This is a genomic window from Sulfurovum sp. (genome assembly GCA_026990595.1).
Classification (GTDB): Bacteria; Campylobacterota; Campylobacteria; order Campylobacterales; family Sulfurovaceae; genus Sulfurovum.
This window is the reverse complement of sequence record JALXCZ010000044.1, coordinates 1-41245: the sequence shown is the minus strand read 5'-3', so window position 1 is coordinate 41245 and position 41245 is coordinate 1. Positions and strand designations below refer to the sequence as shown.

General features: G+C 38.9%; 40 protein-coding genes and 2 rRNA genes. 31 read left to right on the top strand and 11 right to left on the bottom strand.

What is annotated here, in order from left to right; genetic code table 11:
- The 4 genes from MVE01_RS08415 to MVE01_RS08400 form a co-directional block, all read left to right on the top strand.
- Positions 1 to 94: ribosomal RNA gene (locus MVE01_RS08415) — 23S ribosomal RNA — on the top strand; the annotation flags it as partial.
- A 267-nt stretch (positions 95 to 361) separates the two neighbouring features.
- Positions 362 to 477: ribosomal RNA gene (gene rrf / locus MVE01_RS08410) — 5S ribosomal RNA — on the top strand.
- 320 nt (positions 478 to 797) lie between these two features.
- Positions 798 to 2375: a DUF3373 family protein gene (locus tag MVE01_RS08405; protein ID WP_472561737.1), complete on the top strand. Its 1578-nt coding sequence runs from the start codon at positions 798 to 800 to the stop codon at positions 2373 to 2375.
- Positions 2376 to 2614: 239 nt separating this feature from the next.
- Positions 2615 to 3592 (top strand): DUF302 domain-containing protein, encoded by a 978-nt coding sequence (locus tag MVE01_RS08400; protein ID WP_472561736.1) that lies wholly within the window; start codon positions 2615 to 2617, stop codon positions 3590 to 3592.
- 50 nt (positions 3593 to 3642) lie between these two features.
- On the opposite strand, the gene MVE01_RS08395 is transcribed toward MVE01_RS08400, so the two are convergent.
- Entirely contained in the window at positions 3643 to 4080 is a 438-nt protein-coding gene (locus MVE01_RS08395; protein ID WP_472561735.1) for an MOSC domain-containing protein, read from the bottom strand.
- A 347-nt stretch (positions 4081 to 4427) separates the two neighbouring features.
- On the opposite strand from MVE01_RS08395, the gene soxC reads away from it, so the two are divergent.
- From soxC to soxZ, 4 genes are all read left to right on the top strand, one after another.
- Positions 4428 to 5741: a sulfite dehydrogenase gene (soxC, locus tag MVE01_RS08390; RefSeq protein ID WP_472561734.1), complete on the top strand. Its 1314-nt coding sequence runs from the start codon at positions 4428 to 4430 to the stop codon at positions 5739 to 5741.
- Positions 5722 to 6861, top strand: coding sequence for a c-type cytochrome (locus MVE01_RS08385; protein WP_472561733.1), 1140 nt, complete (start codon positions 5722 to 5724; stop codon positions 6859 to 6861). The genes soxC and MVE01_RS08385 overlap by 20 nt, the downstream gene beginning before the upstream one ends.
- A 97-nt stretch (positions 6862 to 6958) precedes the next feature.
- Positions 6959 to 7432 carry a thiosulfate oxidation carrier protein SoxY gene (locus MVE01_RS08380; protein ID WP_472561732.1) on the top strand — a complete coding sequence of 158 codons (474 nt, stop codon included), beginning with the start codon at positions 6959 to 6961 and terminating at the stop codon, positions 7430 to 7432.
- A 45-nt stretch (positions 7433 to 7477) separates the two neighbouring features.
- Positions 7478 to 7792 (top strand): thiosulfate oxidation carrier complex protein SoxZ, encoded by a 315-nt coding sequence (soxZ, locus tag MVE01_RS08375; protein ID WP_472561731.1) that lies wholly within the window; start codon positions 7478 to 7480, stop codon positions 7790 to 7792.
- A gap of 54 nt (positions 7793 to 7846) precedes the next feature.
- On the opposite strand, the gene MVE01_RS08370 is transcribed toward soxZ, so the two are convergent.
- The 3 genes from MVE01_RS08370 to rpsT form a co-directional block, all read right to left on the bottom strand.
- Positions 7847 to 8314: a hypothetical protein gene (locus MVE01_RS08370; protein ID WP_472561730.1), complete on the bottom strand. Its 468-nt coding sequence runs from the start codon at positions 8312 to 8314 to the stop codon at positions 7847 to 7849.
- 93 nt (positions 8315 to 8407) lie between these two features.
- Positions 8408 to 9475: a peptide chain release factor 1 gene (gene prfA, locus MVE01_RS08365; RefSeq protein WP_472561729.1), complete on the bottom strand. Its 1068-nt coding sequence runs from the start codon at positions 9473 to 9475 to the stop codon at positions 8408 to 8410.
- A gap of 81 nt (positions 9476 to 9556) precedes the next feature.
- Positions 9557 to 9823, bottom strand: a complete 267-nt coding sequence (gene rpsT, locus MVE01_RS08360; protein WP_472561728.1) for a 30S ribosomal protein S20 — start codon at positions 9821 to 9823, stop codon at positions 9557 to 9559.
- Positions 9824 to 10017: 194 nt separating this feature from the next.
- Here rpsT and glmM point away from each other — a divergent pair, with 194 nt between their 5' ends.
- Genes glmM through MVE01_RS08340 form a run of 4 tightly spaced genes read left to right on the top strand, consistent with a single transcriptional unit; the run spans position 10018 to position 13566 of the window.
- Positions 10018 to 11355: a phosphoglucosamine mutase gene (gene glmM / locus MVE01_RS08355; protein WP_472561727.1), complete on the top strand. Its 1338-nt coding sequence runs from the start codon at positions 10018 to 10020 to the stop codon at positions 11353 to 11355.
- On the top strand, positions 11355 to 11804 hold the full coding sequence (gene lspA, locus MVE01_RS08350; RefSeq protein WP_472561726.1) for a signal peptidase II: 450 nt from the start codon (positions 11355 to 11357) through the stop codon (positions 11802 to 11804). Before glmM ends, lspA begins: the two co-directional genes overlap by 1 nt.
- Positions 11801 to 12751 (top strand): esterase-like activity of phytase family protein, encoded by a 951-nt coding sequence (locus MVE01_RS08345; RefSeq protein ID WP_472561725.1) that lies wholly within the window; start codon positions 11801 to 11803, stop codon positions 12749 to 12751. The genes lspA and MVE01_RS08345 overlap by 4 nt, the downstream gene beginning before the upstream one ends.
- Complete coding sequence (locus tag MVE01_RS08340; RefSeq protein WP_472561724.1) at positions 12751 to 13566, top strand: paraquat-inducible protein A; 816 nt, start codon at positions 12751 to 12753, stop codon at positions 13564 to 13566. The genes MVE01_RS08345 and MVE01_RS08340 overlap by 1 nt, the downstream gene beginning before the upstream one ends.
- A 6-nt stretch (positions 13567 to 13572) precedes the next feature.
- Here the strand turns inward: MVE01_RS08340 and MVE01_RS08335 are convergent, their stop codons facing one another.
- Complete coding sequence (locus tag MVE01_RS08335) at positions 13573 to 13842, bottom strand: HP0495 family protein (protein WP_472561723.1); 270 nt, start codon at positions 13840 to 13842, stop codon at positions 13573 to 13575.
- A complete protein-coding gene (gene moaC, locus MVE01_RS08330; RefSeq protein ID WP_472561722.1) occupies positions 13826 to 14296 on the bottom strand; it encodes a cyclic pyranopterin monophosphate synthase MoaC in 471 nt (156 codons plus the stop codon). Before moaC ends, MVE01_RS08335 begins: the two co-directional genes overlap by 17 nt.
- Before the next feature lie 158 nt (positions 14297 to 14454).
- Between moaC and MVE01_RS08325 the strand changes: the two genes are divergently transcribed.
- The 9 genes from MVE01_RS08325 to MVE01_RS08285 all read left to right on the top strand — a co-directional run bounded on the left by MVE01_RS08325 (position 14455) and on the right by MVE01_RS08285 (position 21480).
- Positions 14455 to 15126 carry a recombinase family protein gene (locus MVE01_RS08325; protein WP_472561721.1) on the top strand — a complete coding sequence of 224 codons (672 nt, stop codon included), beginning with the start codon at positions 14455 to 14457 and terminating at the stop codon, positions 15124 to 15126.
- A 1-nt stretch (position 15127) separates the two neighbouring features.
- Entirely contained in the window at positions 15128 to 16582 is a 1455-nt protein-coding gene (gene ccoG / locus MVE01_RS08320; protein WP_472561720.1) for a cytochrome c oxidase accessory protein CcoG, read from the top strand.
- Positions 16583 to 16591: 9 nt separating this feature from the next.
- Positions 16592 to 17761, top strand: coding sequence for an NAD(P)/FAD-dependent oxidoreductase (locus tag MVE01_RS08315; protein WP_472561719.1), 1170 nt, complete (start codon positions 16592 to 16594; stop codon positions 17759 to 17761).
- 229 nt (positions 17762 to 17990) lie between these two features.
- Positions 17991 to 18383: a DUF6858 family protein gene (locus tag MVE01_RS08310; RefSeq protein WP_472561718.1), complete on the top strand. Its 393-nt coding sequence runs from the start codon at positions 17991 to 17993 to the stop codon at positions 18381 to 18383.
- Between the two features lie 263 nt (positions 18384 to 18646).
- The gene (tpx, locus tag MVE01_RS08305; protein WP_472561717.1) at positions 18647 to 19162 is read left to right on the top strand and encodes a thiol peroxidase; all 516 of its coding nucleotides are present in this window, start codon (positions 18647 to 18649) and stop codon (positions 19160 to 19162) included.
- Positions 19163 to 19252: 90 nt separating this feature from the next.
- The gene (locus MVE01_RS08300) at positions 19253 to 19834 is read left to right on the top strand and encodes a L,D-transpeptidase family protein (RefSeq protein WP_472561716.1); all 582 of its coding nucleotides are present in this window, start codon (positions 19253 to 19255) and stop codon (positions 19832 to 19834) included.
- Positions 19835 to 19930: 96 nt separating this feature from the next.
- Positions 19931 to 20230 (top strand): hypothetical protein, encoded by a 300-nt coding sequence (locus tag MVE01_RS08295; protein ID WP_472561715.1) that lies wholly within the window; start codon positions 19931 to 19933, stop codon positions 20228 to 20230.
- A 21-nt stretch (positions 20231 to 20251) separates the two neighbouring features.
- Positions 20252 to 20839 (top strand): L,D-transpeptidase family protein, encoded by a 588-nt coding sequence (locus MVE01_RS08290; RefSeq protein WP_472561714.1) that lies wholly within the window; start codon positions 20252 to 20254, stop codon positions 20837 to 20839.
- Between the two features lie 77 nt (positions 20840 to 20916).
- Entirely contained in the window at positions 20917 to 21480 is a 564-nt protein-coding gene (locus MVE01_RS08285; RefSeq protein WP_472561713.1) for an Lcl C-terminal domain-containing protein, read from the top strand.
- A gap of 8 nt (positions 21481 to 21488) precedes the next feature.
- Here the strand turns inward: MVE01_RS08285 and MVE01_RS08280 are convergent, their stop codons facing one another.
- Both MVE01_RS08280 and MVE01_RS08275 read right to left on the bottom strand, forming a co-directional pair.
- A complete protein-coding gene (locus MVE01_RS08280; RefSeq protein WP_472561712.1) occupies positions 21489 to 22265 on the bottom strand; it encodes a UDP-N-acetylmuramate dehydrogenase in 777 nt (258 codons plus the stop codon).
- Positions 22266 to 23132, bottom strand: coding sequence for a menaquinone biosynthesis family protein (locus MVE01_RS08275; protein WP_472561711.1), 867 nt, complete (start codon positions 23130 to 23132; stop codon positions 22266 to 22268).
- A 187-nt stretch (positions 23133 to 23319) separates the two neighbouring features.
- Here MVE01_RS08275 and recA point away from each other — a divergent pair, with 187 nt between their 5' ends.
- The 8 genes from recA to MVE01_RS08235 all read left to right on the top strand — a co-directional run bounded on the left by recA (position 23320) and on the right by MVE01_RS08235 (position 33692).
- Positions 23320 to 24354 (top strand): recombinase RecA, encoded by a 1035-nt coding sequence (recA, locus tag MVE01_RS08270; protein ID WP_472561710.1) that lies wholly within the window; start codon positions 23320 to 23322, stop codon positions 24352 to 24354.
- A 79-nt stretch (positions 24355 to 24433) separates the two neighbouring features.
- Positions 24434 to 25096 (top strand): MerR family transcriptional regulator, encoded by a 663-nt coding sequence (locus MVE01_RS08265; RefSeq protein ID WP_472561709.1) that lies wholly within the window; start codon positions 24434 to 24436, stop codon positions 25094 to 25096.
- On the top strand, positions 25096 to 28551 hold the full coding sequence (locus tag MVE01_RS08260; RefSeq protein WP_472561708.1) for an acyl-[ACP]--phospholipid O-acyltransferase: 3456 nt from the start codon (positions 25096 to 25098) through the stop codon (positions 28549 to 28551). Before MVE01_RS08265 ends, MVE01_RS08260 begins: the two co-directional genes overlap by 1 nt.
- Positions 28552 to 28565: 14 nt before the next feature.
- Positions 28566 to 31136: a DUF2339 domain-containing protein gene (locus tag MVE01_RS08255; RefSeq protein WP_472561707.1), complete on the top strand. Its 2571-nt coding sequence runs from the start codon at positions 28566 to 28568 to the stop codon at positions 31134 to 31136.
- A gap of 17 nt (positions 31137 to 31153) precedes the next feature.
- Positions 31154 to 31357: a hypothetical protein gene (locus MVE01_RS08250; protein WP_472561706.1), complete on the top strand. Its 204-nt coding sequence runs from the start codon at positions 31154 to 31156 to the stop codon at positions 31355 to 31357.
- A gap of 27 nt (positions 31358 to 31384) precedes the next feature.
- The gene (gene eno / locus MVE01_RS08245) at positions 31385 to 32659 is read left to right on the top strand and encodes a phosphopyruvate hydratase (protein ID WP_472561705.1); all 1275 of its coding nucleotides are present in this window, start codon (positions 31385 to 31387) and stop codon (positions 32657 to 32659) included.
- Positions 32660 to 32668: 9 nt separating this feature from the next.
- Positions 32669 to 32920, top strand: a complete 252-nt coding sequence (locus MVE01_RS08240; protein ID WP_472561704.1) for a hypothetical protein — start codon at positions 32669 to 32671, stop codon at positions 32918 to 32920.
- Between the two features lie 4 nt (positions 32921 to 32924).
- On the top strand, positions 32925 to 33692 hold the full coding sequence (locus tag MVE01_RS08235; protein ID WP_472561703.1) for a hypothetical protein: 768 nt from the start codon (positions 32925 to 32927) through the stop codon (positions 33690 to 33692).
- Here MVE01_RS08235 and MVE01_RS08230 read toward each other — a convergent pair.
- Together MVE01_RS08230 and MVE01_RS08225 are read right to left on the bottom strand one after the other, a co-directional pair.
- On the bottom strand, positions 33689 to 34843 hold the full coding sequence (locus MVE01_RS08230; protein WP_472561702.1) for a cation:proton antiporter: 1155 nt from the start codon (positions 34841 to 34843) through the stop codon (positions 33689 to 33691). The two genes, MVE01_RS08235 and MVE01_RS08230, sit on opposite strands and share 4 nt — an antisense overlap.
- A complete protein-coding gene (locus MVE01_RS08225) occupies positions 34830 to 35687 on the bottom strand; it encodes a biotin synthase (RefSeq protein WP_472561701.1) in 858 nt (285 codons plus the stop codon). The genes MVE01_RS08230 and MVE01_RS08225 overlap by 14 nt, the downstream gene beginning before the upstream one ends.
- A 245-nt stretch (positions 35688 to 35932) precedes the next feature.
- On the opposite strand from MVE01_RS08225, the gene MVE01_RS08220 reads away from it, so the two are divergent.
- Both MVE01_RS08220 and MVE01_RS08215 read left to right on the top strand, forming a co-directional pair.
- On the top strand, positions 35933 to 36532 hold the full coding sequence (locus MVE01_RS08220) for a hypothetical protein (protein ID WP_472561700.1): 600 nt from the start codon (positions 35933 to 35935) through the stop codon (positions 36530 to 36532).
- Entirely contained in the window at positions 36525 to 39011 is a 2487-nt protein-coding gene (locus MVE01_RS08215; protein ID WP_472561699.1) for a response regulator, read from the top strand. Before MVE01_RS08220 ends, MVE01_RS08215 begins: the two co-directional genes overlap by 8 nt.
- Here the strand turns inward: MVE01_RS08215 and topA are convergent.
- Positions 39001 to 41202 (bottom strand): type I DNA topoisomerase, encoded by a 2202-nt coding sequence (gene topA / locus MVE01_RS08210; RefSeq protein WP_472561738.1) that lies wholly within the window; start codon positions 41200 to 41202, stop codon positions 39001 to 39003. The two genes, MVE01_RS08215 and topA, sit on opposite strands and share 11 nt — an antisense overlap.
- Positions 41203 to 41245 lie beyond the last annotated feature (43 nt).

The window sequence follows — 41245 nt, the reverse complement described above, 5'->3', positions numbered from 1 at the left end:
GATCCGCAGAAGACTACTGCGTTGATAGGCTGGGTGTGTAAGTGATGAAAGTCATTTAGCTGACCAGTACTAATAGATCGTTTGTATTTACTTTATTCTTCAATAGGTACTACCTTATTAAGTGCAAGCACTTAATGAATTAGAAGTGAGAAATTAGGAATGAGAAATTGTTCCTGACAAACACTTCAGTGAGTATCAAAATTGTAATTGAGCAACAGTATTAGACAATACGAAAATCGTAATTAATTTCTAATTACTAACTTCTAATTTCTAATTTATATTAGGCTCTTAACAATACTAAGTTTCTCAAGCTTTCCAAAGCAAAGAGAATTAAACGCATCACGGTGCTTTTACTTCTCTTAGTGGTGGGGCTAGAGGGAGGGTCATACCCAGCTCCATTCCGAACCTGGAAGTCAAGCCTCCCATCGCCGATAATACTGCAGGCTACGTCTGTGGGAATGTAGGTCGCTGCCACTTTGAGTTTATAACTTCTTCTATATCTTCAATCAATCTACTTTTATTAGAACTTTTATTCTTTATCTTTAAGCCTATTTGTTTTTTAACACTTTTTATAAAATCTCAGTATCTGTGATAGACACATTCTGATTGTCTCACCATATTAACATTTAGGTAATGAAAACTTTATAAACTCTCTATGCATATCTTATAAAAGTAACATATTTATTAAAATAACTTTTTATTATCTATTTTAATCTTTACTTTAAGTAAAAACTTAGGGATTATGCCTTAGACTATATGCACATGTTTTTGGACAAACATAATTTAAAGGAGTAAACATGAAAAAAATTGTAACTTTGTCACTTGTGGCAGCGATGAGTACAACGATGGCGTTTGGATCTACAGCTAGTGATCTTAGAGCGATGAAAGTAGAAATTGCTAAACTTAAAGCAGAAGTATCTTCACTTAAAAAGAGTGGAAGTCCGGCAAAAATCAAGAAATTAACTAAAAAGATAAATACAGTTAAAGCACATGATGCTAATGATAATATAAAATGGAGTGCTGATCTAAGAACGTCTATCGATAGTATTAACTATGATATGGCAGATGGAAGCGACAGAAGTAAAAATGACCTTATGTCAACAAGACTTTGGTTAAATATGGCATATGCTCCAGATAAACATAATATTTTTATGGGTCAACTTGCCTTTAACAAAGCTTTTGGTGCAGATTTTGGAAATGATTCGGGTCGACCTAGAGGATTTGGTATGGATACTTTTGATTGGATTACTAATGAAGCATTAACTGGTGATTCTTTAAAAGTAAGACAAGCATTTTGGCTTTATTTAGGAGATAACTTCTTTGGTGCAGATATTCCTTGGACATTTTCTGTAGGAAGAAGACCTTCAACCAATGGATTCCTTGCAAATTTAAGAGATGATGATGCTGCACAATCCCCACTTGGACATACAATAAATGTTGAATTTGACGGCTTAAGTTCTAAATTGGATCTCTCTAATGTTACTGGTGTTCCAGGGATGTCTTTTAAAATATGTATGGGACAAGGTTCTACAAATGCTGCGCCGGTCTTTAGTAGATTTGACAGTACTGCTTATAGTAATGAGGGCGATCAGTTAGAAGATATTAAGCTTGCAGGTTTTATTTTTGAACCATACAATGATGGGCAATTTATTGTTAAGACTACGGCATTTAGAGCATTTGGTTTACCTGGTTATTCTTCGACAGAATTTGGTGCAGCAATGGGGGCGCAAGTTCCCGCAACAGTACTAGGAGGATCATATACTCGTGATATTACCGGAGCTATTGTAGGATATAACCCTGCTATGAGTACCGTCGGTGATATGGATGGTGCAGCAATTTCTGTATTAGTTGATGGTTTGACGGATGAAGGTTATTTTGCAGATGCAAAAGTATTTGGTTCTTTTGCCTGGAGTAAAACAAGACCAAATGCAGGAATAGATGCAGGAGGACAACCTAATACAATGTTAGGTTCTACAGATAGCGAGACAGGAACATCATATTGGCTTGGTGCTCAAGTTCCTGTGACAGAAAAAGGAAAGTTTGGACTAGAATATAATCATGGAAGCAAATACTGGAGATCGTTCACGTATGGAGAAGATACCATGATCGGATCCAAAATTGCAGCACGTGGTAATGCTTTCGAAGCATACTTTACATACCAGTTAACAGATGCTTTGAGTGCACAGTTAAGATATACAAAGATTGATTATGACTATACCGGAAGTAACGGATTCTTTGGTCGAGGAGGTACACCTATGAAAATAAGTGATGTAAAAATGGGAGCTGCTATGGGTGATCCACAAGCTCAGGCAATGTTACCTTTTATTGTTGAATCAGCACAAGATGCAAGATTCTATCTTAGATACAGATTTTAGAATTATTTAACAAAGGGTATTTCCCTTTGTTACTCTCTCTTTTACTTCTTTCCACATTTTACACACTTTTACTTTTTATACTATATAAACGTAAGTTATAAATTTGAATTAAAAGAAGTTCGGTTATAATGGTTGCGTTAATTCTGAGGAACTATCGGAATTTTATGATCATGATATAGATATTTATATATAGGTAATGTATCTATGTTATGATCGAATTATTTACACAAAGGAACATAATGAAATTAATTACAAAAGGTTTAGTATTGTCACTGTTGGTATCGACAGGACTTATGGCAGTAGAAAAAACGGCTCCAGCGGCAGCTGCACCTAAAGCAGAAACGGCCCAGACAAATGATGTAAGAGTATTTAAATCTGACAATGCAGATGGAAAGATTACTGCAAAAACAGTAGAAGAAGCATTTAAAAAAGCAGGATTCACTATTGCTGCGAACAATGATATGAATTTTCCGTTTAAAAGAGATTTTAATCAAACCTCTTTTGATTACTATAATTTGATGGTGGTTTATAGAAAAGATACGGCATTGGCATTGGCTACAAAGTACCCAGACATTGGGTTGTTTACTCCAATGAGTTTATCTATCTGGTGTAAAAAAGGTGATAAAACTATTTCTGTTTCTTCTCTAAAAGCATCAGCGATGGCAAAGATCATGAAAATACCTGAAGATAATCCTGCTATGGTGGCATTGGGTAAAAAGGTGGAAGAAGCACTCAAATCAGCCATGCCAAAAGGTACGTTCATTAAGCTTCCATATAAGATGAAAAAACCTACACATGATATTATTACACGTATTTCGTTTGAGCAAAAGGGTGATGATTGGGAAGATGCAAAAGATGATTTTGAAACAGCATTTGAAGGAGAGTTAGCGCCAAACGGTTTTGTTATGGCAGGTTTTACAGATGTCAATTATGATCTTGATGAACATGACATCGAGGATTATCTTTTTTATGATGTTTATTCAATCTGTAAGATCGCAGTGATTTATGAGGTAGCAAAACTTCATCCAGAAGCTGGTGCATTTGCTCCTTGTTCTGCTTATAAATATCAGAAAAAAGGTGAAAAAACAGTCCATATGGCATTCCCTAACGTTTATAAATGGATTGCGGCACTGAATATTACAGATAAAGCATCTATTGATGTGCTTCTTGATGCACAGAAAAAATTTGAGGCAATGTTGGCTAAACTTTCGAAATAAGCCAACACTATTTTATGGGCACTTATGCCCATAAAACAAGATAAAGGCAATTAATCGAGAAGATAGATTGCATCTCCTTCAGATATAGTCCCTTCCTGAACTACTTTCCCAAAAATACCTCTGTCATTTTTTAAAAGTTTTGGTAATTTTTTATCTATTTTTGAAAGATGATTACACAGCGTACAATTTTGGGAGATTTCCAAAACAGCATTTCCTATTTTAAGTTGTGACCCTGTAGGCAGAGCATATGGATTAAAGTCAACAAGTAGGTTTTCACCGAGTATGCCATAAGGAATATCTATCAGATGTGATTTGACAAGTGCATAGCTTGCTGTAGAAGAAATCAGTATAGCACGTTCAATATCTTTATTATAATGCTTGTCATTTATAATACCTTTTATATCTACATTTATTTTTTTCTTTTCAACAGGCTGAGGCATTTCTTTGTTTGAAATATAGAGAGATAAGACTTTTCCTACTTCTTGCATAACTGTAATTCCTTCATTAAAAATTGCCTCATTTTAGCATAAAAGTATTAGATAATTGTTAAGAAACAAGATAAAGAAAAGTGTTAACACTGAGGTAATATATCTCTATTATACTTGCAAAGATTCTTGATTTTGAGGAACATATATTATATTGATTATATTCAAATATTTTATTGATTAACTATTGTAAAAGATAATAATTTGTATACATTTTACAAATATATTAGAATAGATGATAATATTTCTTGTATCACTTGACATTTTAATTTATTTTCTATTACAATCAAAGACAATAGTAACTCTACAACAAGAAAAATCGAGTCTTACTAACAAAACAAGGAGGTTATATGACTAAGATAAGTAAAGCTTCTCAGATGACAGCAGAACAATCTGACAGAAGAGACTTTTTTAGAAAAACAGCAGCGTATTCGGTTAGCGCACTCGCAGCAGCAAGTGTTATGGCACCGGTAAAAATAAACGCAGAAGATGATCCTGCGATCGTAGAAGAAAAAAAATGGGGAACAACATTTGGTTATCCTGTAACACATAATTTATATGGACAACCATCTCCTTATGAACATAATGTGACACGAAGATATACAAAACTTCTTTCTTCAGGAAACTATTATGCTTCAATCGCTATGTGCCCTATTCATGAATCAATGGGTATCATTACACCTAATGGACTATTCTTTAACCGTGAACATGGTGGTGTTGCAGAGATCGATCCGAACGAACATAGATTAATGATCCACGGTTTGGTTGAAAAACCACTTGTCTTGACAATGGATGAGCTTAAAAAATATCCAAGCGTAAGCAGAATTCACTTTATCGAATGTCCGGCAAACGGTGGACCGGAGTGGAGAGGACCTCAGTTCCCTTCTATTCAGTTTGCCAAAGGGATGATGTCTTGTGCGGAGTGGACTGGTGTCTATATCAAAGATATCCTCAAAGATCTTGGGCTTAAAAAAGAAGCTTTATGGATGCTGGCAGAAGGTGTTGATAATGCACATATGGGTAGAACAGTACCTATTGACAAAGTACTTGATGATGCAATGATCGTTTGGGGACAAAATGGTGAAGCTTTGCGTCCTGAGCAGGGATATCCGATCAGACTCCTTGTCCCTGGATGGGAAGGAAACCTTTGCGTGAAGTGGTTAGGGAGACTTGAATTTGGTTCTGAACCTTGGTATGCAAAAGAAGAAACATCAAAATATACAGCACTTAAACCAAGTGGTAAAGCGATCCAGCATTTTTATGCGAATGAAGTAAACTCTGTTATCACATCACCTTGTCCTGAGAAGCCATGGACTGACCTTAAAAAAGGTGATCTTGTTGAGATTGAAGGATTGGCATGGTCTGGTATGGGTACTATTGAAGGTGTTGATCTTTCTTTTGACGGTGGAAAGAACTGGGTGGAAGCAAGTCTTAAAGGATTGGTACTTCCAAAAGCATGGACAAGATTCAGTCTGATGTATAAATATGAAGGTAAACCTTTGTTGCTCTCAAGCCGTGCCAGAGATGATGCTGGACATATTCAGCCTACAGTTAAGCATGAAAGAGAAGTCATGGGTGTAGAGTCTGTGTATCATAGAAATGGAATATTTACCTGGGAAGTAACAGAAAAAGGGGAGGTGAACAATGTTCAAGTCTTATCATAAAATTATTTTATCGACGGTGTTGCTTGCAAGCGCAGCAACAAGTACAGTATGTGCCAAATATGCAGATGCATCCCGTACATATAGCAATGGGAAAAAAGTGATTGACGGTGGTTCAACCTACCCTGTTAAAAGCAATAAAACATCAGCCTATTATGTGAATACAAAAGCAGATAAAGGTAGATTTACATTTGGTAGAACACCAACCAAAAATGAGATCAAAGCCTGGAATATTGATGTAATGCCGGATGGTACAGGACTACCTGAAGGTCATGGGACTGTAGAGGAAGGTGACTCTTTGTATGAAGAAAAGTGTGCTGCATGTCACTTTGACTTTGGTACAGGTGGTTCGGGATACCCGGCACTTCAAAAAGGGAATGCCTATGAAGCGCAAAAAACACTTACAAACCAAAGAACAAGCCCTGATGCAGATGGACCTATCCGTGTATTTGGTTCATATTGGCCAAGAGCAAGTACACTTTGGTGGTATATTAAAACCGGTATGCCGCATCCTGCACCAATGTCTTTGACAAATGATCAAGTGTATGCCCTAAGTGCCTATATTTTATCTATTAATGAGATAAAAATAGATGGTGAAGAGCTAGATGATGATTATGAGCTCGATAGAGCAAAATTCCTGAAGATTGTGATGCCAAACAAAGATGGATTTATTCCTAAAATTGATGGACCGCATGGTGTTGAAAATGCACGTAAATTCTTTAATGATTTTAAAAATTATGGAAATGGTACACGCTGTATGAAAAACTGTTTTGACGGGAAGCCTGTACTTTCAAGAATCTCAGGATCGGGGATTAGTGATTATCAACCACCTATTTCTACAAAAAGATCATTGCCGGTTCAAAAAGAGGGTGCGGCAGGTGCAGATGCTCCAGGGAAGAAAACCTATGAGGCTTCTTGTGCCGTATGTCATGCGACAGATGCAATGGGAGCACCTAAAGTGGGTGATAAAAAAGCATGGGCTGCAGTACTTAAGAAAGGTATTGACAAAGTTTATCTTAATGCACTTAACGGTGTAAATGGTATGCCTCCAAAAGGTGGAACATCCCTACCGGACGATAAGGTAAAAGAAGTCGTTGACTATATGGTAAGCCAAGCAAAATAGTGATTTTTCACTTTTGCTTCACAATGGGTCAGTAAGATGTTACAGAAGTTTAACAAAAACTTTTGTATCATAGTAAATATATATTAAAGGAAACAGTATGAATAGAAGAAAATTTTTAGGTGTAAGTGTTTTAGCAGTTGCTGCGATACCAGCAACATTAAGTGCATTGAGCAGTATTGATTTTAGAGCGACCAAACCGGATGCATGGAAAGCAAAAACAGTTGAGGATGCGATTAAAGCACTGTATGGTGATATTAAACCGGAAGAGAGTGGTGTAACAGTAAAAGCACCAAAAGTAGCAAGTAACGGTGGAGCAGTGCCGGTAACAATTAAATCTGATATAGATGCAAAAACAGTAGCAGTATTCCAAAATATGGATCCAGAGAGTGCCGTAGCAGTATTTAATGTACCTGAGAATGGCATCGTTGATTATTTTCTTAAAATGAAGCTGAAAGCAACAGATGCAAATGGTGGTAATGGTGTGATTACTGCTATAGCAGAAGGGAAAGACGGTAAATTCTATAAAGGTACAGTAGCATTACAAGTTGCAAAAGGCGGATGTGAAGGTTAATCCCCTCTCTTTCAAGTATTAAAGAAAATATAAAGGAACAAAATTATGGGAAATATGAAAATTAAAGCAAAAGTTAAAGGTGATGTAGTTGGTGTTAAAGTGTTGGCAAAACATGATATGCTTACATACGATCAGGCAAAAGCTAAAGGTAAAGAGGCAAACTTCATTACACATATTACAGCCAAAGTAGGTGATAAAATAGTATATGATGTTTCTACAAGTCAGTTCTGGTCAAAAAATCCTCAGTTTAAATTTAAATTTAAAAAAGATGGATTCAAAGATGGGGACAAGATCGCTATTACCTGGACAGATCTTTCAGGGAAAACAGTTACTGAAGATAAGAAGATTAAAGGTCTTTAATCTGCTTGGATCTTCGGATCCAAAGTAAGGTGATGTGAGTTACTTTTGAGTGGTTTATATGACTTTACCAACTTCAAACCAATGGGTAAGTACTCTATTTAGGGTTGCCTCTTTTCTTCTTTTAAAATGATCGTTTAGATCAAAATCTTCTTTACCGTAACCCTCTTTGTATTCACTGATAAACGCAGCGTAAATATCTTCTTTCATTGCGGTTATTTCATAGGTGACTTTATGATAAATAAGCTCATCTGTTTTGAGCTCTTCTCTATTAATTTCATTGACGTTGATACTGCCATATCTCTCTTCTTTTTGAAGTGTCATATTCATTTCCAGATAGGTACGCATAGAGGTAAGAGTATGCTCCAGTTGAGAAAGAGGCAGGGTATGTTCATTTTCTTCTATAATGGTTGCCTGTGCCTGCGTATAGCCCCAAGCACCGTTAATCGAAAAATCTGTATCAAAGGCTGATTTTACTACTGCTTGAAGATCGTTATTTGATGCAATTTGTTTAAATGCGTGCATGGAACTCCATTGGTATATTTTAGAAGTATTATAGCTTATTTATTAATGTATTGCCAAAAGGAAAGTATTTTTTGAAGATGGAAGAGTAGACTTTTACAGTCCTGCTTCCTGAATAGCCTCTGTTTGCGCATGGGCGATAAGAGGGTCAATTAGCAGTTTTAAGTTGCCGTTATTCATGATATCATCCAGTGCATAGAGGGTAAGCCCTATACGGTGATCTGTGAGTCTATTTTGCGGGTAATTATAGGTACGTATTTTTTCTGAACGTGAGCCAGACCCTACTTGTAGTTTTCTTTGACTGGAGGTTTCGGCCAGCTGTTTTTCGAGTTCTGCTTCATAGACTCTGGCTTTGAGTACTTTCATCGCTTTATCACGGTTTTTATGTTGTGATTTTTCATCTTGTATGGAAACAGTAATTCCTGTAGGTATGTGTGTAAGCCTTACTGCAGAGTCAGTAGTATTGACACACTGTCCTCCACATCCACTGGCACGGAAAACATCCATTCTGATTTCATTAGGCTTAATATCTACTTCTACATCATCTACTTCAGGGATGACTGCTACAGTGATGGCCGAGGTATGTACACGTCCCTGTGTTTCTGTGTCAGGTACACGCTGCACACGGTGAATACCGGCTTCATATTTAAGTTGAGAATATACAGCATTCCCTTTAATGAGTGCAATGACTTCTTTGTATCCACCTGCTGTACCGTCACTAGTACTCATAAGCTCTATTTTCCATCCCATCTGCTCAGCATAGCGTGTATACATTCTGAAGACATCCGCTACAAAAAGTGCGGCTTCATCTCCTCCTGCACCAGCACGGAGCTCCAAGTAAATATTTTTGTCATCATTGGGATCAGAAGGGATCATAAGTACTTTGATTTCATCTTCTAATATAGGTAATACAGGCTCAAGCTCTGAGAGTTCTTCTTTAGCTAAATCACCTAGTTCGGCATCCCCTAGAAGCTCTTTATTCTCCTCTATGGCATTGGCAGTTTCTATATATTCTTTAGCTTTTTCTACGAGGACTGCTAATGCTGATTGTTCTTTACTGAGTTCAGTCATACGGTTGATATCTGAAGCAATGTCAGGAGAACTTAGCATCTCATTGAGTTCGTTATATCTATCTATAAAAGGTTGTAGTTTTTCTTTGAACATTTTTGTTCTTTATGTTGGAATATTTGAGGTATTATAAGATAACTAGCCTTGAAGGCTAGTTGATGAAGTAAAATTGAAGAACTATGCTCCGATTTTATTTACCATTTTATGTAGACGGCTTACTTTTCTTGCTGCAGTAGATTTTTTGATAAATCCTTTGCTTACGAGTGAGTGGATATTTTTATTTGCAGTTTTAAATGCTTCAGCTGCTGCAGTTTTATCTGCTGCGTCTACTGCTTCCTGTACCGCTTTTGTAATGTTTTTAATTCTTGTTCTGTAATATCTGTTTCTTTCAGTTCTTACAGCAGTTTGCAAAATACGTTTCTTTGCTGACTTATGATGTGCCATAGGTAATTCCTTTTAGGTATAGTGTTTGTTATCACCCTGATATAGAGTGAAAATAGTTCGCGAATAATAGCTAAAAAAAGATTAAAGATTTATTAAATATATTGCAAAATACATTTAAATGCTTTATATTCACTATAATAGATATGTTAACTAATTTGCGTTAAAATTAAGCAATTAAAATTAAGGAAATTATTTTGACACTATTTGGAACAGATGGCGTACGCGGAAAAGCAGGTAAAAAAGTAAGTGCGATCAATGCTATGCGATTGGCAATGGCTACAGGAATATATTTTAAACAATTTTCTAGAACAAATAAAATTTTAGTGGGAAAAGATACACGAAGAAGCGGATATATGATAGAAAATGCAATAGTTTCAGGATTAACAGCTGTAGGCTTTGATGTGATTCAAATAGGTCCTATGCCTACACCTGCCATAGCGTTTTTAACTTCCAATATGCGTTGTGATGCGGGGATCATGATCTCTGCAAGCCATAATCCCTATTTTGATAATGGAATCAAGTTTTTTGATTGGTTTGGAAATAAACTTAATCGTGAAAAAGAAGAAGAGATAGAAAAGATATATGGAGATATTGAACAGATAGAGAAAGCACAAGTAACAGGAAAAGAGATCGGTAAATCTAAAAGGATTGATGATGTCGTAGGAAGATATATTGTGCATATTAAAAATTCTTTTCCTGAGAATTCTACCTTATGGAAAAAGCGAATTGTTATTGATTGTGCTAATGGGGCAGGATATATTGTCGGACCTACGATCCTGCAGGAACTCGGAGCTGAGGTTATTGTCATAGGTGATGAACCGGATGGTTTTAATATTAATGAAGGATGTGGTGCGATGCATCCTGAGACTCTTGCAAAAGTAGTCTTGGATAAACGTGCAGATGTGGGTATCGCTCTTGATGGAGATGCAGACAGACTTGTAATGGTTGACGAAAAAGGGGAAGTGATCGATGGGGATAAACTCATGGGTGTACTTGCAGTACATTTAAAGAAACACGGCATGTTACAAGGTGGGGGTATGGTAGCTACAGTTATGAGTAACCAGGGACTTGATGAATATCTCTCTGACAACGGATTAAAATTGCTTCGCTCAGCCGTAGGAGACAAGAATGTCGTAGAGATGATGCAGGAGAACGGAATGAATTTCGGTGGAGAGCAGAGTGGACATATTATCTTTTCTGATTATGCAAAAACAGGTGATGGTATTTCCAGTGCTTTGCAGGCTTTGGCTTATTTGATAGAAACAGAACAAAAAGCAAGTGAAGCATTCAACCCATATGAATCCTATCCTCAAACATTGGTGAATCTATTGGTAAATGAGAAGAGACCTTTTGAAGAGATAGAAGGACTCGATACTCTTAAAAAGAAAGTAGAGGATAAAGGGATGCGTCACCTTTTCAGATATTCTGGAACAGAGAATAAGATCCGTCTTTTGCTCGAAGGCAAAGATGAACATAAACTTGAAGCTATGATGGAAGAGTGCAAAGTATTTTTTAAAGGTGCTCTTGTTTAATGCGTTCTTTTTTTATTTTTTTGCTTGTAGCCATAGGTACGTTCATCATAGACCAAAATATCAAAACACTTTTTGTTGAAGGGTACTACCGGGCAGGAGCGTGTATTGATCTGGAGTTGCATTATAACAAAGGAGTTGCCTTTTCTATGTTTGCTTTCATTGGACCATATTTGAAATGGATACAGGCACTTCTTGTCGCAGGCATACTCTATGTGGTACTTAAAGAGGGATATATCAAGCGATATGCTTTCCCGATAGGACTGCTTCTCGGTGGAGCATTGGGTAATGTTTATGATCGTTTTGTGCATGAGGGGGTGGTGGATTATGTAGCATGGCATTGCGGATTTAACTATGCAGTATTTAACTTTGCAGACGTGGCGATAGATATTGCTATTGCCTGGATTATCCTTGTGGCTTATTTCTTCCCTGAAAAGTCTGAAGAAAAATGAGATTTTTTTTTCTTTTAATAGTATATGCAGGAATGCTTCAGGCCTCTGTCTCTTTAATAGACATTGCCCCTCTTCTAAAAGAAAACCGTTTTATGGGTATAAAGATACTTGATCAGAAGCAGCTCTCTTTTGAGCAGATAAACGGTGTAAAATTTTCTGAACTTTCAGATATTGCGTACCGAAGAAAAACAAGGATCCTGTACCTTGTAGGAGACAAAGGAACACTGTTCGCTTTTCGTGTTAAATTTACAAAAAAAATAGATACATTCATACCACTTCGTGCAACAACCTTGAAAAATAAGAAAGGTAAGCGTTTCAAAAAATATAAAAGAGACAGTGAGGGGCTTGTGCTTGATGGAAAAGGAAGACTGCTCGTCTCTTTTGAAGGCAAAGCAAAAATTGCATGGTTTCACAAGAACAGCAGTAAATTTGGCTCTTTGATACGAAAATACAGCTTGCCGAAAGTATTAAGAGATCCTAAAAACTACAGAAGCCGCAATAAATCACTTGAAGCACTTGCCTGGCATCCCAGGTACGGTTTACTGACTGCAGCAGAGTGGCCGCTGAAGAGAGAGAACAGAAAGAGGCAGACTATTTATGCACTTAATGGGCGAAAATGGCATTTTAAGGCGGAGCCTGAAGGGAATTCTGCGGTTGTTGCGATGGAAGTGATGGATGATGGCAATGTGCTTGTGCTGGAGCGTTCCTATACGGGATTGTTAAATCCTTTTGTCATCACGCTTAAAAAGGTTTATCTGCACAGATGCAAAAAGGGCTGGTGTCAAACCAAAGTACTTGCCAAGATGAACAGCCACAAGGGCTGGAGTGTAGATAACTTTGAAGGGCTAGCAAAGGTAGGCAGGCATCGTTATGTGATGATCAGCGATGACAATGACAATTTCTTCCAAAAAACACTGTTGATCTATTTTGAGGTATTGCAGCAATGATGAAAAATATTATATACACTGTTTTGGTCCTGTGTTTGGGGATGATGGTCTTTTTTGGATCAAAAGCCTACACGCATGCAAAGGCATACGAGGTGTCAACGGCATCGCTTGTAAAGCAGATGAGTGCCAAAAAATTGGCAGAGTTCCAACTCAAAGAGCTTGCAGAAACAGTCTCTTTGGGATTGTATAAAAATGGTAAAAAAAAGAAATTTGAAATATTGCGCAAAGAGGTACAACAGCATAAAATAAAAAGTAAAACCTATGCTCTGTATGCACTTTTGCCGCTCATGGGTATTTTGGGGAGTTACATGCTCCTCTCCTTGCAGGCATTTACTTTTTTTGGTGCTATGGGTGCTTTGATCACACTCATCTTTGGCTTGATTACCCCCATTATGATGGTGACGATCCACAAAGAAGTAGAATACCTTGGGGATGTGGTACTCTCTTTTGAATCTAAAGGTGTTATAGGTTCCATCTCAAAACTTTTTGAAAATGGCGATGTGGTGGTCGCTGTGGTCATTTTGCTCTTTTCTGTACTGGTTCCTTTTGTCAAAACACTCTCTTTGCTCTTTGTCTCTGTTTTTATGGAGAGCAAATTTGCCCATAGCATCGTCAAGTTCTTTAAAATGATAGGAAAGTGGTCCATGGTTGATGTTTTCGTTGTGGCTACTTTTCTTGTCTATCTTACAGCAAACAAAGGGGATGTCAGCCGTGCTGAGGTTGAAGTAGGACTTTATTTCTTCTTGGCGTATGTGATAGTCTCTATGCTGGTAAGTCTGAGTGCGGACAGGATGCTGCACCGATTAAAAGCATAGCAGGAATCAGATCACCATGTCCACATCATCATGGTCCTGAAAACATTTAAAGAGTTTGTCGCGCTCTTCCTTGCTTTCTACGGTACAACTGGCATTGTAACTGTGGAATTTGCCTGTTTTTGAAGCATTTCCCAGAGAGCAGAGGTGTTCTTTCTCTCCCATTGTTTCCTTAATGCATGCCAGTAATTTCTCTTTGTCTTTTCCTATGAGTTTAAAGCCCCAGTTTGTCGGATACTCTATCTTTGGTTTGTTCTGTGTTTTATCGTCTAAAATCACCGCTGTTACCTCCTGATTTACTTTCTAGTTGAATATTTTTAATAATCATTCCTTTGTCGATAGCTTTAAGCATATCATAAATGGTAAGTAACCCTATGCTTACTCCCGTGAGTGCTTCCATCTCTACCCCTGTCTGTCCTGTAAGTTTGGCAGTCACGGTGAGTTTAAATCCAGGTAGTTTAGGCAGCTCTTCTATATCGGTTTTCACAGAGGTCAGCATGAGTGGGTGGCACATAGGGATGAGAGTGCTTGTCTGTTTAGTACCTTGAATGGCTGCGATGACGGCTGTTTGGAGAACCGGACCTTTTTTGGCTCTGTTGGCTACTACTGCATCAAAAGCCTCCTGTCCAACCTCTATAATTCCACTTGCTGTTGCAATACGAGTTGTTGCTGCTTTGTCGCCTACATCAACCATTTTTGGTTTGTTCTGTTCATCTAAATGTGTTAAATTCAAAATGTTACCTACTATTTATTTTTATAGATTTTAACATAAAAAATGATGTAAATGAAGAAAAATGACGAAAAAAGAGATAAAATGACGCTTTTAGTAGAAAAATAATGTATTTTTAACATCATTTTTGTTAAAGTGGGCAAAAGGTTATAAGGAGAAGTATGAATTATGCGTATTTAAGACAAATGCCGGACAATCACAATATGTCTGAACAGCAGCGTAATATCCTCTCATTTTCATTGGCTCAAAATCTGGAAATAGATAAGGAAGTGATAGAGTATTCTAGTAAAAACCACCTTATAGAAGAGAGAAAAAAGTTTGAAGAGTTCATGCATTCTTTAGAAGAGGGGAGTAGCCTTGTTGTTGATACTCTTTCTGTTTTGAGTGATCGTGCTGAAGAGTTGATCAAAATCATAAACTGTATGTTGAGTCGGAAAATTGATCTGTATATTGCCAGTGCGAAGAGACGGATCAATAAGGAGACAACAGTTGTAGAGATATTCCCTTTACTCAATGATCTTCGAGAAGCACAAAAAGCAAAATCAAATCAGATTGGTCGTCCGAAAGGAAGCCGATCTTCCTCAAAGTTTGATGAGTATCAGCCGCAGATCATCGCTTTACTTAAAGGAGGGATGAATGTCAGTGCCATTGCAAGAGAATTAAAGGTCAGCAGGAGTTCTTTGAAAGATTATATCGAGTCAAGAGGGATAAAAGAATTGGTTGAAGGATCTTGGATGGAGATCAATCAACCTCAGGATATTTCAGGCGTGGACAATACGATATTGGTATGTCCATTTGAACAAGAGAAACAACAACAAGAAAGGATATCATAAAATGGAAGCAATTGTGAATGAAGAGACAAAATCCAAAAAGAACCAAGCAAAAGAGTATTTAAAGGGGTGGGTACCTTATCGTATTAAACGTTATTGGGCATATGTAGCGGCGACGATCGTAGCACTTGTAATGCCCTGGATCACTATTGGGGGGAATCACCTTTTTCTACTTAGTTTTGACCATAAAAAACTACACTTGGCAGGTGTGGCATTTGATATGCAGGAACTGTATTTGATGCCGTTTTTGCTTATGTTGCTTTTTCTGGGTATTTTTGCTGTAACAGCAGTAGGTGGTAGAGCATGGTGTGGATGGGCCTGTCCTCAAACGATTTTCCGAGTCATCTACAGAGATGGAATAGAAACAAAACTGCTTGGCTTGAGAAAGCGTATTAAAAACAAGCAAAAAGATCCGGACATGAGTAAACCTGAAAATCAGGTGAAAAAAGTGATCGCGATTCTGCTCTGGTCGATTCTGGCGTTTATTGCTGCTGCAGACTTTCTTTGGTTCTTTGTGCCGCCGGAAGATTTTTTCAAGTATTTGCAAAATCCAAGTGAACACATGATGCTATTTGGAATGCTGATCGGTATTGCTCTCTTTATTATTGTTGATGTTATCTTTATTAAAGAGGATTTTTGTGTTTATATTTGTCCCTACAGCCGTGTACAGTCAGTACTGTATGATGATGATACGATCATGGCGATCTACGATCCTAATCGTGGAGGAGAGATCTACCAGGGGCATGGACATGACAGACACAAAGAGTATAGTAAAACAAAAGAGCTGCTTGCTGCGGATCCTACAGCAGAGTGTACGACCTGTGAGAGTTGTGTAACGGTCTGTCCTACGCACATCGACATCCGTAAAGGATTACAGCTTGAGTGTATTAACTGTCTGGAGTGTGTTGATGCCTGTACGACAGTTATGGGTGCCTTAGGTAAACCTTCACTGGTAAAATGGTCAAGTGAGAATGAGACAATCTATCAAAAAGGTAAAACAAATTATTTCAGACCTAAAGTGATTGCGTACTTTACAGTATTGGCAATTGTACTTGTTGCACTGTTTGTTATGGGAAGCAAAAAAGAACATATGCTGTTGAATGTCAATAAAACAACGAGACTTTATAAAGTACTTGATCATGGTAGGGTAGAGAATGATTACCTTTTCCTTTTTGCCAATACAGACAGCAAAAAACATACCTATTACTTTGAGATAGAAGGAGATTTGAAAAATAAAATCAAGATCATTAGACCTAAAGAGCCTTTTTCTATTGCCCCGGGCAAAAAACGTAAAAAAGTGGTTGTGCTTAGAACCAAAGAACGCTTAGCGAATAATGCAAGAAAAGATACACCGATCCCTGTAACGATCAAGGCATTTGCAACGGATGACAAAGAGAAAATTGCAGTAGAAAGACACACTGTATTTGTCTATCCTCGTTCAGATCTCCTTAAAAAGTAAGGAGTGATAATGTCAAAAATTTTAGTATTAGGTGGTGGATTTGCGGGTGTTGAAGCGGCAATTTACCTCAGAAAACAGGAACTTGATGTAACACTGGTAAGTGAGAGGGATTATTTTTATATCTATCCTACCTCAATCTGGATACCGACAGGAGAGGTAACCAAAGAGGATGTTTCTGTACCTCTTGACAAGATCGCTTTTAAGCATGGATTTAAGCTGATCATTGATCCGGTAGTCTCTTTTGAAGCAAAAGAAAAAAGGGTAACACTTGAAAGTGGTCGGGTATTAGATGATTATGCATATATTGTTGTTGCACTTGGACAGGACAAGATGAAACATAAAGGGATGGAGCACACACTTTCTATTTGCGGGAAACCTGAAGAGGCAGAAGAACTTTACAAACGTTTGGATGCCCTTGTTCTTAAAGATAGTGGGAAGATCGCTATGGGTTTTGGCGGAAACCCAAAAGACAGTTCTGCTGTCCGTGGAGGTCCTGCTTTTGAAGTGCTTTTCAATGTCCATAATTTTCTAAAGAACAAAGGTATCAGAGAAAATTTTGAATTGACTTTCTTTGCACCTATGGAAAAACCTGGACAGAAAATGGGTGACAAAGCATTGGTGATGATGGACAAGATGTTCGGAATGACCAATATCAAGAAAAAAGTCGGTACAAAAATTACAGAATTTATAGAAGATGGCATCCTCTTTGAGGATGGGGAGAAGATAGTATCTGATCTCACCATGTTCATCTCTGCAGGAACGGGACATAGTATTTTAGCAGAGTCTGGATTGCCATTGAGTGCAGCAGGCTTTGTTGTGACCAATAAATACAATGAGATAGAGGGATTTGAAGGTATTTATGCTATTGGTGATTCTGCTTCACTTATGGGTCCGGAGTGGAGAGCCAAACAAGGACATGTGGCTGAGGTTATGGCTAAAAATACAGCCTACAATATAGCGATGAAGATCCAGAATATTGATTCAAAATACAGCTATGAAGAGCATCTCAATATTTTGTGTGTCATGGATACTGGTAATGGAGCAGCTTTTGTTTACAGAGACAATAAAGGGGGCAAAATGATCCCTATGCCGATCATAGGACACTGGATGAAAAAAGGGTGGGGATGGTACTGCCGTAATTCCAAACTGGGAAAGATCCCAAGAATCCCTGGAATGTGAGACACGTTAAGAAATCGACACCTGCGTGTCGATTTTAGTGTCGAAACCGGAGCGGTCATAGCGAAGCGGAGCCGCGGAGGCTGGAACTACTTTAGTCTAACGACATCTGCGTGTCTTTTGTAGCGTCGAAACCGAAGCGGTCGTAACGAAGTGAAGCCGCGGAGGCTGTGCGTTAAGAAAACGCTATAACCTAAAATACAATTTTACGATACAAAGGAAAATAAGAAAAATGAAACAAATCACAGTCATGGAAAAATATCCAGTATTTACCATTGAAATAGCAAAAAATGAGACAACCTATAACAATGTAGATGAAATTATCACATATTTGAAAACTCAGATAGAAGCACATCCTGTAGCAGTGGTTATTGGTGTTTTTGATCATTATGCCCATACGTCGGGTCTTAAAGTCGGAGAAATTTCAGAGAATATTAAAGATGCTAAAAATCTTATTTGTTGTTTTGGGAAAGTATTGCCTAAGCCGGAAGTGCTTGGGGTAAGACCACGTTCTTTTGGTATTGCTGAAATGCACAAGAGTTTTGTCATAAGCTTTTTGGAAGCACCAAATCCGGATGCCAATGCAGCCATGGAAAAATGGGTAAAAGCAATCGCAAATAAATAAATCTCTTTTCCTTTTTTACTTCTTTCTATACAAAGAAGTGGGAAAGAAGTTCTCCCTGGTATGATATAGTAGTTATACCACTTTCCCAAACAAAACTAAATTTATATGTTACGATAAGAAACAGAAGCCTTTAAATAATACGTTACAACGGCAGTTGAGATAATGTTTAAACAGATACAAATCAATGGAAATGGCTTAATTAAGACTAAATTTATCCGAATTAAGTCATAATGCTCCTATCAAAACAATTTAAAGGATATTAAATGGCAACAGTAACATTTAAAAATGACATCGTATGTAACCTTGGCGGTACAGAAATCAACGTAGGTGATACAGCACCGGTAGTCACAGTAGTAAACTGTGATCCAATGCTTCAAGACGAACAAGTAGGGGGAGAAGGTAAAGTGCAACTTGTAGTTGCAGTTCCTTCACTGGACACTGGTGTATGTGATGCAGAGACTAGAAGATTCAACCAAGAAGCAGCGTCACTAGACGGTGTAGAAGTGATCACTGTATCTATGGATCTTCCATTTGCAGCGGCTAGATGGTGTGGAGCAGCTGGAATCGAAAATTTAAAAGTATGTTCTGACTTCAGAAATAAAGAGTTTGCAAATGCTTACGGTGTACTTCTTGCAGACGGTCCTTTGGCGGGTGTAACTGCCAGAGTTATCTTTGTTGTAGGAAAAGACGGAAAAATCACTTATAAGCAAGTTGTTCCTGAAATTACACAAGAGCCTGACTATGAAGAAGCTATCGCAGCAGCTAAAGCAGCACTTTAATTTTTTTCAAAACCCTTCCGGGTTTTGAACTTTCTCCCATTTTTTCTCCCATTTTATTTATCTTTATTTCGAATTTCGTTACAATCACTTATGTTTTTAAGCCACAGAATTATTTTCTATTTTCTATTTTTCTTTTTACTGGCTTTATCCAGCTGTGGAAAAGATCCGGAAGTCCAAGGAAACCGCTATACTCTGGATGAATGTAAAAAAGAGCTTTTGGATGCTGAGGATTATATAGAAGGCGAGAGTATCGATCTGATCATCGTTGAAAAAAAAGAACGTAAAATGTATCTTTATAAAAATAACAAAGTACAAAGTACGATCCCTGTTTCTTTAGGAAAAAATCCTGTAGGAACGAAGGAACAAAAAGGGGATTATAAAACTCCGGAGGGTACTTTTTGGATACAGAGAAAGTTATGCTCTCCCAAATATTATCGTTCGCTTTGCATCTCTTACCCTCGTCCTGAAGATGTGAAAAAAGCACAAGCCAAAGGAGTGAATCCAGGAGGTGATATTACTATTCATGCACAACCTGTATGGAATGCGGACGGGAAAGGAGACACTTATACTCTTTCCCATAACTGGACGGAAGGTTGTGTTGCCGTGACAAACACTGCTATGAGACAATTATGGTATGCGGTACGAGAAGGTGTACCGATCATTATTCGCTAAGGAGACAGTATTAGATACACGCAAAAACAGATCGATAAATTCAATCGTCAGAAATATATAACAGAATTGGAAAAGATAAGTAAAAATCTTTTTCGAATGTTCCGGGATGAGCAGGCATGTTCTCAAAGTTTTATGGTAAAATTTGAACAGCTGAAAAAAAAGTTTGATGAAAAAGCGGAAGTGCAGTTGGATTCAGAATATCATCAGCAACTTAAATCGTATATTGAAAGAATCTATCAACAAACTTGTTTGTCTGAAGATTTTAATGATAAAGTTTTTAGTGACATGCGAGAGGCTGAAATGAGTAATCTCAACCGTTTGCAGAAGCTAAAAAACGGTACATCGTACAAAAAAGATAAACACAGATCCAGACATCAAAATGAAGACTGGGGTTAAATATAAATGACAGGAGAAAAAATGAAAGTAATATTAGGATTTTTAGCAGCGGTAACAGTTTTTTTTATTGGAGGGTGCGGAGAGCCTACAGCCTATGGTAAAGTAGATAAAACACCTTATGCGACAAAAGAGTGCCGTAAGCAGTTGGCTTCAGGTTCTGAAATTATCAAAAGTCAAAAAATAGACAAGATCGTTGTCTATAAAAAGAAAAGAAGACTCTATACCTATCGTAATGGAAAAGTGGTGGATGAATTTCGTATCTCTTTGGGAAAAAATGGAGATAAAGGAAATAAGATCAGTGCCGGAGATTATAGAACACCGGAAGGGAGTTATTGTATTGTAAGAAAAAAATGTGATCCCAGACTCTATAGATCTTTAATGATCTCTTATCCGAATGCTGCAGATAAGGCAAGAGCAAGAGCGCATGGGGCAACACCGGGAGGATATATTACGATACATGGGCAACCAAAATGGAATGCAGACGGACATGGAGACAATTATACGCTTTCACATGACTGGACAGAAGGGTGTATGGCAGTGCCAAATCGAGCAATGGACAGACTTTGGGTAGCAGTAGAGAACGGTGTACCGATTACAATTAATTCATAATTATTAAAAAATTTAGCTTAGTTTGATAAAGGTTATATTATCATATTGAATAATATTGGATTTTGAAGGAGAAAGTAATGAAGAAAACAGTGGTGATGTTATGGGTTTTTTTATCAACTGCACTGCTTATAGCAGGGGGGAATATAAGCCCCAATCTATCGGCAGTTGCAGATATCCCTAACAAGATATGTAAAGCAAACAAAATATATATAGAAAAAGATGCTCAGCTTATGTGGCAGGATCAAGCGTATACCGATGCGGAAGATGGTGCCTATAAGCGTCACCATTCAGTCGCCAAAGCGGGAACCTGGAATCATGCAATGAACTATTGCCGTAGATTGAATTATGCAGGATATACAGACTGGAGACTTCCTACAGCAGACGAACTTATGCATGTGCATAGAAAAACAGGACAGGTCTTTACCTATTACAGAGGGAATGATTTCTGGTCATCAACGCCTACTACCGAAAATAGATATTATGTGGTCTTCCCTGCAGATGCCTATCAATATAAAAGAGTTAAAAAAGAGACAAATTATATCAGATGTGTACGTTGTATACGTGAATCGGAAAAAAGAAGTGGCTCAAGACTCGGAACTGTGGCCGGAGAAAAAGAAGTCTCTACCTTTAGAAGCAGATAGTGATTGTTTTAGAGGAGCTTGATCTCCTCCACCAAAGTAATATCAAACTTTTGCAATACTTTTTCTTTAGCTAGATCAATAAGATATTTGGCATCTTCAAATGATCCATTTCCCAAATTGACTAAAAAATTGGCATGGATATTACTCCATGCCATATTCCCTTTTTTAAATCCCTTAAGTCCTACAGCCTCTATAAGTCTACCTGCTGCATCTTTTTGAGGGTTTTTAAATGCAGAACCGGCACTTGGATCATGGGGCTGATTTGCGCGTAAATCAAGAAGGGAATCAAGTAGCTTTTGGCTAAATCCTTCTTGTGTTTCAAATCTTGCAGCTGTTGCTGTGCCTCCAAGATGTGCAAACCTGTACCCATGTGCAATCTCTTCTTTGGCAATCCATTTCCCATTGATTTCAATACTGTGCAGGATATTGAAGATTTCATACTCTTTTACACCTGCATTCATTGCCAGCATACCGCCTAGTGTACCGGGAAGCTTGGAGCAAAACTCAAATCCTGTGATATTGTGTTTTTTTGCATAGGAGACAATACGTCCTGTTGGCATAGCTGCACCAATTTCCAGTATATTTTCGTTTTGTATGATATATGCAAAATCTTTGCTGAGCATCATAAGAGGTGGAGGGGTAGGTGATACCAAAAGGTTGTTTGCACCACCGATGAGATATCTATCGTTGGGGATAGCATCCCCCTTTTCTATCATCAGAACTTCGGTAGGTTGTCCTACTTTGATGCTGGAGTATTTGGAGAAGTCGATGGTTTTAAAAAACATTTAGCTGTTCCGTAAAGCTTCATACTCTTTGGGAATGAGGTAGTCTTCAGTTGTCATAGGACAGTCCCACATTCCATGTTCAAAACCGATCTGATAAAGTTTGTTTAAGGCTTTGAGTTGCAGATTACTCAGCTCTACGGATTCATCTGAAGCATACATATCTAAGTATTTTGTCAGCATCTCATCAGAGATGCGTACAAGGTTTTCGTCTTCCAGTTTTTTACACAGTTCCTCTTTTTTATCATTGGCGACTTTGACACCATCTATGAGGATATTCTCTATGTCAATCGCACGGTTAAGTGGCAGGCTTCGACGTATCGCCATGCCGCCAAGAGGCAGAGGTAGGCCCTCGCCTGCAAGTTCCACCCAGATGTCCCATACCTCTTTTTCTACTTCCAAGCTCTCATCAAAATCTAGTATAGATTCATGTATGAGTACCCCTGCATCTACTTTTCCAGAGACTACTGCTTTTTCTATCTCAAGGAAATCCATATAGACTGGACGAGCTTCAGGGTAGTAGAGTCTAAAGAGCATGGCATTGGTCGTGTATTTACCGGAGAGTGCTACTTTAAAGTTGCGTTTTAACTTTTTGTCTTTACGGCGAATGAGCTTAGGTCCATACCCCTCACCAAAACTCACTGCGGTACGAAGCAGGGCATATTCATCTTTTATCAGCGGGTACATTCCAAAGCTAATGGCACTTACATCATAGGTACCCTTAAGGGCTTCAACATTTAGCGTTTCAATATCTAGTCCGACATTCGTAAACTCATAATCTTTGGTATCTACCCAGCCAAATTTGATAGCAAAGTACATAAAAATATCATCAGCATCTGGAGAGTGGGCAAGTTCGATTGGGTTTGGCATAGGTTTACCTTGTTTTTATAGTAGATGTATTTTATCATAAGGGTGCAAAAAGGTAAATTATCGAAAAAATATGACAATTTGACATATTTTTGTCTTTTTTTTCAAATTTGTATTAAACTGCCAACATGACTAAGTAACTAATGATTATTTAGATAAAATTCAACAGATAAAGGTGAAGGATATGACTATGGCAATGGATGCAAACAAACAAAAAGCACTGGATATGGCAATCAAACAGATAGATAAGACGTTTGGTAAGGGTACGCTTATGAGACTTGGTGATAAAGCATTTGAACCGATAGAGTCTATCTCTACAGGTTCACTTGGGCTAGATATGGCTCTAGGGATTGGTGGTATTCCTCAAGGGCGTATTATTGAGATTTATGGACCAGAGTCGTCTGGTAAGACAACTTTAGCGCTACAAACCATCGCTTCTGCTCAGAAAAAAGAGATGGTGTGTGCTTTTATAGATGCAGAGCATGCACTTGATGTAGTTTATGCTAAGAACTTAGGTGTTGATACAGATAATCTGTTGGTATCTCAGCCAGACTTCGGTGAGCAAGCTCTTGATGTACTTGAAACATTGGCGCGTTCAGGAGCTGTTGACCTGATAGTTGTGGATTCCGTTGCTGCATTGACACCTAAAACAGAGATAGAAGGAGATATGGGAGATACACATGTTGGGCTTCAAGCCAGACTTATGTCACAGGCACTTCGTAAACTTACAGCTATTTTGCATAAGACGAACACCACAGTCATTTTCATTAACCAAATTCGTATGAAGATTGGGACGATGGGATACGGCTCTCCAGAGACAACTACTGGCGGTAATGCATTGAAGTTTTACTGTTCTGTAAGAATTGATGTAAGACGTATCGCAACACTTAAACAAGGAGAATCTAGCATAGGTAACCGTGTCAAAGCCAAGGTGGTGAAAAACAAAGTTGCACCTCCATTTAGACAGGCAGAGTTTGATATTATGTTTGGAGAGGGGATCTCATATATTGGGGAGCTTATAGACTATGGTATTAAGATGGACATTGTCGATAAATCTGGTGCGTGGTTCTCTTATGGGGCTGAAAAACTTGGACAGGGTAAAGAGAATGCAAAACTTACTATTAAAGAGAATCCTGAGATGATGGCAGAGATAGATAAGAAAGTAAAAGAGGCACTTGGTTTTGGTGCAGGACTGACTGTAGATGAAAGTGAGATGCAAGAGTAAAACCTTAAAGTGTAAAGTGATGCTTCACACTTTAAGGTAAAATTTCCTATACTGTCATAAATCAATTAAAGGATTTATGATGGCATTTAAAATGAAAGAACTCATGGCATTGAGCCAAGAGAGTAAATCAACAATACTTTTTTACATCAAAGAAGGGCTTTTGCCTGAGCCTCAAAAACCCAAACCCAACGTACACCTCTATGACGCATCTTGTGTGCAGATACTTAAATTTATCAAATATTTACAACATAATTTTTCTTACTCTCTTGCAGAGATAAAAACGATTTTTCAGGATAACAACTTTGATTTTGATGGTTCATTCGAGATGATGGTACGCTCTTTGGAGCTTATCTCCGGAGGACGTGATAACCAGTGGTATAGTAAAAAAGCATTTTTAGCCCTCTTGCATATAGATGAAAAAAAGTTAAAGGTTTACCAAGAAAAAGGTTACCTGTTTGAGCGTGCAAAAGGATTTTCTTCCAAAGAAGTAGAGATAGGAGAAATACTGTTACGTACAGAAGCTTTGGGATTGGACATCTCTTTGCTGGATGCTTATGTGACAGATGCTAAAGTATTGGCGCAAAAAGAGAATGAAGTGGGTGCAAAACTCCTTAAAGATGATGAAGAGTCTCACAATGCGAGATACGAACTACTTTTTGATCTAGTTTTAACGCTCAAACCTTACATCTTCAATATGCACACCGTGCAAACTCATCAAAATATTATCAAAAAGGATGCGTAGTGAAACAGCTTTTCAAAATAGCCGGATTTATTCCCTACATATTTATTATTTTTCTAAACGCTATGACCGATCTTGGGCACAAGATCATTCTTCAAAATACAATCTTTAAAGCCTATGAAGGGTCTGAACTTATTGTGCTGACTGCTATTGTCAACGCATTGATCCTTTTGCCTTTTATTTTTCTTTTTTCTCCTGCCGGATTTCTCTCAGATAAATTCCCTAAAACAAAAGTGATCGAGTATGCATCGTTTGCAGCGATTGGTATTACAACATTGATACTTTTTACCTATTATATGGGATGGTTCTGGATGGCATTTATTTTGACATTTATTTTAGCGGCACAAAGTGCCATTTATTCTCCGGCTAAATATGGACTTATTAAAGAGATGACAGGTAATGAAAAACTGGCTGAAGCCAATGCGTTGGTGCAGGCAGTGACTATTGTCTCCATTCTGGCAGGTGCAGTGATCTACTCTATGGTTTTTGAGTATTTGCTACAGGATGCCACAATGCTCCCTTCAGAGATATTAACCTATATTGCTCCAGTGGGGTATTTGCTTATAGGTGCAAGTATTATCGAGTATCTTTCTGCAAAAAAATTAGCAAAAGAGTTTCAATCTGTTGAGTTGGATAAGGAGATGATCTTTGAGCCTAAAGAATATAGGAATCTGCACTATCTTAAGAATAATTTAAATGTTATAAAAAAGAATGATGCGGTATGGTTGAGTATTATTGGATTAAGTATATTTTGGGGAATATCCCAAGTGGTTGTTGCGATCTTTGGAGATTATCTCAAAGGGAATCTTGGGATCACTGATACCGTTATAGCCCAAGGATTGCTTTCTCTTTCTGGTGTAGGTATTGTACTTGGGTCACTTTTTGCTGGACGTGTGAGCAGGAATTACATAGAGACAGGGATCATCCCCCTAGGTGCATTGGGTATTGCCGTCACACTTTATCTTATCCCAACTCTCAGCCATCTTTGGGCTTTGGGCAGTGTACTGTTTCTCTTTGGTTTTTTTGCTGGATTGTTCATCGTGCCGCTTAATGCGATGATACAGTTTGCTACCCCCTCAAAGATATTGGGTAAAGTACTTGCCGGCAACAATTTTATGCAAAATCTCTCGATGTTCCTCTTTTTGACAGTGACAGCAATCTTTGGCTATTTCGACCTCTCCAGCAGGGCTTTATTCTATTTGATAGCAGTGGTGGCACTACTGGGAATGGGGTATACACTCGTTAAACTGCCTCAATCGTTGGTACGTTATCTGGTCAAGATGATCATTGGGTTGAAGTATCGTCTGTATGTAGAAGGGCTTAAAAACATAGAATCCAATAAAGGGGTACTTCTTTTAGGGAACCATATCTCGTTTTTAGACTGGGCGATTTTGCAAATGGCATACCCTGAACAGATTCGTTTTGTGATGGAGAGAAGTTATTATGAGAAGTGGTATGTTAGACCGTTCTTAGATTTCTTTGGAGTGATCCCTATCTCAAGCAGAGGGAGCAAAGGAGCTCTGGTCAAAGTGACAGAAGCACTCAATCGTGGGGAGACAGTGGCACTGTTTCCGGAGGGTCATCTTTCAAGAAATGGACATTTAGGAACGTTCCAAAGAGGATTTGAGATAGCCACCAAAGAGGTAGAAGATGCGATCATTATTCCTTTTTACCTAAGAGGACTGTGGGAAGACAACTTCTCTTATGCTTCTAAAAAAATGAAACGCAACACGACCAGAGAGATCTCTGTGAACTTTGGAGAAGCATTGGATATTCATACCAATGCCAGTGAGGTAAAGAAAGCAGTGTTTGATCTCTCTGTTGCAAGCTGGAAACAGTATGCTGAGACATTGCCTTGTGTGCAAAAAGCATGGATAGATGCTGCCAAGGAGACCGGCGGTAAACTCTGTATAGCTGATTCAACAGGTGTGGAAGTCAGTGGAGAGAAATTTGCTGCAGGAACACTGATGATCGCTCGGATACTTAAAGCAAAAGTGAGAGGAAGTCAAAATATCGGCTTGCTACTGCCTACATCAGTAGGGGGGTCGATGGGGAATATGGCACTGCTTACACTGGGTAAAACGATCGTGAACCTAAACTACTCCAGTGGAACAGAGAGTCTGTTGCATGCCTTAAAGATTGCCAACATTACAAAAGTGGTGGCTTCCAGACAGTTTGTCACAAAACTCAAAGCTAAAGGATTTGATATGGCTGCGGTACTTCAGGATGTAGAGGTGATCTACCTTGAAGAGATGAAAAAACATATGAGTAAAGCAGGCAGTGCATGGATGTTTTTACTTGTTAAATTTCTCCCTTCTTCATTATTGAGTCTTTTGTTTATTCAAAAAAGTGCTTTGGATAATACGGCTGCGATTCTCTTCTCCAGTGGAAGCGAAGGTACTCCAAAAGGTATAGAGCTGAGCCACCGGAATATGATGGGTAACATTAAGCAGATCACTACACTGCTCAATCCGACAGATGAAGATGTGATGTTGGGAACACTGCCTATTTTCCATTCATTTGGATTGACAGTAACAACACTTCTTCCCTTGATTGAGAGTATTCCTGTAGCTTGTCACCCAGACCCTACCGATGGCTTTGGCATAGGAAAAATGGCAGCAAAGTATGAAGGAACCATGCTTTTTGCCACTGCTACTTTCTTTAGGCTTTACACAAGAAACCGTAAGTTGCATCCTTTGATGTTCAAGAGCCTGCGTATGGTGGTGGCGGGTGCAGAGAAACTGCCAAATGAAATACGAGAAGCGTTCAAAAATAAATTTGGACGGAATATTTATGAAGGCTATGGTGCTACAGAGACCACACCGGTGGCTTCGGTCAACATACCTGATGTACTTATGCAGGACAGTTGGAAGGTACAAATTGGCAATAAAGCAGGTACTGTAGGACTTCCTCTTCCCGGAAGCAGTTTCAAGATCGTTGATCCTGAATGTTTTGAGGAGCTGCCTACAGGTGAAGAGGGGATGATCCTTATCGGTGGTACACAGATCATGAAAGGCTACATCGGTGACCCCCAAAAGACTGCCTCTGTCATCAAAGAACTCGACGGCATACGCTGGTATGTAACAGGTGATAAAGGACGCTTAGATGAAGATGGTTTCCTCACCATTGTTGACCGTTACAGCCGCTTTGCCAAAGTAGCCGGAGAGATGGTTAGCTTAGGGCTTGTAGAGAGCGAAATATCCAAGATACTTGGGGAAAATGACCAGATAGCTGTTGCTGCATTGCCTGATGAGAAGAAGGGTGAAAAACTGGTGTTGTTGCTTGAGGGAGAACTGGAGACGGAAACGCTTAAAGAGCAAATAAAAACTTTGGAGATGAATCCTCTGTTTGTGCCGAGTGAATATTATAAAGTAGAAGAACTCCCTAAACTTGGTACGGGGAAGGCAGATTTTAAAGGGGCTAAAAAAGTTGCTTTGGAATTGAGTATTAACGATTAAATAAAGGATGCACTATGAACACAGAAGCACTATTCTTCATCATCTTGGTCTTTTGGGTCTTTGTTTTGCAGAGCAAAATCAAACATCTTGAGAAGCTGGTTTATGGACTTACATCGCGTAAAGATAAAAAACAAACAGAGGTTTTTAAAGAAGTAGTCCAAGAGCCCATGTCTAGCGTAGAGGAAGTAGAAAAACCTATTATGAACGAGACTGTTGAGGTGCAAGATGTTGTAGAGGAAGTCTCAAAGGTAGAAATCTTTAAGCAGAAACACCGAGAACCTAGAGTCCCGCAACAGGTGGCAGAACCGTCTGTTATAACGGCATGGCTCACGAACTACTTTACAGGAGGAAATCTCCTTGTGCGCATCGGTGGGGTAGTACTCTTCATTGGGTTGGCATTTTTGGTGAAGTATGCAGCGGAGCATAGTGTCATCAGTATGGAAATGCGACTTTGGACGATAGCATTTGTGGCGGTGGTACTCATGGGGATTGGATGGCGGCTTCGGGAGAGGGAAGGGGCGTATGGGCAAGTGCTTCAAGGGCTTGGTGTGGCGATGCTTTACCTTGTCATCTATGGGGCATCCAAATTTTATGGACTGCTAGCCCTTGAGACTGCCTTTGCACTTATGTTACTGGTGGTCATCATCGCTTCGCTCTTGGCGGTGTTAGAAGATGCCTTACCTCTGGCATTGTTTGCCTCAGCAGGTGGTTTTTTGGTACCCATCTTGACATCTAGTGGTGACGGCTCTCATGTGATGCTGTTCTCTTACTATGTGTTCTTGAATCTTGGTATTTTCATTGTGGCTTGGTACCGTTCTTGGCGTGTGTTAAATCTGCTAGGGTTTGTCTTTACCTTTGTCATCGCTACGGCATGGGGTGTGCTGCGTTACCGCTCTGGAATGTTTGAGAGTACAGAACCGTTTTTACTCATCTTCTTTGCGATGTACTTAGTCATCTCGATACTTTTTACCCTCAAGCACCCTTACGAGCCTAAAAACTTAGTCGATGGCACTTTGGTCTTTGGTCTGCCTGTGGTTACCTTTCCTTTACAACTTAGTTTGGTGCAACATTTTGCTTATGGCGAAGCTTATAGTGCCGTGGCATTGGGTATGCTGTATGCTCTCTTGTATTGGATACTCAAAAACAAAGAGCGTACAGGGCTTTTGGCACAGTCATTTTTAGCTTTGTCTGTGGTATTTTTTACTATCGCTGTTCCGTACATCTTCGATGGAGATGTGAGTGCTGCCTTATGGTCGCTGGAGAGTGCCGCCATCATCTGGGTATCGCTCAAACAAAACAAGGTGATAGCACGCTATTTTGGTATCTTCTTATTGCTGGTTTCTGTGGTGGTGTATCCTGAAAGTGTAAGTTATGGTGGCATTAGCATGGTGGAGTATTTGGGCTTCCTCATTGTCATTACAAGTACGATGACTGTTGCATGGCTGTTAGATACGCACAGAGAGATATTGCATCGTTTTACGCACTATTTTATCTACCTCTTTTTACTACTCTCTTTGATATTATGGTTTACGGCTACCCCTTCTCAGTTAGCGTATTTTGGCGATGATGCTTATGTGTTTAGTCTCATAGTCGCTGCACTCATTTGTGTTGCTGTAGTACAAGCCATTAAATGGAGACTTCTTTCTATGAACTTACAGGGCTTTTTGCCTTTAGGTGCATTTCTATTTTATGCTTCTAAAGATGTAGGGGATTATCTTGACACTGTCCACCCTTTTCTGTCGTATGGTCTGTGGGCATTTGTTGGTTTGATTGGGGTGCAGTATCTGTTGCTTTCTCTTTACGACAAGCTTTGGCGTTATGCAAAAGTCTTGCATGTCTTGACCCTGTGGTTTATGGTGAGTGTGCTTACTTTTGAAGTGCATTACCATATGGCATTGGCTCAGGTAGGGCAGAGTATGATGTTGATTTCTTGGGGCATAGTAACACTGCTTTTTGCTATGGGTATCTTACTGTTTTCCAAGTATCTGGGCAAACATAAACAAGCCTATCAAAACATTGGTTTGGCTGGGCTGTTTGTATGCCTTGCATTGTGGGAAATACGTGCATTTGGGGTACCCTCAGACTTTAGAGGCATAGACTATTTCCCTCTTCTAAACCCCATAGACTTTATGCAACTGTCTGTACTTGGAACGATGGTTTACGGGGTACGTAAACAGAGTGAAATATGGGCTAAGTCAAGCATATTACAGATGTATAGTGGCATAACGGTGTTGGAATGGGTACTCCTTACGGTTATTTTTGCAAGATATGTACATGCTTTACAAGGGATAGCTTATACATCTACTGCCTTATGGCAAAGTAGCTACTTTCAAACGGGTATCTCCATTTTGTGGAGTGTAGTGGCGATTGTGGCTATGGTGTTTTCAAAAGTGTACAAACAACGTACATTGTGGTTAGGTGGATTTGGGCTGCTTATCTTGGTAGTACTCAAACTCTTCTTTGTGGAGCTTGCACATTCAGGGACGATAGAGAGGATTATCTCTTTCATTGTGGTAGGAACACTGCTCTTGCTGATAGGGTATTTTGTTCCTATGCCTCCCAATGAAGAGAAAATAAATAATTAAAAAGAAAAAGAGGATTCATGCAAACCATAGACATACATACCCATCCTTTCCTATACCATGTACTCACTTTATTAAATAGTTATGACCTCTCTTATAAAAAGCGTTTTAGACTTGGCAAAGAGAAGAACCCATATGACCGTTACAGCAAGGTGATCTTGGAATATTTTGAAGGGACAAATCCTATCTATACGAATTATCAGAAGATTTTGGATAAAATATAGCAAATATATAATCAAATAAGGAAAAAGATGATTTTTATCGATGAGATCGTAGCGACAGAAGTGATGGACAGTAGAGGGAACCCCACTGTAAAAGTAACGGTAAGTTTAAGTGACGGTACGGTAGAAAATGCCATTGTTCCTAGTGGTGCGAGTACAGGGAAACGAGAAGCTTTAGAATTGCGTGACGGCGGTGACCGTTATATGGGCAAGGGTGTGCTTCAGGCATGCGAGAATGTGAACGGATCTATTTATGATACTTTGGTAGGACTCAGTCCGTTTAATCAGGCAGAGATAGACCTTGCCATGAAAGAACTTGACGGTACGAACAATTACGGCAATCTTGGTGCCAATGCGGTACTTGGTGTTTCTATGGCAGTAGCACGTGCAGCTGCAGCCAGTATGAAGATGCCTCTGTATCGTTATCTTGGTGGAGCCAATGCTGTGGTGATGCCGATACCGATGTTGAACATCATCAATGGAGGGGAGCATGCAAATAACTCTGTGGATTTTCAAGAGTATATGGTCATGCCGATAGGTTTTGACAGATTCTCTGAAGGGCTAAGAGCTGTTTCTGAAGTCTATCATCATCTCAAGAAGATCATCGATGAAATGGGTGAAAGTACGGCTGTGGGTGATGAGGGTGGATTTGCCCCAAACCTGAAGTCAAATGAAGAGCCTATCCAAATTATTCTGCAAGCCATTGAAAAAGCAGGGTATAAACCCGGCGAGCAGATCGCTATTGCGCTTGATGTGGCAGCAAGTGAGATTATGAATGATGCCGGAAACTATGTATTGAAATCAGAAGATAGAGAACTTACAAGTTCTGAGCTTATTGCTTATTATGCAGATATGTGTGAAAAGTATCCTATCGTTTCTCTTGAAGACGGGCTGGGTGAAGATGACTGGGAAGGATGGAAAGAGCTGACTGAGGTTCTTGGAGATAAAATACAGCTTGTAGGGGATGATATTTTTGTCACCAATGTTGCTATTTTGACAGAGGGTATTGAGAAAGAAGTTGCCAATTCTATTTTGATCAAACCAAACCAGATCGGTACCGTAAGTGAAACGATGCAGACAGTAAGACTGGCACAAAGAAATGGTTATACCTGTGTGATGTCCCACCGTTCAGGAGAGAGTGAAGATACGTTCATTGCAGATTTTGCAGTAGCTCTCAATACTGGAGAGATCAAAACCGGATCAACCGCAAGATCTGACAGGATTGCCAAATATAACAGACTGCTTGAAATTGAAGCAGAGCTAGGACAGTTCGAGTATCTAGGTAGCTCACTTTTTACTAAATAAGGGTATGATTTGTCAGGTGTACAAAAAGTAGAGGAAATTGCCGGACTGTCGATCAAGACACTTTTGATCACAGCGATCGGTATTTTGCTTTTTGGTATCTATCTTGGTGTTTTGATCTATGGAGAGAACTCACTAACTGTTTTGAATCAGTTAAAAGAGAAAAAACAAGGATTAATTCAAGAAGAGAGAATTTTGAAAACAGAAAATCAAAGGCTTCAAAAAGAATTTTTTGAATTAAAACAGTTAGAACCAAAGGAGTAATAGTATGAAAAAATATTTATGGGCAGCAGTAATATTTGTATTGGTAGGTGCGAATGCATCGGATAATCCATTTGATCTGGGAGAAAATTTAAAAAAGATAGATCAGGATCAGGACAGTCTTCTTTCGGAATTAAAGAAAATGACCCAGAAAAAAGAGCAGGAAGAAGAAAAAGCAGAAGCGGCAGAGGATGCTGCCATGCCAAAAGAAACTGGGAAAGAAGCAAATAGCCCAGAGAAAAATACAGCAGCACAGGAAAATAGTGACAGCGCAAATAATGAGGGCAATAACAGTAAACAAACAGTTTCTCAGCAAAAAACAGCCGAACTGACTGCAGAAGAAGAGAGAATTAAAAAAGTTAAAGCAGAACAGGAAAAAATAGAACAGGCAAGGGCTGAACATGAGAAGCTTAAAAAAGCAGAAGAAGCAAAAATAGCACAAGAAAAAGCAGAGGAAGAACAAAAACGTCTGGAAGAAGAAAAGCGTGAGGTTAAAGCCTATGAAGCCCAAAGACTTGCTAAAAAGAGAGAAGAGGCTCAAAAAGGAGCTGAAATGAAAGTGCAAGAGGATAATATTTCACAAAAAGAAGAACAAAAAGCTGTCCAAACCAATCTTCCTCAAGAGAGCACAGTGAAAGAAGAAGTTTCCCCAAAAGAATCTGAAGTTGCAGCAGAGGGAACAGATATCAATATTACACGTGAAAAAGCCCAAGCAACACAAAAAGCCCAAGAAGAGTATCTAAATGCTGTAAAAGAGATGGATGAGGAGGATTAGCCCTCTTCTCTTTTTGTCTGTAAAATCTTGATCATCACCATAGAGATCAATATTTCAAAAATACTTGCCAAAATGAGTTGATAGTAGCTCAAAATATCCAATAGTTTTGTTTCATATCCGATCGTGGCAACAGCTACAAGCAGTGTCAGCGGCATAGAGAGAGAAAGTGCTATCAGAAGTGCATCTCTGGAGCCGCTGATGTGTTTTAGCACAATCGCAGCCAATATTCTGGAAAGCATCATTAAAAAAGTGATCAGTAGTGCTCCTGAGACCACGCCCTCTACCATAAGTGATCTCAGGTCAAATGAACTTCCTACATGTATGAAAAACAGGGGAACCAGAAATCCAAACCCCAGACTTGACATCTTCTCTTCCAGTTTTTTCTCATGATGGAAAAATGCAGAGATCGCCATACCGGCAATAAATGCACCCAGTGCCAGTTCAAGTTCCAAAGAGAGCATGACGGCGATTAGAATAAAAAAGAGTGCCATAGATAAACGAACATCCTGATCGGAGATATTGAATTTGGGAACAAGAGTATGTTTGAGTTCAGGGAACCACCAGAAAAGAAGATGCAAAAATCTGTAAAGCAGATATACTGAAGCAATAAAAAGAACGAGATATCCTATTTTTATGATCAGTGCGATACTGAAGCCGGTTGTACTGGCTGCATCAAATACTGTCAGTGCTGTAATACTGAGGATCTCCCCTAATATCCCGGCAATAAAAGCCACACGTATCCATGTTTGCTCTTTGCCATATGTTTTAGAGAGGGAAGCGAGCAATCCTATGGAAATAAGCGGCATAGAAATAACGGTGATGGTATTGAGACGAAACAAGATACCTGAAGAAATAGAGAAAAAAACCATAAGGGACAAAAAGAGCATAGATCTTTGAATCATTACTTTGGAGCTTTTTGTGATCTGTTTTAGATCTACTTCCATACCGGCAAGAAACATAAGATAGAGAAAACCTACTTCTGCAATAAGATCAAAATATTCATTGTGTCCGATCAGACCTGTGTAGGCAAAAAGAGAACCTAAAATAATTTCCACGGGTGGGATAGGTATCCGGATGAGCTTTGCTACAAAGGGACTTCCCCATATTAACAAAGAGAGGGTCAGTATGAGGGAAATGTTAGTGTGTATCACAATTTACAGCAACCTCATAGCCTAAATTTTCCAACATATGCCTGTCTTTGTTGGGTGCAAGCCCCTTTGTAGTCAGGTAGTTTCCTATGACGATAGCATTTGCACCGGCTTCAAACATTTTTTCCTCTTTCCCCGTAAAGAGAAGCTCTCTGCCTCCGGCAACCATGAGAAGCGTATCTTCTCCCAGCATGGAACGTGCTTTTGAAATGATCTGTAGAGATTCTTCAAGTGCTATATTGCGGGTTTTTATAGGCAATGCAGGGTTGGGGTGGTAAAAATTCAGCGGTGTGGATTCCGGAGAGAGTGAGACAATGGCAGAGAGAAGTTCCTCTCTGTCTTCAAGGGTTTCTCCCATGCCGAAAATACCACCGCTGCAGAGTGCCAGTCCTGTGGATTTAACATTTTCACAAGTCTCGTAGCGTTCCTGCCATGTATGGGTCTGACAGATCTGGGCATAATACCGTGCAGAAGTTTCTAAATTATGATTATAGCTGTCTATTCCATGTGCTTTGAGGTAACGTAGCTGCTCTTTTGTTGCCGTACCGTTACAGGCAATAAGATTCAGATCTTCGATTTCAGCTTTTATCGCTTGTGCAGCACGGGCAACAAAATCTACTTTTTTATCATCCAGACCTTTTCCTGCAGTCACCAGACAATACCCCAAAGCACCATTGGCTTTAGCCATCTTTGCCTCTGTAACGATCTGAGAGATGTCTTTGTAGTTGTAGCGTTGTATATCTGCATGATACCGTACACTTTGTGTGCAGAATTTACAGTCTTCCTGGCATGTACCGCTTAATATATTATTGATAGCACATAAAAATATCTCTTTACGATTGGGCATACAGTGTCTCGCTATATTGAATTTTGGTTCTAATTATAGCTAAAGCGTATTATATTTGGGTCTGAATAATCTAGACATTCACAATGGGCTTTCCTAATGTAAGATTGTGCAAGAGATTTACAACACCTGGCTATAGCCAAGACGAAGTAATTATTTATCTAACTCTATTAATTTTATGATACAATCATACATTATAATAGGATACTTTGGGGGAGGAGTAACGTTGTGAACCAATGAAAAAGTTAATGATCATATTCTTCCTCATTCATACGGTTTTTGCACAGGCGATCAATGATAAAATGGTCATAAGTGCACAGAAAGAGAGTTCTGATGCTGCTAGATCCCTCTATGAACTGGAGAAATTCTTTCAGGAAAATCCTGCGGCAAAAAAGTTACAGAGAGAAGAGCATCTGGAATTGGGTATGGAATTACTTGATGAATATGTGCTTACGGTGATCAAACCTATTCAAACAGTTTCGTTAAAAAACCAGTTAAAACTATTGCTTCAGACAAAATATCCGGATGCTTTCATTGTACAGGAAAGAAAGAAAAAAAATACCAAAGCCATACATCCTGTGAAGTCTTTGGTAAAAAAGAAAACAGAGCCTGTGGTGTTAAAAAAGAGTAGCTTGGAGATAAACAAACGTATAGTTCAAAAAACCTCCTTGATCAAAGGGCTTCCAAACGAGTGGCTGGCACTGATCGTACTTGCCTTGGCAGGACTTCTTTTGGTCTATCGCAGTACACGGCAGATTAACAAGATCAAGAAATTACAAAAAAAGCTTGAAAAATATCAGGAAAAAGTAGAAATACAAATGGATCATATAGGAGAACAGTATGAATAGAATATTCCATTATATGGCATGGATGATCTTTTTTTCAGCCCTTTTGCTGGCAGGGTCCTCATCAAATTTTATTGCTTTGACAGCAAGCGAATCCAACAGCACTATACATAAAGCATTGGATAAATATAATTTACTTATAGCGCAGGATCAAACATTGTCGAAACTGGAGCGTAAGGAAGATTTTCGTGCAAATATCCTAGGGACAGATAACAAATATATATTGAAAGTGGGTCCTTTTGCCAATAGCGATACATTGACGCTAGTGTATCTAAAAAGTAGAGATGTTTTTCCTCAAGCTTTTATTTTAGAAAATACAACACCAAAAAAAGTTTTTGTGCCTAAAACAAAATACGTAGAAAAGAAAGTCTATATTGAAAAAGAAGATCCGACATTGTGGACTGCTTTATTTGGGCTGGCGATCATTGGTATTTTGGCACTTTTCCTCTCCTCCGATCAGATCAAGCACATTAAAAAAAGACATGCAAAAATGCAGGAAAAGCAAGAAGAGACAGAGAAAAGACAGAACTTCATTCTCTCAAAGATGGGAGAAAAGATCCAAGATGCAGTCATAGAGAACCTTAAAAATGAAACAAAGATACTTGAGACACCTGTAAAAAACAAGGAACTTGTTGAGATAAAAGGCAAGATAGAAAATATCAAAAAACATGATGATGATCTGCTTAATACTACGTATGAAATGATCGATTTTCTTAAAATAAAATCAGGAAATATCATTATTCATCATGAGCCGTTTCAGCTAAGTATGCTGCTACACAAACTAACGAATGCCATATCGGGACTACTGCAAAAGAATAATAATACTTTTTATTATAATGTCAAAACAAATGTGACACGATATTTGGTAGGAGATTCTCTTCGTATTTTTCAAGTATTGCATAATGTACTTTCCAACTCTTTAGATGATGAAGAGAGTACAAACGGTAAAATAATGCTAACCATAAAGGTTGATGAGAAAGAAAAAGAACTGCTTTTTAATATATTGAATGAGAACCAGTTTCTGGATCAGGATGAGATAGATTCACTTTTTGTCCCAAGCAGCTGGGAGGATCTTCAAAAAACAAATAAAGATCTCGGATTCTTTGTCACCAACGAACTTGTTTCCCAAATGGATGGAGAATTTTTGATTGAAAGCAGTCTAAAAAATGGTACAACCTATACGTTGAAACTGCCCTACATCAAAGATCCTGAGGCAAGAAGCAATAAAGAAAGACTCAGAGAGATACTGGAAGGAAAAAATGTTCATATTATTGATGATGACACATTGAATATGGAAACCTTAAAATATATTTTGGAATCTTTTGATGTAAAAGTTGAAAGAGAACTGACCTCTCACTTTAGACAACATAAACCGAAAAATGCAGATTGGGATATTGTAGTACTGAATTCAAAAGATATCACACCTATGCATTTGGAATTTTTTCAGCAGATGCGTCACACAAAAGGATTGAAAGTGATTCTTATGCATGAGATCTTTGAGTCAGAGGATCTGGCGGATATTGCTCTTCAGATCACAGATGCAGAGATTTACAGCCCTGTCATACCCGGAGACGTTGAAGAGGTACTGTTCCAGCTTTTCCTGGTACCCAAAGAGACCGATGTTGCAACAGAAGAGACAAGCCCCGTGCCTTATGAGCATAATCAAAAAACGATCAAGATCACCGAAGCGCCGGAAGTTTCTAGGGAGGAATTCCATAAATTTGCAGGCAGGAATATTTTGATCGCAGAAGATAATTTTGTAAATCAAAAAGTAATGAGCAGTATACTGAGTGCTTCCAATATGCATGTATATAAAGCAGAAAATGGTCTTCAGGTATTGGACATACTCAAAGAACATGATATTGATCTGATCATGATGGATATGAGTATGCCGGTCATGGACGGTTTTGCGGCAACAAGAAAAATAAAAGAGGATCCAGAGCTAAAAGACATACCTATCATAGCGGTAACAGGATTGGGCTTTAACCATGAAATAGAACGTATGGGTCAGGCAGGCGTGGATGCCTGTATCGTAAAACCTTTTAAAATAGGGCAACTTTATACAGCTATGGACAGATATCTGATACAGGAAGAGATAGATTCAAATATAAAAGAGAATCATGTTGTTGAGAGATATATGCCAAACAAAGAGGTACTGGATGTACAGCAGGGTATTATGAATGCACATAATGAAGTATTTTACCGAGAGATACTTGAAGAGGTAAAAACGTTACTGGAAAATTCCAATGAGCATTTTCTTTCAATGATCTCCAAAAGAAAATTTACAGAGTTGCAGGTATTTTCCCGTGATACCCTAAGCTTGGTAGAAACTGTCGGAGCAGTGCGTTTAACAAAGATATTTAAAGAGATCCTGGTCTTTTTGGCAAACAAGAAGGGTATCTCTTTGGAAGAGTATATCCCTATCTATAAAAAGGAGTGGAGCAGGCTTAGAAGAGAGATGGAGCTCTACCTTAAGAGCTGACCTCTTCTTTGTGCTTGCATTTAAAACATTCATAGACTTCTTTGCCTCTTAATGTTTTTATGCCCATAGTGTATCCGCATTCTGGGCATTTTTTATCGACAGGTTCAAAGTTGGCTATGAATTTACATTTAGGATAGTTGGTGCAACCGAAGAATTTTCCTCTGCGTCCTTCTCTCTCCTGAAGTTTTCCCCCACACTCCGGACAAGGCACATTAATTTCTTTTGCCGGCTCAAGAGATTTTGCATTTTTGCATTTAGGGTAAGCAGAACATGCAAGGAATTTCCCTCTTTTGGAATTTTTTATGACCATCATGGAACCACATTTTTCACATTTTTCATCTGTCTCTTCCGGACCTTCTACTTCCGTACCATCCGTATTTTTGGTATATTTGCATTTAGGGAAATTCGAACAGGCGATGAATTCACCGTAACGTCCTTTACGCAAAAGAAGTTCCGAACCACATTTTGGGCAGTTCTCTCCGGTAGGAATAGCTACTTTAAGACTTTTAATATTTTTTTTACCTTCTTCTATTTTTTGCATAAATGGGGTATAAAATGCTTTGAGTATGGTCTGCCAGTCTGTTTTTCCCTCAGCAACCTTGTCCAGTGTCTCTTCCATATTTGCGGTAAACCCACTGTCAACGATTTCCGGAAAATGTTTTTCCAGCATCTCAATCACAGTAAAGGCTATTTCTGTGGGATGGATACGTTTTTTCTCTAGCTCAATGTATTTACGTGTCTGCAAAATAGTTACGGTAGGGGCATAGGTACTCGGACGTCCGATACCTAGAGATTCCAGCTTTTTGATGAGACTGGCTTCATTGTAGCGTGCAGGAGGCTCTGTAAAGTGCTGCTCAGGTTTGATGTCATCCAGACTCACTGATTGTCCTTTGGTAAGGTCAGGCAAGAGCTTGTCTTTATCCCCGTGTCCTGTGACTTTGTAAAAACCATCAAAGAGAAGTTTTCTGCCAGAGGCTTTAAAGGTACATTTGTCTCCTTTAAAAAGAATGCTTTGCGACTCAAGTTCTGCTTCAGTCATTTGGCAGGCCAAGAAACGGTTATAGATAAGTCTGTAAAGTTTCAGTTCATCTACAGAGAGGTAATCTGCAGCCTTTTTGGCGTCAAACTCAACCATAGTAGGGCGGATAGCCTCATGGGCTTCCTGCGCTCCTTTTGACTTAGTCACATAATTTTTTGCCTTGCTTGGAAGATATTTATCTCCATAGGTAGCTTTGATGTACTCTCTGGCAGCTTCTACAGCTTCTTTGGCAAGGTTCATCGAGTCGGTTCTCATATAGGTGATCACACCCATCGTCCCCTTGTCTGTCTTGACTCCTTCATAAAGCTTTTGAGCTACCATCATGGTTTTTTTGGGAGAAAATCCTAACTGTGTAGATGCTGCCTGTTGCAGCGTAGAGGTCATAAATGGTGGTGGCGTTTTTGTCTTACGTTTTGTTTTGTCGATAGAAGCTACCACAAAAGACTCAGACTTCGCAGAGGTGACTATCTCTGTTGCATCTGATTGGGTTTTGATAGTGAGTTTTTCTATTTTAAGTCCATTATAGTCGTAGATACTTGCATCTATGTTTTTTTCAAAAAGTGCATCTATAGTCCAGTATTCTTCAGGTTTAAATGCTTTGATCTCACGTTCTTTGTCCACAACGAGTTTGAGTGTAGAACTCTGTACTCTTCCGGCACTAAGTCCCTTTTGTATCTTGCTGGCAAGCAGGGGAGAGAGTTTATACCCGACTATTCTGTCAAGCAGACGTCTCGTCTGCTGTGCATCCACGGAGTCCATGTCTATCTTGCGTGGTGTTTCAAGTGCATGCTGTATGGCTGAATTGGTGATCTCATGAAAGACGATACGCGGAAGTTCTGTAGGTTCTTTACCTATAGCTTTGGCGATGTGGTACCCTATGGCTTCCCCCTCACGATCCTCATCGGTCGCGATATAGACTGTCTCTGCGGCTTTGGCAAGTTTTTTTAACTCTTTGACGGTAGGGTTGGCATCTCTGGGAATGGAGTATTTAGGAACCAGATCCCCGGTTTCATCATCTATCGTGATACCAAAAGTACTTTTTGGAAGGTCGCGTATGTGCCCTTTGGAGGCGATGACTTTGTAATCTTTGCCTAAGAAGTTGGTGATGGTGCGTGCTTTTGCCGGTGATTCGACTATGATCAGATTTTTCATGAATGACTTTCTTTTATATATAGAAATTTTTGGCATTGTAGCA

What these genes read in the sequence shown, in the direction of transcription:
- MVE01_RS08405 (WP_472561737.1), top strand. Translation starts at nt 798, where the DNA reads ATGAAAAAAATTGTAACTTTGTCACTTGTGGCAGCGATGAGTACAACG.
- MVE01_RS08400 (WP_472561736.1), top strand. Translation starts at nt 2,615, where the DNA reads ATGAAATTAATTACAAAAGGTTTAGTATTGTCACTGTTGGTATCGACA.
- MVE01_RS08395 (WP_472561735.1), bottom strand. Translation starts at nt 4,080, where the DNA reads ATGCAAGAAGTAGGAAAAGTCTTATCTCTCTATATTTCAAACAAAGAA.
- soxC (WP_472561734.1), top strand. Translation starts at nt 4,428, where the DNA reads ATGACTAAGATAAGTAAAGCTTCTCAGATGACAGCAGAACAATCTGAC.
- MVE01_RS08385 (WP_472561733.1), top strand. Translation starts at nt 5,722, where the DNA reads ATGTTCAAGTCTTATCATAAAATTATTTTATCGACGGTGTTGCTTGCA.
- MVE01_RS08380 (WP_472561732.1), top strand. Translation starts at nt 6,959, where the DNA reads ATGAATAGAAGAAAATTTTTAGGTGTAAGTGTTTTAGCAGTTGCTGCG.
- soxZ (WP_472561731.1), top strand. Translation starts at nt 7,478, where the DNA reads ATGGGAAATATGAAAATTAAAGCAAAAGTTAAAGGTGATGTAGTTGGT.
- MVE01_RS08370 (WP_472561730.1), bottom strand. Translation starts at nt 8,314, where the DNA reads ATGCACGCATTTAAACAAATTGCATCAAATAACGATCTTCAAGCAGTA.
- prfA (WP_472561729.1), bottom strand. Translation starts at nt 9,475, where the DNA reads ATGTTCAAAGAAAAACTACAACCTTTTATAGATAGATATAACGAACTC.
- rpsT (WP_472561728.1), bottom strand. Translation starts at nt 9,823, where the DNA reads ATGGCACATCATAAGTCAGCAAAGAAACGTATTTTGCAAACTGCTGTA.
- lspA (WP_472561726.1), top strand. Translation starts at nt 11,355, where the DNA reads ATGCGTTCTTTTTTTATTTTTTTGCTTGTAGCCATAGGTACGTTCATC.
- MVE01_RS08345 (WP_472561725.1), top strand. Translation starts at nt 11,801, where the DNA reads ATGAGATTTTTTTTTCTTTTAATAGTATATGCAGGAATGCTTCAGGCC.
- MVE01_RS08340 (WP_472561724.1), top strand. Translation starts at nt 12,751, where the DNA reads ATGAAAAATATTATATACACTGTTTTGGTCCTGTGTTTGGGGATGATG.
- MVE01_RS08325 (WP_472561721.1), top strand. Translation starts at nt 14,455, where the DNA reads ATGAATTATGCGTATTTAAGACAAATGCCGGACAATCACAATATGTCT.
- ccoG (WP_472561720.1), top strand. Translation starts at nt 15,128, where the DNA reads ATGGAAGCAATTGTGAATGAAGAGACAAAATCCAAAAAGAACCAAGCA.
- MVE01_RS08315 (WP_472561719.1), top strand. Translation starts at nt 16,592, where the DNA reads ATGTCAAAAATTTTAGTATTAGGTGGTGGATTTGCGGGTGTTGAAGCG.
- MVE01_RS08310 (WP_472561718.1), top strand. Translation starts at nt 17,991, where the DNA reads ATGAAACAAATCACAGTCATGGAAAAATATCCAGTATTTACCATTGAA.
- tpx (WP_472561717.1), top strand. Translation starts at nt 18,647, where the DNA reads ATGGCAACAGTAACATTTAAAAATGACATCGTATGTAACCTTGGCGGT.
- MVE01_RS08300 (WP_472561716.1), top strand. Translation starts at nt 19,253, where the DNA reads ATGTTTTTAAGCCACAGAATTATTTTCTATTTTCTATTTTTCTTTTTA.
- MVE01_RS08295 (WP_472561715.1), top strand. Translation starts at nt 19,931, where the DNA reads ATGTTCCGGGATGAGCAGGCATGTTCTCAAAGTTTTATGGTAAAATTT.
- MVE01_RS08290 (WP_472561714.1), top strand. Translation starts at nt 20,252, where the DNA reads ATGAAAGTAATATTAGGATTTTTAGCAGCGGTAACAGTTTTTTTTATT.
- MVE01_RS08285 (WP_472561713.1), top strand. Translation starts at nt 20,917, where the DNA reads ATGAAGAAAACAGTGGTGATGTTATGGGTTTTTTTATCAACTGCACTG.
- MVE01_RS08280 (WP_472561712.1), bottom strand. Translation starts at nt 22,265, where the DNA reads ATGTTTTTTAAAACCATCGACTTCTCCAAATACTCCAGCATCAAAGTA.
- MVE01_RS08275 (WP_472561711.1), bottom strand. Translation starts at nt 23,132, where the DNA reads ATGCCAAACCCAATCGAACTTGCCCACTCTCCAGATGCTGATGATATT.
- recA (WP_472561710.1), top strand. Translation starts at nt 23,320, where the DNA reads ATGGCAATGGATGCAAACAAACAAAAAGCACTGGATATGGCAATCAAA.
- MVE01_RS08265 (WP_472561709.1), top strand. Translation starts at nt 24,434, where the DNA reads ATGGCATTTAAAATGAAAGAACTCATGGCATTGAGCCAAGAGAGTAAA.
- MVE01_RS08255 (WP_472561707.1), top strand. Translation starts at nt 28,566, where the DNA reads ATGAACACAGAAGCACTATTCTTCATCATCTTGGTCTTTTGGGTCTTT.
- MVE01_RS08250 (WP_472561706.1), top strand. Translation starts at nt 31,154, where the DNA reads ATGCAAACCATAGACATACATACCCATCCTTTCCTATACCATGTACTC.
- eno (WP_472561705.1), top strand. Translation starts at nt 31,385, where the DNA reads ATGATTTTTATCGATGAGATCGTAGCGACAGAAGTGATGGACAGTAGA.
- MVE01_RS08235 (WP_472561703.1), top strand. Translation starts at nt 32,925, where the DNA reads ATGAAAAAATATTTATGGGCAGCAGTAATATTTGTATTGGTAGGTGCG.
- MVE01_RS08225 (WP_472561701.1), bottom strand. Translation starts at nt 35,687, where the DNA reads ATGCCCAATCGTAAAGAGATATTTTTATGTGCTATCAATAATATATTA.
- MVE01_RS08220 (WP_472561700.1), top strand. Translation starts at nt 35,933, where the DNA reads ATGATCATATTCTTCCTCATTCATACGGTTTTTGCACAGGCGATCAAT.
- MVE01_RS08215 (WP_472561699.1), top strand. Translation starts at nt 36,525, where the DNA reads ATGAATAGAATATTCCATTATATGGCATGGATGATCTTTTTTTCAGCC.
- topA (WP_472561738.1), bottom strand. Translation starts at nt 41,202, where the DNA reads ATGAAAAATCTGATCATAGTCGAATCACCGGCAAAAGCACGCACCATC.